This is a genomic window from Pseudomonas fluorescens (genome assembly GCF_902497995.1).
Classification (GTDB): Bacteria; Pseudomonadota; Gammaproteobacteria; order Pseudomonadales; family Pseudomonadaceae; genus Aquipseudomonas; species Aquipseudomonas fluorescens_BK.
In genome coordinates, this window is the sequence record NZ_CABVII010000025.1 from 57,672 (window position 1) to 99,160 (window position 41,489).

Sequence of the window (41,489 nt, forward strand, 5' to 3'; positions counted from 1 at the left end):
TCAATACGGGCCAGCACCAGGTGCACGATATTTTCAGTCAGTTCGTGGTCACCCCCGGAGATGAACATCTTCTGGCCGAATACCCGGTAACTGCCATCGGCTGCGGGTCGCGCCACGGTGCTCAGGTCACCCAGTGCCGAGCCTTGACCAGGCTCGGTGAGTGCCATGGTGCCGCTGAAGCGGCCATCGAGCATGGGCGGCAAGAAGCGCTCACGCAGTTCATGACTGGCGAAATTGCTCACCAGGTTGGCCGCGCCAATGGTCAGGAACGAATAGGCGACAGTCGAGACGTTGGCGGCATTGAAATAGGCCATGCACGCCCGTAACAGCACTTCTGGCAGCTGCAGGCCGCCGTCGGCGAAATCGTGGTGAGCGGCCAGGAAACCAGCCTCGGCAAACGCGTTCCAGGCAACTTTGGTTTCGGGAATCAACTGCACTCGCTGGCCGTCGAAGGTCGGTTCCTGACTGTCGCCCTTGTGGTTGTGCGGGGCGAAATACTGCGCTGCCACTTGGCGTGCGGTGTTCAAGGTCGCGGCAAACACGTTGCGATCATGATCGGCATAGCGAGGGCGCTGCAACAGCGCCTCAGTGTCGAGCAGTTCGTACAGCAGAAAGCTCAGATCGCGTTCATTGAGTAACAGGTCGGTCATGGCGGCTCTCGTCGAATGCAGGAAAGCGCGCCATGGACGAGGGATCCATCAGGCAGCGCATGGATCGACTTTTTAGCAGGCGTCGATTTTCCGCGCGTCCTACCTGAGGTGGATTTAGGGGTGGAGCCGCTTTGATGAGGGTGGAGGCGCGAGCCTCAGTCGATCAATTTCAAGGTGCGTGCCGCTTGCAAGGCACTGTCACGGTCGTTGGCATCCAGCTTGCGGAACAGGTTGTTGATATGGGTCTTGACCGTGCTGAGGCTGATATACAGGCCTTCGGCGATCTGCGGGTTGCCCTGGCCTCGGGCCACTCGGCGCAGCACGTCCTGCTCGCGGCGGGTCAAGGGTTCCAGTAACCCAGGCGTTTCATCGGCCGCGGGGATGGACGGGGGGCGCGGCAGGAAGATCAACTGTTCGCGCGACGGCGGGGGTTGTTGCAGTTCAAGCTGGCGCCGGGTATTGGGGTTGAGCAGTTGCTTGAACAGCTCGCCCAATGGGCGACCTTCGTGCTGCAGCAATTGACCGAAGCCATGGCGGGCCGCCAATTGCATCGCCTGTTCAAGAACGGCGAGGGTGGCGCTGCGTTCGTCGTGATCTTCATGCAGGGTGGCCTGGAGCAGATACAGGTCAACCTGCAGTTGCTGATTATCCTCCGCCCGCGCTTGTTCCTGCAGGTTGCTGACAATGCTCTGGGCGGCCAGGTGCTGGCCCAGATAACGCTGGACCCAGGCATAAGCCAGCCACTCTTCGGGTTGCAGCTCATGGTCATAGCGCCGCTGGCACCAATGCCAGTCTTTGAGCCATTGGGCGATGAAGGCTTGATCGTCCTCGCGCACTGCAAGCCGGGCGCGACAGGCGCTGGCCTGGCGATACAGGGCATACAGTTTGAACTCGCGAGTGAGTCGCCGGACTTCATCCCAGCGCTCGCGGGCTTGAGGCAGGTTGCCTTGCGCCGCCAAAATGCACGCTTGATAGTGCAGTACCCATGGCAAGCCCGCGCTATGAGGAAAATGCAAGGCAATGACCTCCGCCTGGTTGAGGCATTGGGCCGCCTGCGCCAGGCGGTTTTGTTGCAGCAGGACTAACCCCAGCCCCAGATGCCGGTACAGGTCATAAAAGCTGCGGGGCACGTTCGCTGGTAGCGGCTGGTCGAGGGCCAGGAAACGCTTGTGGGCCAGTTCGGGCGTGCCTTGGGCCAATTCGATCTGGCCGAGCAGCATCTGCACGCTGTTGGTGTAGCCGCTGAGCGCCAGTGTTTGCAGTTCAGTCAATGCGCGCTGCGCGTCCTGTCGGGCAGCCTGCAATTGTCCCAGGGCAAACAGGCAACTGGCGCGATTGAACAGCAGTACCGCGGTAGCCGCGTTGGTTTGCGGATACTGCAGCAGCGCCTTGTCGACAATGTCCAGGCCGTGACTCAAGTTACCCCCCAGAAAGGCCAGGCGACTGCGCAGGAAAGCCAGGGTCTGATGCACACGCTCCGGGTGCTTTTCAGGGATCACCTGGCGGTGCAATAACCGCTGCAGTTGCGCCATGCAGACGCTCGCACGGTCAATGTCGTTGGTGACGATGAGCGTACTGGCTTCGGTGATTGCGAGGGTGAAATGATCGATCCCGATCTCGCCCGGTACATCGGCGAGGCAGTCGACGATGGACTTGACCCGGCCCTCACGCAAAAGGTCGAAACTGTGGTGCTCGATCACCGCGAGCAGGCGGTTGAACTCTCTGGCACGACCTAATTGATAAACCGTTTCGGCATAGCAGCGGTGTTCCTGCAGCCAGTCTGCGGCCATCCGGTGCAGGCGGAAAAGTTGTGGCTGATCTCGGCGGCGCAGGCGCTGATACAGCGTGCGCCGCAGCATTGGGTGATAGCTGTAGGGCAAGCGTTCGCCACTGCGTTGCTGGATAAACACGTCCTGGCGCTGCAATTGTCGAATCAACTGAGGTGCGTTGCTCTGCCCACTCAGTTTGACGGCCAGTTCGCAGTCGAAGGTGTTGACGACCGAAGTGCGCTCGAGAAAGGACAGGAGTTCATTGGGCAGGTGCCGCAGCACTTCTTCCTGCAGAAACCGGGCGGTGTAGTCGACACTGGCGGGGGTCGTCAAACCTGTTTCCAGGGACTCACGGGTGATCGGGTGCGCAGGCTGATCATGGTTGCCAAGGCCGAACAGAATGCCGCTGATCCAGCCTTCGCTGCCGGCTAACAGGTGGTAACCGCTGTCACTGCTCAGCGCCACACCGCGTGCGGTGGCCAGTTCCCGGACCTCCATGCTGTCGAGTACCAGACTCTGCGCGTCCAGTATCTGCAGCCGATCATCCCGGCGCAGATGAGTGAGACTCAGGGCCGGCGTACCTTCGCATGCCGCCATCAGCCGCAGATGGGGAGGGGCGTGCCGCAGCAATTCGTCCAGGTAGCGGCAAGACCCTTTGGCGCGTAACAGATGCAGGTCATCGAAGAACAGCGTGAAGCGTTCATGACGCTGTTCCAGGTCCGTGAGGATCGCGGCCCAGAGTAACGGCTCATCACTGGTGCTCAGCGAACGCTCGGGCAAGGGCAGCTGCAGGAGCCTGCTCAGGTGCGCCAGAAAACTCAGTGGCTGATTGTCGCTGGCATCACAGCGGTACCAGGCCCAGGGTGCACTCAGGCTGGCGGCGTACTGGGCAAGCAGGGTGCTTTTGCCATAACCGAGGGGGGTTGCGATCAGGGTCAGCAGGCAACCGCGCTCGGCAGATGCCTGCAGGCGTTGCAGCAACTGCGGTCGCACAATTGCGCGGGAGGGCAAGGGCGCCGAGCGTAATTTGCTCGGTTGGATCGAGGGCTGGTTCAGCGCCATTGTGTATTTCCCACACTCTGCTATCGGACGACTTTATTGTGTCCCCCCCCGGGGTGGACGGCCAGTGCCAGCTTGAGGTTATTGTGCGAAGGCCGCTTCGCCGATGTCCATCAGATTGGCGCTGCCACTTTCTATCAGCACCCGGTGCAGCGCGACTCTTGGTAGCAGGCGCTGCATATAGAAGCGTGCAGTCTCGCGCTTACCCTCGTAGAAATCGGTCTCGGTGCTGCCTGTGCTCAGCTGGCGCTCAGCCAGTGTTGCAGCCCGCAGCCAGTAATATCCCACCACACAGTAGCCAGCCAGCATCAGGTAATCGACGGCGCTGGAACCGATCACGCTAGCGTCGTTTTTGCTCTGCTGGCTCAGCCAGTGGCTGATCTCGCGCCAGGCCACGATTTGCTGGGCCAAGGCTTGGGCCAGTGCCGCAGATGGTTGACCTGTATGGCAGAAGGTTTCGATTTCCGTCAGCAGTTCATTGAGCGCCTCGCCATTGTCGGCCAATACCTTGCGGGTGAGCAGGTCGAGGCCCTGTATGCAGTTGGTGCCCTCGTAGATTGAGGTGATTCTCACGTCGCGGGCGATCTGCTCCATGCCCGATTCACGGATGTAGCCGTGCCCGCCGAACACCTGGATGCCCAGTTGCGCGGCTTCGTTACCCGCCTCGGTCAGGAAACCCTTGGCGATGGGTGTGAGCAGTGCCAGGCGACGTTCGGCCGCGATTTGCTCAGAGGCGTCGCCGTGGTGCATCAGGTCGACCAGCTGGGCGCAGGCATAGTTCAGCATCCGCCCGCCCTCGGCATAGGCTTTCTGAGTGAGCAGCATGCGCCGCACATCCGGGTGCCCGATGATCGGGTCGGCTGCCTGTTCTGGCTTCAGGCGCGGTGTTGCACGCATCTGCAGGCGTTCGCGGGCGTAACCCAGGGCACCCTGGAAGGCCGACTCAGCCTGTCCTTGACCTTGTTGGGCCACGGCCAGGCGTGACTCGTTGATAAAGGTGAACATGGCATTGAGACCTCGGTGGGCCTCACCCAGCAGGTAGCCACTGGCATTGTCGAAATTCATCACACAGGTGGCGTTTCCATGGATGCCCAGTTTGTGCTCGATTGAGCCGCAGCTGACGCCATTGGCAGCGCCCAGGCTGGCATCGGCGTTGACCGTGACCTTCGGTACCAGGAACAGCGAGATGCCCTTGACCCCGGCCGGAGCTCCGTCGATGCGCGCGAGCACCAGGTGCAGGATGTTTTCGGTCAGATCGTGATCACCGGCGGAAATGAACACTTTGCTGCCGGTGATGCGGTAGCTGCCGTCGGCCTGGGGCAGGGCACGGGTGCGCAACAGGCCGAGGTCGGAGCCGCAGTGGGCCTCGGTCAGGCACATGGTGCCGCTCCAGCGGCCTTCGATCAGTGGCGGCAGAAAACGCTTTTTGAGCGCTTCACTGGCATGGGTGCCAAGGGTGCTGATAGCGCCTCCCGTCAGGGAGTTGTACATGGCCCAGGCGTGGTTGGCACTGAACAGCATCTCGCTGATCACGCAACCCACGGAGGGTGGCAGGCCCTGGCCACCGTAGTGTGGATCTTTGTCCAGGGCCTGCCAGCCATTGTCGGTGAACTGCCGATAGGCCTCGGCAAAGCCGGGCGGGGTGCTGACCTGGCCGGCTTGCCATTGGCAGCCGTGTTGGTCACCGACCGGGTTGAGCGGTGACAGCACCTCTTCGGCGAACCTGGCGCCTTGCTCGACGATGGCGTTCAAAACTTGCGGATCAAGCACCTCGCAGCCTTTCAGGTGGCGGTAATGGGCGGGCAGGTCGAGCAACTCATGTACGACGAAGCGGATGTCACGTTGAGGGGCTTGATAGCGGGGCATGGAGCGATCCTTGGGGCAGTAATGACATGGCCGTCTTTTTAGCAAGGCCGGGTGCGCGATACCTCCAGTCCAAGGTGGATTTACGGGTGGAAAAAGTGCGTGGGGGGTGGAGATGACGGCCCGGTGAGCGAGCCCTGTGTCGAGCCAGGCTTGCGTCACCGAAGCAGCGATGCCGTTTCTATTGGAGCCGCCTCCAAAGCGTAGATCGACTGATGCCCAGTCGAGTCGCCGTTTGCGCCAAATTGCCGTCACAGGCATTGAGCATTTGCCGTACGTACTGCTTTTCTTTTTCCTTGGCGACGCTTTTCAAGTCGGTGATTGGCGGTGCTGCCGGGTCTGGAGCCTGGGGCAAGGCCTGACGGTTCAGCAACTCGGGGATCACCAGGGCGAGACCCAGGTCATCGATCGCTGTGCCTTGCAACAGATCCTGGGCCGAGAGGGTGGCGCGTTCGATGATGTTTTCCAGTTCGCGGATGTTGCCGGGCCAGTGATACGTCATGAGGTTGGGCAGCAGTGCGTCCAGCAGTCGCTCTTGCAATGGCGAAGGAGGATTGTCTGCGTTCAGGCGATGCACAATGTCGCGAGCAATGTGGACGATGTCTTCGCTGCGCTCACGCAACGGCACCGTCTGCAGGCGCAGGATGTTCAGGCGATAGTAGAGGTCGTTGCGAAACCTCCCGGCTTCGATGGCTTGAGAGAGGTCCTGATGGGTGGCAGCGATGATGCGGATGTCGATGCTGATCGGCTCTGTTGCGCCAAGGCGCAGGACTTCGCGCTCTTGCAGAACGCGCAGCAGGCGGGTCTGCAGTGAGACCGGCATGTCGCCGATTTCATCGAGAAAGAGCGTGCCGCGGTGGGCGGCTTCGAGCAGGCCGGGTTTACCGCCTTTGCGCGAACCGCTGAAGGCGCCTTCCTGGTAGCCGAACAGTTCGCTTTCCAGCAGCGATTCGGGAAAAGCCGCGCAATTGATCGCAACGAACGGGCCACGCTGGCGGCTGCTGACATTGTGGATGCCTTGCGCCAGCAACTCCTTGCCGGTGCCACTTTCGCCAGTGATCAGCACGGTAGAGGCGGTCGCCGCGTAGCGCTCAGCCAGCTTCAGCAACTGTCGGGTGGCTTGGCTATTGCCGCTGATTTGCTCAAGGCGGTATTTGGCCGAGAATCCGCCAGGGCGGTGCGTCGAACGAATGCGCTGATCGGCGCGTTGTACCGCCGATATGTCCTGGCAAGTCAACACCAGTCCGGTGCGTTGGCCGTCTTCCAGGATCGGAAGGATATTGCTGACGACCAGGTTCTGGCCCAGGCGGATCACTGTGTTCTCTTCGCAGGCGCCGCCGCGCAGCACGTCGTCCAACGCCAGTTCCGGGCAGAGCTCCTGCAGGTGGCGGCCCAGCATCCGGCTTGCCGGCATGCCCAATAGCGCTTCAAGCGCAGGGTTCAGCGATTGCACGATGCCCAGGTTGTCCACGGCTGCAACGCCTGTCGGAATGTGCTGCAACACACCGTTCAGATGCCGGCGTTTAGCGATCTCGATGCGCTGGCTGTGCAGGATTCCCAGCGCCTCTTCCAGCGCTTTGCGCACGGTGTCCTGGCTCAAGGAAAGCACCCCGTGCAGGCCGGCCCGTTCCGCCAGTTCCACCACGGTTGATGAGCCAATCACCGTCTGGCAGCCAAGGGTGCGAGCGCGCTCCACCGCCTGCCGGGCTTCTTCGAGCGTGATGTAACACGCTTGGTGGATCTGCACCGTGAACAGCGCCGCCATCGAGTCGAGGTCGGCGTTGATCCGCGCGTAACTGAGGACTGCGATTTGCGGTGAGCGCAGTCGCGCTTGTTCCAGGGCTCGCAGAAGATCGGCGCCCCCCACCCGCATCGACAGTACTGGCCGAGTCAGGTGTCTACGCAAGTAGGCAGCGGTAGCGCCTGCGCAGACGAACACTTCGACCTCGTTGTTTTTCTCCAGCTCGCGAGCCAGTTGCAGGGCCTCCTCGACGGTGGTGTCCAGCACCCGGATGTTGGTTTCGGCCGAATAGTCAGGCAGCACGCTGTTCACCACCCGAGCCAGATGGCTTAGTTGCAGTGGGTGCTCCAGGTGGCTGATCAGGACGATGATCCGGGGTTTGCGGGGCTGCATGGCAAGCGCGCTCTTTCTGGTGTTTCAAGTGGGTGTCATATATGACTGGAGTTGTTTCTAAATTGCAACGTTGAGGGCTCATGCGAAGTGCTGCCAGCACCGGGCTGGATGGCTGGAGAGTCCGCGTTCCCGGGGGTTGAACGCTCTATCGCCACGGGATGAAAAAACTGGCCCGGCAATTGCTAAAGCGAAGCTGCCATCTTTAATTCCTACGATAAATCCAACAAGTCAGGTGCGGCGATTCATGAGAGGTCCGAACGTAGCAGCGGTGACAGTGCCGCAGCCCGAAGAACAGCTGAAAAAAACCAGGCTTGAAACCTTCCTTTGCGTCCAGGCTGGCGCGCAACGGGTCACCCTCGAACATCAGCAGCGCCTGTCTGGTGGCGCTATCCAGGAGAACTGGTTGCTGGACGTGAGCGTGGAGGGCGGCGCGTATGCGGGTCGCCAGCGCTGGGTCCTGCGCAGCGACGCACAATCGGCGGTACAGGAGAGCCTGAGCCGCGCGCAGGAATTCGCGGTGCTGAGTACGGTCCACCGGGCTGGCGTCAAAGTGCCGCAGCCACTCTGGCTGTGCGAAGACGTCTCGGTGCACGGGCGAGCATTTTTCATCATGGAGTGGGTGTCCGGCATCGCCGCCGGTCACAGGCTCACCAGCCAGTTGGGGGCTGAAGGCGATCCACAGTTGGTGGCTGACCTGGGCGCCAACCTGGCGCGCATTCATCGCATCTTGCCTGCTAAGGCTCAACTGGATTTCCTTGGCGACCCGCAGCAGGTATCGGTGCAAGCTTCGATTGACTCCCACCGCGTGGTGATCGACCGCCTTGAGGTGTTTCAGCCAGTGCTGGAGTGGGGGCTGCGCTGGTGTGAATCAAATGCGCCGAAAAGTGCCGCCCTGTGTTTGCTCCATGGTGATTTCCGCACCGGCAACTACCTGGCCGAGTCCAGCACGCTGCAAGCGGTCCTGGACTGGGAATTCACCGGTTGGGGCGATCCGCGTGAAGACATCGGCTGGTTCACCGCCCGTTGCTGGCGGTTCGCCCGGCCTGATCTGGAGGCCGGCGGCATCGGTACGCTGGAACACTTCATGGGCGGTTACAGCGAGGTTTCCCCGCTCAGTCTCGAGCGCGACGAGTTGGTTTTCTGGCAGGTCATGGCCACGTTGCGTTGGGCGGTCATCGCCCTGCAGCAAGCCCAGCGGCACTTGTCCGGTGAGGAGCCCTCGCTGGAACTGGCGCTGACGGGAAGGCTGATCCCTGAACTGGAGTTGGACATATTGCGTTTGACTGGAGGGCTGCGCCGATGAACATCCGTCCCGATGCGAGTGAACTGCTGGCGATTGCCCGCCAGACCCTGCTCAGTGAGTTATTACCACAGCTACCGGACAGCTTGCGCTACAAGGCGCTGATGGTCGCCAATGCCGTGGCGATTGCCGGGCGCGAGTGCCGTGACGGCGAGCGTGCGGATGCAGTCGAGGCTCAGCTGCTTGCAGCACTGCTGGACGATAGCGAGGCGTCACTGACGGATGCCCGCCAGGCCCTTTGCCAGGCTATTCGCCAGGGCCGTTTCGATGAGTCCGGGAGTGATCAGGATCGCCTGTTCCTGGCGCTCTCGGCGATCACTCAGGCGCGGCTGTCCATCAGCAATCCGAAGGCGCTCGGCCAATGAGTACCCAGCCTGTCTATCGTCGTCGTTGCTACCTGGTACGCCATGGTCATGTGGATTATTTTTCGCCCGACGGCCAGCCGTTGGATCCGCGCAACGTGCCGCTCTCTGGCCTGGGAGAAGATCAGGTACGACAGCTGGCGCAGGTACTGGCGTCAGTCAGTTTCGACCGTGCGCTGTGCTCCGATTACCCGCGAGCCCGGCAGACCGCTGAAGGGTTGCTGGGTGATCACCCGATTGAGCTCCAGGCATGCGCGCAGCTACGGGAAGTTCGTGCCGGCCGCCTGCGCGAGATTGCGCCTGAACAAATGCAACAGCAGGTCAGCTACGCCTTTGACAGTTTCGCCGAGCCTGACGGCAGTTTTATGGGCGGGGAGCGCTGGAGCGACTTCGGCAGCCGCATCATGGCCCGCTTCGAGGAGGTCCTGGCCGAGCCCGACTGGCAGAGCTTGCTGCTGGTCAGTCATGACGCCGTCAATCGCCTGCTGCTGGGCTGGGCCCTGGGTGGGGCGCGCGGTTGTGCCGCGGGCCTGGAGCAGGACAACGCCTGTCTGAACATCATCGATATCGACATGCAGGCAGGTCGCATCCTGCGCCGCTACGTCCGTGTCGTGAACCTGACGCCTTACGACCTCCCCAAGGCAAGCCAGCGCCAAACCGTGATGGAACGCATCCACGCGCAGCTCGCACCTCTTACCAAACAACGCCCCTAGTCGTACAGAACCAAGGACCACCATGAACTTCACGATCCCCCAAGAATTGCTGGACCTGCGCGACAAGACTCGCGCGTTTATCGCCGAGCAGGTGATCCCCATGGAAACCGATGCGCGGCTCACGTCTCACGGCCCCACCGAAGACTTGCGTCAAGAGCTGCTGGACAAAGCCCGTCAGGCCGGTCTGTTGTGCCCGCATGCCAGTCGCGAAATGGGCGGTGCAGGCTTGAGCCACTTCGCCAAAGCGATCGTCTTCGAGGAGGCCGGCTATTCACCTTTAGGCCCCATTGCGCTGAATATCCATGCGCCGGACGAAGGCAACATTCACCTGATGGACGAGGTGGCCACGCCGGCCCAGAAAGATCGTTGGCTGCGTCCTTTGGTCAATGGGCAAATCCGCTCCTGCTTTGCCATGACCGAGCCTGCGCCTGGCGCAGGATCCGATCCATCGATGATGAAGACCGTTGCCGTGCGTGACGGCGACCACTACATCATCAATGGCCGTAAATGGCTGATTACGGGGGCTGACGGTGCCGGGTTCGCGATCATCATGGCGCGCATGGAAGACGGCTCCGCGACCATGTTCCTGGCCGACATGAACACGCCCGGGATTATCCACGAACGGCAACTCAAGACCCTGGACAGCTGCTTTGCAGGCGGCCATTCAATACTGCGTTTTGAAAATGTGCGGATTGCGGCCACCGATGTGCTGGGCGAAATCGGCAAGGGTTTTCGCTATGCGCAAGTGCGCCTGGCGCCCGCGCGGCTGACTCACTGCATGCGTTGGCTGGGCGCTGCCCGCCGTACCCACGATATCGCCTGCGACTATGCGCGAACCCGCGATTCGTTTGGCAAAACCCTGGGTGAGCACCAGGGCGTCGGCTTCATGCTGGCGGACAACCAGATGGCGCTGCACAGCACGCGCCTGGCCATCTGGCATTGCGCCTGGGTGCTGGACGAAGGCGGCCGGGGGAATGTCGAGTCGAGTATGACCAAGGTGCTGAGCGCCGAAGCCCTGTGGCATGTGGTCGATCGCTGTGTGCAGATTCTGGGTGGCCGCGGTGTGACGGGGGAAACCGTTGTCGAGCGGATCTTCCGCGACATCCGTCCATTCCGTATCTACGACGGCCCGAGCGAGGTGCATCGCATGAGCCTGGCGAAAAAGATCCTCGACGGCCACAAGGACTTTACCTGAGCCTTGCTGTTACTCGCTTGCGACGCCAGTCGCGCCATGACAGGCAGTGAGATAGTCGTGGATGCAGGGCACTTGTGCAGCACGTTATAGATGAATTTTCAATGAGTGCCACGAGCCTTTATCTGATCGGACAGGATGTTTAAACAAACATGAACCCACTGCACAACAAAGTCGCCGTTATTACCGGTGCCGCCAGCGGCTTCGGTCGCGAACTGGCAATTGTCTGTGCCAACGAAGGCATGCACCTTGCGTTGACCGACATCGATGAGAAAAACCTGCAAGGCACGGTTGACTTGCTGCCGTCGGGCACGCACGTGTTAACGATGAAATGTGATGTCGCCCAGGCAGAACAGATCGAGCAGCTGGCGGTTGCGACCTACGCGCGCTTCGGCGCCGCGCACCTGCTGTTCAACAATGCCGGCGTTCTGGTCGGCGGCCCGCTGTGGACCACGACTGTGCAGGACTGGGCGTGGATGATCGGCATCAACGTGATGGGCGTCGCGCATGGCATCCGCAGTTTTGTGCCGCGGATGCTGGCGCAAAAGGATCAGTGCCACATCGTCAATACCGCGTCGGTCGCCGGCCTGCTGTCGGTGCCTGGCAACGGGATCTATTGTGCGACCAAGCATGCGGTGGTGACGATGTCTGAATGCCTGCAGCTTGAATTGCAGGAGGAAAACGCCTCGATCGGCGTGTCGGTGTTGTGCCCGGCCTTTGTGCCGACGGGCATCGCCGATGCCGGGCGAAACCGTCCGGCCGAATTGGCTGACACTAATCCGCTAAAGGAGAAATACGAAGAACAGGTGCGCAAGGCGACGCAGGCCGGGAGGCTCAGCGCGGCCGACATCGCGCGCATTACGCTCGACGCAGTGAAGCAAAACCGCTTCTATATTCTGCCGCATCAAAAGATCAAGAGCCTGATCGAGATGCGCATGGGGGACATCCTCGAGGAGCGCAGTCCGACCCAAACCCCACGCTGAAGCATCGCTTCCCGGGCTGCCACTTGCGGTGAGGCAGCGCCGGGGTTGTGAGGGCTTCAGTTCAATAGTGCAGGCAGATCTTACCAACGTGGCTGGCGCTCATCTGGGGGGCAGCACGGACGTGACCGGTGACGACGCGCAAATATACCCCCAAGTGTCCAGGAATCCAGTGGAATTTGACGGAAGGCAATGGACTTGTTTTTCGATAAGTTTTTGTTTTTAAAAGGTTTTATGGAAGTCTGTGGAATTCACTTAAAGACTGTCCGGATCCCCAAAAAACATCTGAATCCGCGACCTCAACCACCGCTCACCCGGATCATTGTCCTGGGACCCACGCCAGGCCATGTGCAGTTCAAAACTGCGCACCGGCAACGGCGGATCTTCAGCCCGTACACCGCCAGCCGCCGTCAGCGCTTCAGCCGTGTAATCCGGCACGGTCGCGACAATGTCGGTGCCGCTGAGCAGTGTGCTCAGCCCGTTGAACTGCGGTACCGCGAGCACCACATGGCGTTTGCGGCCGAGCTTTTCCAGTTCTTCATCGATAAAGCCGCTCAGGTCACCGGCGAACGACACCAGCGCGTGGGGCCGCGCGCAGAAATCATCCAGGCTCAATGGTCCCGGCACGGTGTCGGCGCGCAGCAGCTTGGGCATGCTGCGGCGCAGCACTTTGCGCTTGGCGTTGGCCGGCAGGTCGGCGGTGTAGCTGACGCCGATGGAAATCTCGCCCGAGGCCAGCAGGCTCGGCATCAGAATGTAGTTGGCCCGCCGCACCACCAGCACGATCCCTGGTGATTCGGCGCGCAGGCGCTTGAGCAGCATCGGCAGCAGGGCGAATTCGACATCGTCCGACAGGCCGATGCGGAATACCGCGGTGCTGGTCGCCGGGTCGAATTCCGCCGCACGGCTGACGGCGGTGGAAATCGAATCCAGGGCCGGAGAGAGCAGGGCGAAGATCTCCACCGCCCGCGCGGACGGCTCCATGCTGCGCCCGGTGCGCACGAACAACGGATCATCGAACAGCCCGCGCAGGCGCGAGAGCGCCGCACTGATGGCCGGCTGGCCGAGGAACAATTTCTCCGCAGCGCGGGTCACACTGCGTTCGTGCATCAATGTTTCGAATACGATCAACAGGTTCAGGTCGACACGACGCAGGTCATTACGATTCATCTGGAGTCCTGGCAGAGTCTGGGCTTGACGAGAGCGGCCATTTAAGAACAATGGCCGGCATGAATCTTACGGGGAAAGGCTGCTACTCTGCACCGAATAATTCAGTTTCGCTGGAACGGCGACGACAACCGTTGATCCTGTCGATGCTGCGGAATCAATGACAGGCATGTCGACTATTAATAGCCACTGATGGTCTTGGGTACAAAGCCCGGATAGAGTTCAGGGCATTAGAGGTTTCTTTTGACGAGGTTTGCGATGTCACGCACGATCCGTTTTCACAAGTTTGGTCCGGCCGAGGTGCTCAAATGCGAAGAGCATGCGGCCGCTCTGCCTGCGCCAGGCGAAGTGCAGGTGCGCGTCGAGGCGATTGGCATCAGCTGGTACGACATTCTCTGGCGCCAGAACCTGGCATCGTCCCATGCTCGCCTGCCTTCCGGGCTTGGCCATGAAATGTCGGGCGTGGTCACGGCGCTCGGCGAGGGTGTCGATGACCTGGAAATCGGTGACAAGGTCGCCAGCTTCCCGGCCGAGAGCCCCAACGACTATCCGGTCTACGGCGAACAGATCGTACTGCCGCGCTCGGCGCTGACCCGTTACCCGGACGTACTGACTCCGATCGAAGCCAGTGTGCATTACACGCCGCTGTTGATCGCCTATTTCGCCTACGCCGATCTGGCACGGGTCAAGCCCGGGGAATTTGCCCTGGTCACCGACGCCAGTCACTGCGCCGGACCTTCGTTCGTCCAGTTGGGCAAAGCCTTGGGTGTGCGGGTGATTGCCGCGACCAAGACGGCGGATGAGCGTGAATACCTGCTGTCCCTCGGCGCCGAGAAAGTCATCGTCACCGAAGAACAGGATCTGCTGATGCAAATCAACAAGATCACCGATAACCGTGGCGTGGCGGTGGTATTCGACGGACTCGGCGGCCCACAGATGTCGTTGCTCGGCGATGTGCTCGCACCCCGCGGCAGCCTGGTGCTCTACGGCCTGCAAGGTGGTAACCAGACGCCATTCCCGGCCTGCGCAGCGTTCCAGAAGAACATTCAGTTCTTTGTGCACTGTATCGGCAACTTCACCGGCAAGCCGGAGTTGGGCATCACCCAGGACCAGGCTGCGCTGCAACGGGCCTTGCGCGATATCAACCAGCTGACAGCAGACCGTGTGCTGCTGCCGCTCAAGACTCGGGTCTTCCCGTTTACCGAGTTTGTCGAAGCACACCGTTACATGGACGAATGCCCCTGTCGCGAACGGGTCGCCCTCCAGATCGAACCTGCGTAACCCCCTCCAGGAGTCCGTGCCCGCACGGACTCTTTCGTTTGTGCCACCCGCCCTCCTGAATGAGACCTCCCATTGCCCTGTCGATGGGGCAGTTCAGCAACTGAGCTGGTTTTTGCTCTCAATCTGTATCTTCTAATCAGCTTATAAGCCCTGATAATTGAATGATTACTTTCATCTCAAGGAATGAGTCATGGCCGGTTTTCAGGCTGATACTTATCAATACGCCTCATTGATGTATGTTCGAGCACTAGCGGCTCGCAAAGCAGTTGCCAAAAAAGCATGGGTAACTTCCTTCTTTATTTCTTGTACTAAATGTCTGTGGGACGCTGTCGGACATTTCCTAGGACCTCCAGCGCTGCCCCATGGCGCCGTATCTGCCGGGCTTCGCGGCAGGCTGTCCTTGGTCAACGCTCGGGCAGCCTTCACTCATTCCCAATAATTGCCAAAAATTTAAGTGTTAGCATTTTGCAATAAAGCCCGGCACTTCAGGCACGGGCTGGCGATCCATTGCACAGTGCATATGTTTGTTTGTGCACTGTCGAACTTACGCGTACCAGGTAAATAAAGATGACCCATATCCATGATCAAGCGATGACCTATGTCTATCAACAAGTACTGCAACGATTGCTGGGTTTCTTCTCTCGCGCCGAACGCACCGCATTGCAGCTGATGATTCAGCGCCTGGTGGTGGCTGCGGGGGGGATGGAGCGTATTGGCGATTACAAGGTGCTGGCGATCCAGTCCGGATCACGTGACAGTTGCTACACCCTGGCGCTGCTGCGTGCGGCACAACTGAGTATCGCCGGCCGCGCGCCTGCGACGTTCCAGTTGCGTGTCGCCACCCTGCGCCTGAACGGCGCCAGTGCCACGGCCCTGGACAACATCCACCGCAGCCACAGTGCATTGTTCCTCTATGACGATCCACGGGTCGAAGTCCTGATGGTCGATAATCGGGAAGTCCTGCCGTTCAATCACCTGGCGCCGATCTCCGAAGCCGGCCGGGAATTCAATCGGCTTAACCTGCTGATGATCGGGCATCGTCGAACCTCGGACGGGCCGCTTGATCTGTGGGACGACGGGTATCTGGCCACCGGCGAGTTCTACGGGCAAATCGCCCGCTGGGCCAGCGGTGTCGATGCGCTGATCAGCAGCGACAGCCCTCGCCAGCAAAAGCGCTTTATCGAGGGGTTGAGGCGTGCGGCGGCAAAGGCCGGGCTCAGCACCTCGAATCACCACGAACCCGGCTACGAAGGGCTGTTCGCGCTGCTCGATGAACTGGGCAGCGACAGCTATCGCGAGTTGTACCCCGAGGACGACCGGGCCGCATGGCGTCCCGCCGAGCATTTTGAAGCCTGCCGTCGCACGACCTATATCGACATTCACGACCTGCTGCTCAGCAAGCTGGAAGAGCGCTGGCCGCTGTTGACCGAGTTTCTCGGATTTAAACCGGACGAGCTGTCGGCTCAGCTGCGTGACAACGATTACGTCAGCCTGTCGATCTGCGCACACCTGCAGGGGTTGCAAGCGTGTTTTGTACGCGGTCGCAGCTACGAGTCGGGCGTCGCCGACTACCTGCAATGGGCCTTGGTGATGCTGCGCCGCAAGCAACTTCCCCAGCGATTGGGCGCGCAGGCGGTGGAGGCGTTTGGCAACCCGGCGACCTCGGTCGAGCAGCGCGCACGGGCAGCGGCCGAGGTGCAGAAGAATCTGGGTTTGAACGAGGCGCAACTGGTGTGTCTGCTGTTTGCACCTTTTGGCGATAACGGAGCAGCCCTCGAGCGCTTTCTGCGACAGTGCCACCCCGGCATGCTCGTGGCATTGCCTGACTTGCACCGGGCCATGCAGGGTAATCCGGTGCCGGAGCAAATCGTGCAATGGATGGTCGACGTCAGCGGGCTGCCTGTCAGTCTGATCGGTACGCTTTATCGCCTGGGCCCGGTACCTGACCCGGCGTTGCCCATGCAGGCCACGCTCTATGACGATAACTGCGCCGTGGGGGGCGAATGGTCGGCGGGACAGTGAAAGGACCAAGAGAAACCGACTTCGCCTATCAGGCGGTGTACCGTTACCTGACCAACCTGATCGAGGAGCCGGCCAGCGACACACGAGTGCGCCTGCCATCGTTGCGCCAGTTGGCGGACCGTCTGAGCGTGTCGATCTCGACGATTCAGTACGCTTACTCGCTGCTGGAGAAGGAAGGGCGCGTGTATTCGGTCGCCAAGTCCGGCTATTTCGCGTTACCCGTGTCCTCCATCACTGTGCCCGGCAGTGGTCATGACCTGCTCGAAACGGTCTACGTCAATGCCAGACGTCCCGGCATGCTGGTCTTGAGCGCCGATGAGCCGGCGTTGTTGCAACCCCTGGACCGGCCGTTGCTGCTGCTGGAGAGGGAATTGCTACGCCAGTATCCGCGCCAGCCGCAATCGTCTTCGCAGCCGTGCGGTGAGCTGGAACTGCGTGCGGCGCTGGCGGCGCGCTATACCTCGTCGCCACTGCGCTGCTGGCACGCCGATGACGTGTACATTGGCGCAGACCTGCGTGGAGTGCTGGAAATATTGATCGCCGTGCTGTGCCTCAAGGACGCCACGGTGGTGGTCGAGTCGCCATGCGACTGGGTGATTCTGCGCCTGCTGCAGGCCGCGGACGCGGAAGTGATCGAGCTGCCACTGCAAGCCTGCGGTGGTCTTGACGTCGAGCGGCTCAAGGTGTTGCTGGAGACCAGGCCGGTACGTCTGGTGATGCTTTCATCCGCAGTGAACATGCCCCGCGGCAGCCTGGCGCCCGACGACAACCGACACCTCATCGCGCAGTTGCTGGCGCAGCATGGGAGTTGGGTCCTGGAAAACGACTGCTACGGTGAACTCGGATTCGAACCGGACGGCCTGCGGTTTCGCGATCTGCTGGACCCTGACCGGCTGATCGTGTTTTCTACGTTCGAAAAGGTCATCGGGCCCGAGGCCCCTTACGGCTACCTGCTTTCGCGGCATCTGCGGGTTGAATTGCAGCGGCAGTTTTTGCTGCGCTCGTTTCGCCTGTCGCCGATCCGTCAGAAGGCCCTCGCCCGCTTGTACGGCAATGGGCGTATCGACCACCATCTCCAGGTATTGCGGCGGTTGCTCAAGGATCGCAAAGTGCAGATGACCCAGCTGCTGCGCGAGCGTCTGGGCGATGCATTGCAGTTCGTCGATCCTCAGGGCGGTGCGACGATCTGGGCCCGTTCGCTGCGCCAGGTCGATGTGCATCGAGTGTTTCAGCGTCTGCTCAAGCACCAGGTGGTGATCGCGCCGGGAGAACTGTTCAGTCTTCAGGGGTTGCATTCGCAACATCTGCGCCTGAGTCATACGTTCGGCGGTGACCATGATCTCGCCGCCGTACTGGGTCTGCTGGGGGATGCGTTGCGTCTGGAATCGATCGACTGATCCGTTTCGCGAGCGGTCGGGTTTTATAGCGTCGCCTGCGGGATCGATAATATCGCGCTGCGGTCAATCTGCCAGTAAACTGCGTCCCTATTCCTGACCCACTCTATTCCCGAGGTTTTGCAATGACACTCAGTCCTTTTGCGGGCAAACCGGCACCGGCAGAACTGTTGGTCGACATCCCGCGACTGGTAACGGCCTATTATACTGGCCAGCCTGATGCCGCCATCTCCACCCAGCGCGTAGCCTTCGGCACGTCCGGGCACCGAGGCAGCTCGTTCGACTTGAGTTTCAACGAATGGCACGTGCTGGCGATCAGCCAGGCGATCTGCCTGTACCGCGAAGCCCAGGGCATCGATGGCCCGCTGTTCGTCGGCATCGACACCCACGCGCTCTCCACCCCGGCCGGGGCCAGCGCCCTCGAGGTGCTGGCCGCCAACGGCGTGACGGTGATGATCGCCGAAGGTGACGAATACACCCCTACGCCGGCCATTTCCCACGCCATCCTCTGCTATAACCGCGGGCGCACCTCGGGCCTGGCGGATGGCATCGTGATCACGCCGTCCCACAACCCGCCGCAAAGTGGTGGCTATAAATACAACCCTACCAACGGTGGCCCGGCCGATACCCACATCACCAAGTGGATCGAAGCCAAGGCCAACGAACTGCTCGGCAACAAGCTTGCCGGCGTCAAGCGCATCAGCTACGAGCAGGCACTGAAGGCGGGTACCACCCACCGCCACGATTACCTCAACACCTACGTTGCCGACCTGATCAACGTGATCGACTTCGATGCCATTCGCGAGGCCAAATTGCGTCTGGGCGTCGATCCGCTGGGCGGAGCAGGGGTGCGCTACTGGTCGGCGATTGCCGAGCATTACCGGCTGGATCTGGAAGTGGTCAATAAAGGGGTGGATCCCACCTTCCGCTTCATGACCGTCGACTGGGACGGGCAGATCCGCATGGACCCATCGTCCCCCTATGCGATGCAAGGCCTGATCGGCCTGAAAGAACGCTTCGACGTGGCATTTGCCTGTGATCCGGATCACGATCGCCATGGCATCGTGACCCCGTCCGGTGGCCTGCTGGCACCGAACAATTACCTGGCGGTGACCATTGATTACCTGTTCCAGAACCGACCGCTATGGCGCGCCGATGCAGCCGTGGGTAAAACCGTGGTTAGCAGCGGCTTGATCGATCGCGTCGCCAAGCGTCTGGGGCGCCGCCTGTACGAGGTGCCGGTCGGCTTCAAGTGGTTCGCTGACGGTCTGTTTGACGGCTCGCTGGGCTTTGGTGGCGAAGAAAGTGCTGGCGCCTCGTTTCTGCGCAAGGATGGCAGCGTCTGGTGCACCGACAAGGACGGCTTGATCCCGGCCTTGCTGGCCGCTGAAATGACCGCTCGCACCGGTCGTGACCCAAGCCAGGCCTATCGCGCCTTGACCGATGAACTGGGCGAACCGTTCTCGGTACGGGTCGACGCCAAGGCCAATCCAGAGCAGAAAGCCTTGCTGAGCAAGTTGTCGCCGGATCAGGTCACCTCCACCCAGCTGGCGGGCGAAGCCATTCAGAGCATTCTTAGCCATGCGCCAGGTAACGACCAGGCCATTGGCGGCTTGAAAGTCATGACCGAGAATGGCTGGTTCGCGGCGCGGCCGTCGGGTACGGAAGACATCTACAAGATCTACGCCGAGAGCTTTGTCAGTGACGAGCACCTCAAGCAGTTGGTTGCCGAGGCTCAGACGTTGGTGGATGGCGCCATTTCGGTGAAATAAGTGAGGGCCCCTTCGCGGGCAAGCCTCGCTCCTACAGAATCGCGTCGATCACATACTATGTGGACATCATTTCTGTAGGAGCGAGGCTTGCCCGCGAAGGCGTCAGCGCAGTCACCAATGTATAAAAAAGGGCAACCATTTACGGTCGCCCTTTTTTTACCCTGCATTCAAACGATCAAGCCAGATCCACCAGCACGATCTCACTGTCCTCGATCGCCATCACCCGCAACACCTGCTCATCGACAATCGCCACCCCGTCTCGAGCTAGTGCACGCAAGCCATTGACTTCAATCACACCCGTCGCCGGAACCAGGTAGGCGCGACGGCCATTGTCCAGGCGATACTCGGCGGACTCGCCGGCCTTCAGGTTAGCCGCCACCAGTCGAGCATCGGCACGAATCCGCAGGCTCTGATCATCGCCGGACTTGCCGCTGGCCAGGGTCACGAAACCTTCGCGCTGGCCTTTGGGGAAAGGCTTGGCACCCCAGGACGGTGCCGAACCGGCTTCGTTCGGGATGATCCAGATCTGGAAAATTTTGCTTTCGGTGGCCTCCAGGTTGTACTCGCTGTGGGCGATTCCGGTACCGGCGCTCATGACCTGAACGTCACCTGCTTCGGTACGACCCTTGTTGCCCAGATTGTCTTCGTGAGTAATCGCGCCTTCACGGACATAGGTGATAATTTCCATGTCCCGGTGCGGGTGTTTCGGGAACCCGGTACCCGGGGCGATCACATCGTCGTTCCATACCCGCAGGTTGCCCCAGTTCATGCGTTTCGGATCGTGGTACTCGGCGAACGAAAAGTGGTGGTGGGCATCCAGCCAGCCGTGGTGGGCGCCGCCCAGGGAGTTGAAGGGTCTGAGTTCAAGCATGATCGTCTCCGCAAAGGGTGGTTGATGACGAGCATCATCGGCCAGGTACTGATCGATAAAAAGCGTAAAAAATGCCTCAATACAATCGAATCAGTCGATGATTCAGGGTGTCGAACCGTTCTCACCCAGCCTTCACTTCAGCGCATAAGCCAATGAACTGTAAGCATTTCACTAGAACTCAATGGCAAATGCAGACACCATAGTCCTCAACAGCCTCACACCCTGGAGTCAGTCCGCGTGCCGCAACACACCCCCGATCTTCCTCCCGAACTTCGTTCGCTGGCCGAAATGCCATGGCTCAAGCGTCTGGCCGCCCGGTTCTTTGGCCATGGCCTGACGCGTCTACGCGCACAACATCGCGCGTCCTGGTTGCACGGCCAGGCCGACGGCTTTCGCAGCGGGCATAGCGCCGGCGTCGACTACGGTTATAAGGAAGGCAAGCTTGAGGGGCTTGAGGAGGGCCGACAGGTATTGCTGATCCGCGATTCACGCTCCACCGAGCATCGGCCGCCCAGTGTCGACGCCAATCTGTTCGACGACTGGCGCCTGCCACTGAGTGCAGAGTTGAAGAAACGCATGAAGGCTGACGTTGCCCGGTTGCTGGCGCCGCAGGCCCAGCCCAGCGCCGCTCAGTGGAAGATGATCTTCAGCGAGACGCCCTCGACGTCGGTGATCGCCGGGGCGGGGGCGGGCAAGTCGACCACGCTGGTGCTGCGGATTTTGCTGCTGAGCCACTATCTGGGCTTCGAATTGAGCTCGATGACGGTGGTGACCTTTACCCGTGAGTCGCGCAAGGACTTCATCAGCAAGCTGGTCAAACTGTTTGCGCTCTGGGGGCGGACACTCAGTCTCAAGGAGGCGCGGGATCTGGTGCGCACTTTTCATTCGCGCATCCTGCCGATGGTTCGCAGCCTGCCGGGCTTCGAGCGGCTGCAAGCCTTTGAAAACCTCAGCAATCGTGTACAAACCGGCGACGAGGAAGTCGACAGCAATCCGTTCGACCTGCGCGTCAACGATGCCCAACGCCAGCAGCTCAACGCCTGCTATCACCGCCTGCACACCCGCGATGAGCGTTTTCGTGAGCTGATCAAGCCTTTGTCGCGCCACGCCTTGCAACTCAAGGAGCTGGAGCGTGATCACCCGGACGTGCAAAAACGCATGGCCGTGACCGAACTGGCGGCAAAGCGTGATGAAGCGCTGTGCGATGTCATGGAAGATCTGTGGTTTCGCGCAGGTGCCTGGCCGATCAAAGGCATCGAGCCCAATCGCCAGACGTTCGATATCAATGGCGCCACCTTCCATTGTCACGGCTATGTTCCGAGCCTGGACGCCTGGGTGGTGCTGGGATTCGACCCCCGAGAAAACCCGCAGCTCAGCCGTCCGAACGCCAAACTTTCCGTACGCGCGGAATGGGCGGTAAAACGCACCCTGTTTCAAGCTTTCTGCCGTAAACCATTGATATGGCTGGATAGCTATGAGTCGTCAAGGCGTGTGTTGGCCTCTCTTGCAGGCGATGCCAGCGCAGGTCCCGGCTTCGATTACAAGGTCAAGGGCGAGCTTGCTTCGGCACCGCTGCTGGACTGTTTCGTGGCGGCGGCGGGCTTTATCGAGAATCTCGGTCTGGATGTTCCCAACGCCGTGGGCCAGATGAGTTTTGCCAAGGACGACCCGGACCGGTTTTTCTTCGAGGCCTTGAGTCTGTACTGGCGAGCACTGGAAGACCATTTGCTTGACCAGAAACCGCCGGTGATGACTTACAACCGGATGTTCGCCTTGTTCAGCGAGCATTCGCCGGAAAATCTGAAACTGCTGAGCGATGAGCTGCTGCGGCCGATGTCGCACTTGATGATCGATGAATTCCAGGACATTTCGCCGCAGATCGTGTCCTGGATTCGCGCCAGCCTGGCCGAGATCCGCGGTCGCGGGCCAGCCATGCATGTGGGACGTGGTGCGCAACGTTCGTCGTTGCTCTGTGTCGGCGATGACTGGCAGTCCATCTATGGCTGGCGCGGCAGTTCGCCGACCTATTTCATGGAGTTCAGCAAGGAATTTGCGTCACCAAGCACGACCAGGGTCATGCTCAGCGACAACTACCGCAGTCACCAGCACATCATCGATGCCGCCGAACATATCGTGCGCGCCGCGCCGGCGATCGCGGGCAAGAAGGCCAAGGCCAGTGGCGAACCGCAGGCGTTGCTGCCGGTCAATGTGCTCGATCGGGATGATCAAGGCATGGCCACACGCTTGATGGAACACTATAAGAATGGAGATTCAATCTTGATGCTTTATCGAAAAAGTAGCGATAAGGCTTTGATAGAACAGCATATTCAGTCAGTAGTTAATGTTGATTCCAGCTTGCCCCATGAAGCGCGGCGGCTGAAACAATTGACTTACCACAGTGCCAAGGGGCTTGAAGCGGACGCGGTGTTTCTGCTGGGGGATTGTCAGCACCTGACCAGTTCACCCTACAAGAACCAGGTCTACCGCATGGCGGGTCTGGGCAAGGCGGGCGACAGCGAAGCTTATGACAATGCGCAGAAAGACGAGATCCTGCGCCTGGCCTATGTCGGCATCACTCGGGCGGTGAGTCACTGCTACTGGTACGTCGACGGTCAGGACACCCAGGCGGTCAACATGCCTAAGGCCTCCGACCGGATCGGCAAGGGCAAGGCGTTCTTCGTCGATCACCGCCAAGGCAAGACATTGGCGTGAACTTCACAAAAAAGCCCACGTAACGTGGGCTTGTTGTTGGTCATTGGGCCTTCAGGCATAACTCCTGAGGGCCACCGGTGGAATGAAAGCCTCGAGCTCATCCTCCACCGCTTCGATTATTCGCTCTACATCCGCCGCATTCATGACCGTCGCGCAAGGAATACCGGCGATGGCGATCATGGTCTCGCCACTGGCACGGTCAAACAGACGGGCAATCATGCTGCCCGGCGCATCCATGCTCGCCTCGAAACCCATGGGATGAAAATGCCAGCGCATCAGCTGGCAGGCGTTTGGAAAGGTGACTTTGTTATTGAACCCTTTATTCATGTGTAGCCCGCCTTCTTCATCGAGCGCTTCCGTGAGCTCATGTTAGGAGGGAAGAGCCTTCATTGGCCCAACCGATGACAGTCTTTAAAAGTAGCATCTGCATGTGAAAAAAATGTGGATTTTTCAGGCCGATTAGCGATTGGTTCAGTTTTTTTTGATGCAAGTCATCATGAGGTGATTTTTTTCGGCCAGGGATCAGCACTCAATGGCCATTGAACCCGGGGCAGAACTTCGGCAAGCTCGGTTTTTTTCGTCGAAGCCCCCTGTGCACGCCGATGATGACAGTCCATTGCAAACCCAGGCCACGGGCGAGACGGTGATGCGTTACCACCTGCGTTGGAAACACCGGGATCTGGACGGTGTGATGGCGCTGTATCACCCCGATATCCAATACAACGACTTCTTCCAGAACCGGGGGATGGGCCTGGATTGCACGCGCGCAAGACAGCCCCTGAGCCCACGCGCTAGGATCGACGCCATCGAAGTTTGAGTGGCGGAGTCTTGCATGCCGTGGCGCACTATCAGTTTGTGGATGGATCAACTCGACGAGCCCTTGTTGGCGCGTCCGGCGCTGGAACGGGATCTGGACGTAGACGTCGCCATCATTGGCGCGGGGTACACCGGCCTCTGGACCGCGTATTACCTCAAACGCCAGGCTCCCGGGCTGAACATTGCCATTGTCGAAGCGCAGACCGCCGGTTTCGGCGCCTCGGGACGCAACGGCGGCTGGTTGATGGGGAACATGTTGGGCGAGGATCGCTTGCTCGCCGACCTGTCGCCCGAGCAGCGCCGGGCGTCTTTCGATCTGTTGCATGGCATTCCCGATGAAGTGCGCATCGTCCTCGAGCGCGAAAGCATCGACTGCAATTATCGCAAGGGCGGGGCACTGTATTGTGCCGCCCGTTATCCCGAGCAGGAGACCAGCCTGCGGCACTATCTGGACAAACTCTATCGCCAGGGCCTGACTGAAAGCGATTACCGCTGGCTCAGTCCCGAGCAGCTGGCGCAACAGATTCGTGTGGCCAAACCCTATGGCGCGATCTTCGCACCGCACGTCGCGACCCTTCACCCGGCCAAACTGGTACGGGGTCTGGCGCGGACGGTGGAACGCATGGGCGTGGCCATTTACGAGAACAGTCCGGTCACCCACTGGCAGTCGGGTGGCCTGCGCACCGCGAAAGCCTGCGTTCGCTGCCATTGGATCGTGCCGGCGGTTGAAGGCTACGCGGTCACTCTGCCGCCGCTGGGGCGCTATCAGTTGCCGGTGCAAAGCTTGATCGTCGCCACCGAACCGCTGTCCGCCGCGACCTGGGACGAAATCGGCCTGAGTCGCGGCCAGGCCTTCAGCGAAAGCAGCCGCCAGGTCACCTATGGCCAGCGCACGGCGGACAACCGCCTGGTGTTCGGCGCGCGCGGCGGTTATCAATTCGCCGGCAAACTACGGCATGACTTTGACCTGACCAGCAGCGAGGTGGAGTTACGGCGCTATTTGTTTGGCGAGCTCTTCCCGCCCCTGAGGAACGTGCAAATCACCCATGCCTGGGGCGGCAATCTGGGCATGTCCCGGCGTTTCAAGCCGCACATGCTCTGTGACCGCGCCAGCGGCATTGCCTTGTCCGGCGGTTATGGCGGGGAGGGCGTGGGCGCCAGCAACCTGGGCGGTCGGACCCTGGCCGACCTGATTCTGCAGCGCGACAGCGAGCTGGTGCGCCAGCCATGGGTCATCCCCCAGGGCGGTCTCGAAGCGCTCAAGGCCTGGGAACCGGAGCCCTGCCGCTGGCTCGGCTACAACGCGATCATCCGCAGCTTCGTCCACGAAGACCAGACCCTGGCCAACCCGGCCACCGCGCCGTGGCGGCGCAAACTGGCCAGCGGCGTGGCGGGGTTCATGGAAGGTTTCATGCAGTAAACGGCGCGCTCTTCAACGCCGATCCAGCCACACCGTCTGGGCATTGCAGAACTCGCGGACACCGAAATGCGACAGCTCCCGGCCAAAACCGCTTTTCTTCACGCCGCCAAAAGTCACGCGCGGGTCGCTGGCACAGTAGCCATTGATGAACACACCGCCGGTTTCCAGTTCGCCGGCCATCTGCTGCGCCAGTTCGACATTGCGCGTGTAGATGGTCGAGGCCAGTCCGAACTCACTGTCGTTGGCCAGCGCCAGGGCATGGGCGGCATCTCGCGCGGTAATGATCGAGGCCACCGGGCCGAACAGTTCCTGCTTGAACGAGGTCATCTGGTCGGTGACATCAGCCAATACCGTAGGCTCGTAATAGTTGCCAGGGCCTTCAGCCTTCTTGCCGCCCAACAGCAAGGTCGCACCTTCCTCCAGGGTGTCGCGGACCTGTTGATCCAGTTCGTCACGCAGATCAAAACGGGCCATGGGGCCGATATAGGTATCGGCGGACAACGGATCACCGACGATCAGTTGGCGGGTGGCTTCGACGAACTTGCGCGTGAATTCCTCGACGATGTCCTGCTCGACAATCAGGCGCTTGGCTGCCGCGCAGACTTGCCCGGTATTCTGGTAACGGCCAATGACGGCGGCTTTGACCGCTTCGTCGAGGTCGGCATCGTTGAGCACAATGAACGGGTCCGACCCACCCAGTTCCAGTACGCACTTTTTCATCGCGGCACCGGCCTGGGCACCAATGGCCATGCCGGCGCGCACGCTGCCGGTCAGGGTCACCGCGGCGATGCGTGGGTCGGCGATCGCCGTGGAGACACCGTCCGGCGTGACATTGATCACCTCGAACACGCCTTCCGGGAAGTTGGCGCGCTGCAAGGCATCGCGCAGCAAGTAGGCGGATCCCATTACGTTTGGCGCATGCTTGAGGACGTAGGTGTTGCCAGCGATCAAGGCTGGCACGGCACCGCGCAGCACCTGCCAGATCGGGAAATTCCACGGCATTACCGCGAGAATCGGCCCCAGCGGGCGATATTCGATGCGCGCCTTGCCGCCTTCGACCAGCGTCGGCTCGGCGGTCAGCATGGCAGGGCCACGTTCGGCATACCATTCACACAGTTGCGCACACTTTTCGATTTCGCCGCGTGCCTGGGTGATGGGCTTGCCCATCTCCACGCTGATCATGTTGGCCATCGTGGCGGCATTGTCGCGCAGTGTCCGGGCAAGCACGACCAGGGTCTGGGCACGTTGCTCGACAGGAGTACGGCGCCAGATCGAGAAGCCGGCGGCGGCGCGGGCAAGGGCGGCGTCCAGGTCCGATGCGGATTGGAAAGGGTAGTGGCCGATCTGCTCGCCGTTGGCGGGGTTGATCGAAATGGCATGGGTGACGCTGGAAACCTGGGTCATGGCACCGTCCTGCTGGGTGGGTATAGGCTCAAGATTAAGGTGGCGGACGGTTTCTGGAAACTGAATAATACTGAGTATATCGTTCACGTTTGGAGAATGACTTGGATCTGGTACAGCTCGAGATTTTCAAAGCCGTGGTCGAGCACGGCAGTATCAGTGTGGCCGCCCAGCACATCCATCGGGTGCCTTCGAACCTGACGACCCGGATCAAGCAGCTGGAGCAGGATCTGGGCGTGGACCTGTTTATCCGCGAGAAGAGCCGTCTGCGCCTGTCTCCGGCCGGGTGGAGTTTTCTCGACTACGCCCGGCGCATCCTCGACCTGGTCCAGGAAGCCCGTGCCACGGTGGCGGGCGAGGAGCCGCAAGGCTCATTCCCCCTCGGCTCGCTGGAGAGCACCGCGGCGGTACGCATCCCCGAGCTGTTGGCTGCCTATAACCAGCGCTACGCCAAGGTCGAGCTCGATCTGTCCACCGGACCTTCCGGGACCATGATCGACGGAGTACTGTCGGGTCGGCTGGCTGCCGCCTTCGTCGACGGTCCGGTGCTGCACCCGGCCCTGGAAGGGGTGCCTGCGTTCGAGGAAGAGATGGTGGTGATTGCACCGCTCAACCATTGCCCCATTCTTCGCGCACAGGACGTCAACGGCGAGAGCATTTATGCCTTCCGCTCCAATTGTTCCTATCGGCATCACTTTGAGAGCTGGTTCGCCAAGGACGCGGCGGTGCCCGGGCGGATTTTCGAGATAGAGTCCTATCACGGCATGCTGGCCTGCGTCAGCGCCGGAGCCGGCCTGGCGCTGATGCCCCGCAGCATGCTCGAGAGCATGCCCGGGTGCGCCACGGTGAGTGTCTGGCCGTTGTCGGAGGCGTTCCGGTTCCTGCGCACCTGGCTGGTATGGCGCCGGGGCACGGTGTCGCAAAGCCTGACCATGTTTGTGCGCCTGATGGAGGAACGTGGGGTGGTGCGGGAAGAGGCATAAATAAGTGCAGAAAAATGAGACGTGTTCTACAGAAAACAACTGATCTGTATTTAATATTTAAATTATTGATTGTCGGACAATTTAATAAAGACACCGATCCGAAAATTATATTTCGTCAGCGCAAGCCTTGTTTGCGGATGTTTGCAGATGTAATTCGGTTTGATGCCGAAAAAAACACTAGACGGTTGATTTCAAATTGTGTCAGTTTTCTTTCCGCCTTCATTGGACGAGTAATAGGGCGATCTCGCCAGAGATAGATCGAACTCACCTATACCTTCCTGAAGTTGTTATCGAAGTGTAAGCGGCAACCACAATAAAAAGAACAGGCAGACCTCGGCAGGTATGGCGAGGGATAACGCCTCAGGAAGAATCCATGAAGATGGCAAAGAACCCGGCGACCGCACCGTTGATCAAGGCGCTGGGCGACTATAAGAACATCCTGGTCAGTGTCGGTTGTTTTACCGCACTGATTAACGTGTTGATGCTGGTTCCGTCGATTTATATGCTCCAGGTTTATGACCGCGTATTGTCGTCGCAAAACGAAACGACGCTGGCCATGTTGTCATTAATGGTCGTCGGGTTCTTTGCGTTCATCGGGCTACTGGAGCTTGTGCGCAGCTTCATCGTCATCCGTATCGGCAGCCAGTTGGAGCGCCGTTTCAACCTGCGGGTCTATCAGGCCGCGTTCGAGCGCAACCTGTTCAAGGGCGAAGGCCACGCCGGACAATCCCTGGGGGACTTGACCCATATTCGTCAGTTCGTCACCGGCCCGGCATTGTTTGCCTTCTTCGATGCACCGTGGTTTCCGGTCTATCTGTTCGTGATTTATCTGTTCGATGTCTGGCTCGGTGTGTTTGCCACGGCGGGTGCCGCACTGCTGATCGGGCTGGCTTGCCTGAATGAGGCCATGACCAAAAAGCCATTAGGCGAAGCGGCCGTCTTTTCCCAGAAGTCCAGCCAACTGGCGAGCAGTCACCTGCATAACGCCGAAACCATCCAGGCCATGGGCATGCTCGGGGCTTTGCGCAATCGTTGGTTCCAGGTGCACTCACGCTTTCTCGGCTTGCAAAACCAGGCCAGCGATACCGGCGCAGTCATCAGTTCCCTGAGCAAGACCCTGCGCTTGTGCCTGCAATCTCTGGTGCTGGGCCTCGGCGCGTTGCTGGTGATCAAGGGCGACATGAGCGCGGGGATGATGATTGCCGGCTCGATCCTGATGGGCCGGGTGCTGAGCCCGATCGATCAGCTGATCGCCGTGTGGAAACAGTGGAGCGGCGCCAAGCTCGCCTACCGCCGTCTCGATGACTTGTTGCAAGCCTTCCCCCCGAGTGACGAGGCCATGGCGCTGCCGGCCCCGAAAGGCCAGATCACGTTCGAGCAGGTCAGCGCCGGTCCACCGGGGCAACGGGCTGCGACGTTGCACCTGGTCAATTTCAGTCTTGGTGCAGGTGAAGTGCTGGGCGTGCTTGGCGCGTCCGGTTCTGGTAAATCGACCCTGGCCCGGGTGCTGCTCGGCGTCTGGCCAACGCTTGGCGGGACGGTGCGGCTCGACGGCGCGGACATTCATCGCTGGAACCGCGACGACCTCGGCCCCTATATCGGTTATCTGCCGCAAGACATCGAGCTGTTCGGCGGCAGCATAGCCGAAAACATCGCCCGTTTCCGTGAGGCCGATCCGCAAAAAGTCGTCGAAGCCGCGCAACAGGCTGGCGTCCATGACTTGATCCTGCGCATGCCCCAAGGTTACGACACCGTACTCGGCGAATCGGGCAGCGGCCTGTCCGGCGGGCAGAAACAACGTGTAGCCCTGGCCCGCGCCCTGTACGGCAAGCCACGCCTGGTGGTGCTGGATGAACCGAACTCCAACCTCGACACCGTTGGTGAGGCCGCTTTGGCGGGCGCCATCGCGCAAATGAAAGCCCAGGGCACCAGTGTGATTCTGGTGACCCATCGCTCTTCGGCACTGGCCCAGGCCGACAAGCTGTTGGTGCTCAACGAAGGACGCCTGCAAGCCTTCGGTCCGAGTCAGGAAGTGCTCAAAGCACTGTCCGGCGCTCAGGAACAGCAGCGGGAGAAAACCGCGCAGGCACCGGGTGGACTCAGCATGAGCCGGCAGTACCAGCCCTCGACAAGGAATTCGGGTGTATGAGCTACGACAGCGCAGCCCACATGGAACACGACTACATCGCCGAACGCCCCGAGCGCGACGCGCACTTTTTTGCTCGCCTGGGCTGGATTCTGGCGATCGTCGGCGCGGGCAGTTTTTTTACCTGGGCCAGCCTGGCGCCGCTCGATCAGGGCATCCGGGTGCAAGGCACGGTCGTCGTATCGGGCAAACGCAAAGCCGTGCAAGCGATGAGCAGCGGCGTGGTCAGGCAGATTCTGGTGCGCGAGGGCCAAGTGGTGAAACAAGGCCAGCCACTGTTCCGGCTTGACCGGACGCAGGTCGCGGCCGACGTGCAATCCCTGCAAGCGCAATACCGCATGGCATGGGCCAGCCTGGCGCGTTGGCAAAGTGAACGGGACAACCTCAAGCAAGTCAGTTTCCCCGCAGAGCTGAGCAACGATCCCGATCCGCGCCTGGCGTTGGTGCTCGAAGGCCAGCAGCAATTGTTCAGCAGTCGCCGTGAAGCGTTTTCCCGGGAGCAGGCTGCCTTGCGCGCCAACATCGAAGGTGCCGGCGCGCAACTGGCGGGCATGCGCCGCGCACGCTCGGACCTGACCGCCCAGGCCAGCTCCCTGCAACAGCAACTGAGCAATCTTCAGCCTTTGGCGGACAACGGCTACATCCCGCGTAACCGCCTGATGGATTACCAGCGGCAGCTGTTGCAAGTGCAGCAGCAGCTTGCAGAGAACAGTGGCGAGAGCGGCCGCGTGGAGCAGGGCATCCTCGAATCGCGGCTGAAGCTGCAACAGCACGGCGAGGAATACCAGAAGGAAGTCCGCACCCAACTGGCCGACACCCAGCTCAAAAGCGTGACCCTGGAGGAGCAACTGACCTCCGCCGGGTTCGACCTGCAACACAGCGAGATCATCGCCACCGCCGATGGCATTGCGGTCAACCTCGGGGTTCATACCGAAGGCGCGGTGATACGCCAGGGCGATACCCTGCTGGAAATCGTGCCCCAAGGCACCCGCCTGGAAGTGGAAGGACGCCTGCCGATCAACCTGGTCGACAAGGTCGGCACGCACCTGCCGGTGGACATCCTGTTCACCGCGTTCAACCAGAGCCGCACCCCGCGGGTGCCCGGCGAAGTCAGCCTGATTTCCGCCGACCAGATGCTCGATGAGAAAACCGGCGCTGCGTATTACGTGCTGCGCAGCAGCGTCAGCGATCAGGCCATGGAAAAGCTCGACGGCCTGGTGATCAAGCCGGGCATGCCGGCAGAAATCTTCGTGCGTACCGGTGAACGTTCACTCCTCAACTATTTGTTCAAACCGCTGCTCGACCGGGCCGGTTCCGCATTGACCGAGGAATAAGGATGTTCGGCTGTATGAATAAGTTATCGATGCTCGGGGCAGCGCTGGCGTTGCTCACCTGCAACGGCGCAATGGCCATGGGGCCGTTCGACATCTATGAACAAGCGTTGCGCAACGACCCGGTGTTCCTCGGCGCGATCAAGGAGCGCGATGCCGGCCTGGAAAATCGCGCCATCGGCCGCGCCGGGCTGTTGCCGAGGCTGGGTTACAACTACAACAAAGGCCGCAACGCCTCGAAGGTCACTTACCTGAACGATCGCGGCCGCAGCCAGAGTGATGATCGCAACTACAGCAGTTACGGCTCGTCATTGACCCTGCAGCAACCCTTGCTCGACTACGAGGCCTACGCGGCGTATCGCAAAGGGGTGGCGCAATCGCTGTTTGCCGACGAAAATTTTCGCGGCAAGAGCCAACAATTGCTGGTGCGCGTGCTGGAGAGCTACACCCAGGCGCTGTTCGCCCAGGACCAGATCGACATTGCGCTGGCCAGGAAGAAAGCCTTCGAACAGCAATTCCAGCAGAACGAGCACATGTTCCGCCAGGGCGAGGGCACGCGCACCGATATTCTCGAGGCCGAGTCACGTTACGAACTGGCCACGGCCGAGGAAATCGAAGCACGCAACGAGCAGGATGCGTCCCTGCGTGAACTGGGCGCGCTGATCGGCGTGCCTGCCATCGACATCAACGACCTGGCGCCGCTGGACCAAGGCTTTCAGACCTTCACCCTGCAACCGGCGAACTTCGACACCTGGCACGCAATGGCGGTGGCCAACAACCCGAACCTGGCTTCCCAGCGCCAGGCCGTGGAGGTCGCGCGTTATGAAGTCGAACGCAACCGCGCCGGGCACCTGCCCAAGGTCAGCGCCTACGCCACGGTACGCCAGAACGAATCGGAAAGTGGCAACACCTACAACCAGCGTTACGAGACCAACACCATCGGCATCGAAGTCAGCATGCCGCTTTACGCCGGTGGTGGGGTTTTGGCCTCGACGCGTCAGGCCAGCCGCACCATGGAGCAGGCCAAGTACGAACTGGACGGCAAGACCCGCGAAACGCTGATCGAACTGCGTCGCCAGTTCAGCGCCTGCCTGTCCGGCGTGAACAAATTGCGCGCCTACCAGAAAGCCCTGACCTCTGCCGAAGCGCTGGTAGTGTCAACGCGGCAAAGCATCCTGGGCGGTGAACGGGTCAACCTCGATGCGCTGAACGCCGAACAACAGCTCTACACCACACGCCGCGATCTGGCCCGGACCCGATACGACTATTTAATGGCCTGGATCAAATTGCACTACTACGCCGGGACCTTGAATGAGCAGGACCTGGCCCAAGTCGACGAGGCGTTTGGCCAAGGTTCGACGACCCGGTAGCGCCTGAAAAATCTCTGACAATTCCAACAAAAAGAGAGGCAAGACCCATGGGTGTGTATGACTATAAAAACCTCGGCACGGCAGACTCCAAAGCGTTGTTCGGCGACGCCATGGCGATCATGCTGTATTCCTATCACAACCTCGACAATGGCTTTGCCAGCGGTTACCAGCACAACGGCTTCGGCCTGGGTTTGCCGGCGACCCTGGTCACGGCGCTGATTGGCGGCGCGGATTCCCAGGGTGTCATACCCGGAATCCCCTGGAACCCGAATTCGGAAAAAGCCGCACTGGATGCCGTGCAAAAGGCTGGCTGGACGCCGATCAGCGCGTCGCAACTGGGCTATGACGGCAAGGTCGATGCGCGCGGAACCTTCTTCGGCGAAAAGGCCGGTTACACCAGCGCCCAGGTGGAGATCCTCGGTAAGTATGATGCCCAAGGCCAACTCAGTGAAATCGGCATTGCCTTTCGCGGAACCAGTGGGCCTCGAGAGACCCTGATCAGCGATTCGATCGCCGACGTGATCAACGACCTGATGGCGGCCCTGGGGCCGAAGGACTACGCGAAAAACTACGTGGGTGAAGCCTTCGGCAATTTGTTCGACGAAGTCGCCGTGTTTGCCCGGGCCAATGGCCTGTCGGGCAAGGATGTGCTGGTCAGCGGTCACAGCCTCGGCGGGTTGGCGGTCAATAGCCTGGCAGACCTGAGCAACGAGAAGTGGTCGGGGTTCTATCAGGATTCCAATTACATCGCCTACGCTTCGCCCACCCAGAGCAGCACCGACAAAGTGCTCAACATCGGTTATGAAAACGACCCGGTATTTCGTGCCCTCGACGGTTCGTCGTTCAACCTGTCGTCGGCGGGCGTACACGATGCCGCCAAAGCCTCGACGACTGACAACATCGTCAGTTTCAACGATCATTACGCCTCGACGGCGTGGAACGTCCTGCCGTTTTCCATCCTCAACATCCCGACCTGGATCTCGCACCTGCCCACCGCTTATGGCGACGGCATGAACCGGGTGCTGGAGTCGAAGTTCTACGATCTCACCGGCAAAGACTCGACGATCATCGTCGCCAACCTGTCGGACCCCGCCCGGGCCAACACATGGGTTCAGGATTTGAATCGCAACGCCGAAACCCACAAAGGCAGCACCTTCATCATTGGCAGCGATGGCAACGATCTGATCCAGGGCGGCCAGGGCAATGACTATCTGGAAGGCCGTGCCGGCAACGACACCTTCCGCGATAGCGGCGGCTACAACATCCTGTCTGGCGGCCAGGGCCACAACGTACTGGACCTGCAGCAGTCGGTGAAAAACCTCGACTTCGCCAATGACGGCGCCGGCAACCTGTACATCCGCGACGCCAATGGCGGTATCAGCATCACCAGGGACATCGGCAGCCTTGTCACCAAGGAGCCGGGATTTCTGTGGGGGCTGTTCAAGGATGACGTGACCCACAGTGTTACAGCCAATGGTCTGACAGTCGGCAATGACCTGACTCAGTACGCTTCATCGGTAAAGGGCGGGGCAGGTGCCGACACGCTCACGGCACACGCCGGCGGCGACTGGTTGTTTGGCCTTGAAGGCAACGATCACTTGATCGGCGGCAAGGGCAATGATGTATTTGTCGGCGGGGCGGGTAACGACCTGATGGAATCGGGGGGCGGGATCGATACGTTCCTGTTCAGTGGCGGGTTTGGGCAGGATCGGGTGGTAGGTTACCAGGCAGATGACCAGCTGGTGTTTCTGGGGGTTCAGGGGGTGATGCCGAACGATGATTTTCGGGCTCATGCCACGGCGGTGGGGCAGGATACGGTGCTGACCTTTGGCGGGGATTCGGTGACGCTGGTCGGGGTTGGGCTGGATAGCTTGTCTGCTGGGGGGATTGTTATCGCCTGAGGGTGATGCGGCGTCCATAAGGGCCTCTTCGCGAGCAAGCCCGCTCCCACACTGAATCGGGGTGTACACGCATTTGGTGTCCACTGGAGATCGATGTGGGAGCGGGCTTGCTCGCGAAGAACGATAACGCGGTCTAAATCTGGATCGCGGTTTCAGTCTTCCTTGCGCACGTTAGCCACTTCAGCAGCCCTGACCTTCACCTTCGCCCCGGAAATATCTTCAAACTCGTAAAAACCGTCCTTGGTCTCGGTGTCCGGCAGGTCCTTGGTCAAATACTGGGTGCCATTCTGCAGGGTCACCACCGTGGGCGTCGAACACCCGCCCAGGGCCAGAAGGGCCGCGACGGCAAGGGGTAAACCCAGAGTCTTGATATTCATACCCACCTCTCATCCTTTTAAAAAACAGCGCGACTGTCTAGATCGAGCGTTATCGTCACTGTACCTCTAAGGCGGTTGGTGCGATGGATTGGCAGAAAGTTCGACAGACGGCAAAAAAACAGGCCGATTGTCCGCCGCTTATCCTTTTCCGTTTGCACTGCAGCGGGGGTAGCTGGTATCTGTACGCATAACCAGTACTCTCTCGCCATGGCCCGTTTCCCTGTGACCGCCAATCCGCTCGACGACCCGTTCTACTACTTGAACAACTTCATGCAAGTGCTTGATTGGCTTGAGCATCGCTATGCCGATGTGTTGAGTGTCGAGGAGCAAGGGTTTATCCGCGATTTCAAGCGGCTGCCCAAGCCGTCCGAGGCGTTGCTGGTGCGGATGGTGATGCGCAAGGGGATACATTTCCGGGCGAGCAAGCTGCATTACCTCGAGATTGGTGACACCGCCGACGCCGCCGGCCCGTTGCTGGCGCTGGGCTGGATCGACGAGCAGGCGCCGCTGTCGATCGAAGAGCTGTTCGAAGTGCTGCTCAAGGCGGAAATCCTCCAGTGCCTTGGCGCGGCCATCGATCAGCCCAGGGGCAAGAAGACCGATTGGCTGCCGGCATTGAGCGAGCAGTTTCCAGAAACCCGGTGCTTCAGCCGCTGGTGCGAGCCATTGGATGATCGACTGTTCAGTCTGACCATCATGGGTCTGTGTGATCGCCTGCGCCTGATGTTCTTTGGCAATCTTTACCAGGACTGGTCGGAGTTCGTGCTGGCGGACCTCGGCATCTTTACCTACGAAAAAGTCGAGTTCTGCGCCGACTCCCGGGGCTTGCGCAGCCGTGAGGACGTGGATGCCTGCATTTTCCTGCATGACTGTCAGCAGCGTTTCGAAGCCGGCGAAGCGCTGGCCGGCATTGTCGAGCAGGTCAGAGGGCTGGCGCCGGGCAACCCCTGGCTGCAACGACGTCGCGACAAACTGTTGTTCCAGATGGGTCAATATTGCGAACGCATCGCCGATTTCGCCACGGCCCTGAGCATCTACCGCGAATGCGCCTGGCCAGGCGCGCGGTGGCGCCTGATTCGCGTGCTGGAGCGCTGCGGCGAGTATCAGCTGGCGCTGGACCTGGCCAGCCATGCCGGGCAATCAGCGCAAAGCGCCGCCGAACAGCAGCACTTGCTGCGGGTGTTGCCCCGACTGCGGCGCAAGCTCGGCGGGCCGCCAATCAAGCGGCCGTCCCCTCGGGAAATGCTGCGCCTGGACCTGCATTTGCCCAGGACCGATCCGGCGCTGTCGGTGGAATATCATGTCCAGGCACACCTGGCACAAGATTGGGCACCGGTGCATTACGTGGAGAACAGCCTGATCAACTCGCTGTTCGGGCTGCTGTGCTGGCCGGCGATCTTCGCGCCCTTGCCGGGAGCGTTTTTCCACCCGTTCCAGCGGGGGCCGGTGGACCTGCTCAATGAAGATTTCCATGTGCGTCGGGCTGACCTGTTCCAGGCCTGCCTGACCGAACTCGATGACGGACGTTACCGCCAGACCATCCGTGACCGTTATGCCGCCAAGTGGGGCGTGCAATCACCGTTCGTATTCTGGGATGTGTTGAGCGAGGAATTGCTCGACCAGGCCCTCGATTGCCTGCCGGCCGAACACCTCAAGCACTGGTTCCATCGCCTGTTGCTGGACATCAAGGCCAATCGCGCCGGCATGCCGGACCTGATCCAGTTCTGGCCGCAAGACAAGACCTACCGCATGATCGAAGTCAAAGGCCCCGGCGATCGCCTGCAGGACAACCAGTTGCGCTGGCTGGAGTTCTGCCATGAGCACCAGATGCCGATTGCCGTCTGCTACGTGCAATGGGCGGAGCAGAGCGCGTGAGCTACAGCATCGCGGTGCGCGCGTTGTGCGAGTTCACCGCCAAGGTCGGCGACCTTGACCTGCGCTTCACCCCGTCGCCGACGGCACTGGAAGGCATCGTCGGGCATCGCACCGTGGCGTCCCGGCGCAGCGAGGGTTACCAGAGTGAAGTCGCGCTCGAAGGCCGGTATCAAACGTTGACGGTCAAGGGCAGGGCGGACGGCTACGACCCGGCGCAAAATTGCCTGGAAGAAGTCAAAACCTATCGCGGCGACTTGAGCAAGCAGCCCGCCAATCACCGTCAACTGCACTGGGCACAAGCGAAGATCTACGGCTGGCTGATGTGCCAGAAGCTGGAACTGGCCCGGATCAACCTGGCGCTGGTGTACTTCGACATCGTCAGCGAAAGGGAAACCTGTCTGCTCGAGGCCTTCAGCGCGCCAGAGCTGGAGCTGTTTTTCGAACACCATTGCCATCTGTTCCTGCATTGGGCCGAGCAGGAAATGGCCCACCGCGAAGGACGCAATCGTGCGGCGCAGCAACTGGCGTTTCCCCATGCCGACTTTCGTCCGGGGCAGCGTCATCTGGCTGAATCGGTATTCAAGGCGGTCAGTACCGGTCGCTGCCTGATGGCCCAGGCGCCGACGGGGATCGGCAAGACCGTCGGCACCTTGTTTCCAATGCTCAAGGCCCTGGCGCCGCAGCAACTGGACAAGGTGTTCTTCCTGACCGCGAAAACCCCGGGACGCAAACTGGCGCTGGATGCCGCGCAAGTCATTCTCCAGAGTGCCGAAGCACCACCCTTGCGGGTCCTGGAAATGATTGCCCGGGACAAGGCCTGCGAGCATCCGGACAAAGCCTGTCACGGCGAATCCTGCCCGTTGGCCCAGGGTTTCTATGACCGATTGCCCGCTGCGCGCCAGGCCGCCAGCGAGCTGAGCCTGCTGAACCAGAGCGCCTTGCGCGAGGTGGCGCTTGAACATGACGTTTGCCCGTATTACCTGAGCCAGGAAATGGCCCGCTGGGCCGATGTGGTGGTCGCCGACTACAACTATTATTTCGATTTCAGCGCGCTGCTGTTCGGGCTGGCCCAGGCCAACAACTGGAAAGTCGCGGTGCTGGTGGACGAAGCGCATAACCTGGTGGAGCGGGGGCGGCAGATGTACAGCGCCAGCCTCGACCAATCGACCCTCAACGCGGTGCGCAAGACCGCCCCGCCAGCGCTGAAGACAGCCTTGCAGCGGGTCAACCGGCAGTGGAATGCCCTGCATGACCTGCAGCTCGGCGCCTATCAGGCTTACGACAAGGCTCCGGAAAAATTGCTTCAAGCCCTGTCGTCCTGCAGTGCGAGTATCGGCGATTACCTGAACGATCATCCTCAAGGCCTGGACAGCGCCTTGCAGGGGTTTTACTTCGACATTCTGCAGTTTTGCCGGGTCGCGGAACTGTTCGATGAACAGTTCCTGTTCGACATCAGCAAGCGCGACCTCGAGCGCAAGAAAAACCTCTCGCAGCTGTGCCTGCGCAACGTGGTGCCCGCCGGCTTCATCCGCCCGCGCCTGACGGCTGCGCGCAGCACCGTGTTGTTTTCCGCAACCCTGAGCCCGCGCCAGTACTACGCCGATCTGTTGGGGACGCCGGCGAACACGGTATGGATCGATGTCGAATCACCTTTTCACGCCGATCAACTGCAAGTGCACATCGTCAACCAGATCTCCACCCGGTTCGTTCATCGCCAATCGTCCCTGGCGCCAATCGTCGAGCTGATCGCCAGGCAGTTCAGCCAGCGCCCCGGCAACTACCTGGCGTTTTTCAGCAGCTTCGATTATTTGCAGCAAGTGGCGCAATTGCTGGCGCAAAGACATCCGCATATCAAGCTGTGGGCGCAGTCTCGAGGCATGGCGGAAGGGCAGCGTCAGGATTTTCTCGATCGGTTCACCGCCGAGAGTCAGGGTATCGGTTTCGCGGTGCTGGGCGGGGCGTTTGGCGAAGGCATCGACTTGCCCGGAGCGCGCCTGATCGGTGCGTTCATTGCCACCCTCGGGCTGGCGCAACTCAACCCGGTCAACGAGCAGGTGAAACATCGCATGGCGGCGATTTTCGGTGCCGGGTATGACTACACTTACCTGTTCCCCGGGGTGCAGAAAGTGGTCCAGGCGGCGGGACGGGTGATTCGCACCCAGCAGGATCAAGGGGTCATCATGCTGATCGACGACCGGTTTGGCGACAGCAAGGTCAGGCAATTGCTGCCGCGCTGGTGGACGATTGCGCCCGCCGTTTGGGTCGCGCGGCAAACGTCAGGGCATGAGGTCATCCGGGACCCGGGCTGCAATGGCGTGCAATCAGCGTTGTTTTGAGCTTTCCAAATTTTCCGTTTGTCCCATACTCCAGAAAAACATTCATGCCGTGAGGGATCAATGAGCGTAGATCGAAGGAAAGCCACCACCATCGACGACAGTCGCTTTCGCCTGTTGATCGATGCTGTGATTGACTATGCGATCTACATGATTGATCCCGATGGCATCATCACCAGCTGGAACGCAGGCGCCAGGCGTTTCAAGGGGTATGAGGAGGCCGAGATTCTCGGTCAGCACTTTTCGCGTTTCTACACCGATGAAGATCGCCGTAACGGTATGCCCCAGCGTGCGCTGGACACGGCAATCAGGGAAGGGCGTTTCGAGGGCGAAGGATGGCGGGTGCGCAAGGACGGCACTCATTTCTGGTGCCACGTGGTCATCGATCCGATTATCGACCCGTCGGGCAAGTTGCTGGGATTTGCCAAGATCACCCGGGACCTGACCGACCGAAAGATGGCCGAAGAGATCCTCAAGCAAAGCGAGCAGCAATTCCGCCTGCTGGTGCAAAGCGTCACGGACTATGCGATCTATATGCTTGCCCCGGACGGAAGGCTGACCAACTGGAATCTCGGGGCCCAGCGGATCAAGGGCTACTTGCCCGAAGAAGTGATCGGGCAACATTTTTCGATGTTTTATACCCCGGAGGACCGCGAGGCCGGCGAACCGCAACGGACCCTGTCCATTGCCATCCGTGACGGGCGATTCGAAAACAAAGGCTGGCGCGTGCGCAAGGACGGGACACGGTTTTTGGCACACGTCGTGGTCGATCCGATCTGGGGCGAAACCGGCACGTTACTCGGTTTCGCCAAGATCACCCGTGATATCACTGAAGTCACTCAGGCCCAGCAGGTCCTCGAGCAAACCCGCGAGGCACTGTTCCAGGCGCAGAAAATGCAAGCCATCGGCCAGCTCACCGGGGGAATTGCCCACGACTTCAACAACCTGCTGACGGTGATCCTCGGCAATCTGGAAATCGTCCGCAAGCGCGTGGGTGACGACCCGCGCATTACCCGGCTGGTGGATAACGCCACCCAGGGCGCCTTGCGTGGCGTATCGTTGACCCAGCGCATGCTGGCATTTGCCAGGCGCCAGGAACTCAAGGCCGAACCCATCGAGATTCCGACGCTGATACAAGGCATCTCCGGCTTGTTGCGCAGCTCCCTCGGGCCTTCCGTAGTCCTTGAAACCTGCTTTTCAGCCGGACTTGAACCGGTCCTGGCCGACGTCAATCAGCTTGAACTGGCGGTACTGAACCTGGCGACCAACGCCCGGGATGCCATGCCCCATGGCGGGAAAATGGTAATCAGTGCCAGAACGGAAGAGGTGCGCGATCAACTCCAGTTCACCCCGATGACAGGCCGCTATGTCTGCCTGAGTGTCAGTGATACGGGGGAGGGTATGGACGAGACCACGCTGGCCTCGGCGATGGACCCGTTTTTCACCACCAAGGGGGTGGGCAAAGGCACGGGCCTGGGGTTGTCGATGGTGCATGGTTTTATCGAACAACTGGGCGGGCGATTCATACTCAAGAGCCAGAAAGACGAGGGCACGACCGCCGAACTGTGGATACCCGTCGCCACGACCGGTTCGGTTGCCATACCCGCTACCGACGAAGAAACTCCACCGCCGGTGCCTCGCCTGTGTGTGCTGGTGGTGGACGACGACAGCCTGGTGTTGACCAGCACCTGCCTGTTGCTCGAAGACCTCGGGCATCGAGTGATCAGCGCGGTGTCCGGGGCTCTGGCGCTGAAAGCGCTCGATGCCGAGCCAGCCATTGACCTGGTCATTACCGACATGGCCATGCCACAGATGAATGGCGCGCAACTGGCGCAGGCCATCCGCGTCATCAAGCCCAGCCTGCCGATCATTCTCGCTACCGGCTACGCCGAACGACTGGAAGGCTTTGCGACGCAACTCCCGCGCCTGTCCAAACCCTATACCCAACTCAATCTGGTAGAGATCATCGCCTCGACCATGAAATGATCACCGCGCACCTGCATACCGCTGGATTGTGGAAAACGCCAAACCCCTGTTGTAGGAGCCGGCTTGCTGGCGAAGGCGTCGTCATGGGCGCTGCAAGGCTGGAGGCCGCCTTCGCTGCGGTGCGGCGATCCGACAAGCCAGCTCCTATGTATGGACTCGCCCCCACTGTCTACCCGCTTTCAAAAAAAACTGCCGCCCCGTTGCATCTATGTATTAGGCCTATTCGAGGAAGCCGTCATCGGCTTCTGGCCAAAATTGGAAGAGCTCGTGGCATGCCGATTACAGTCAGGCCTCGAAGGCCAGTAGGAG

The 41,489-nt window shown here is 60.5% G+C and carries 28 protein-coding genes and 1 pseudogene (1 of these 29 only partly in view); 20 read left to right on the top strand and 9 right to left on the bottom strand.

Annotated features, from left to right (window positions below):
- The 4 genes from F8N80_RS24905 to prpR all read right to left on the bottom strand — a co-directional run.
- Nucleotides 1–650: the start of an acyl-CoA dehydrogenase gene (locus F8N80_RS24905; protein WP_150784906.1), read on the bottom strand. The gene continues 1,162 nt to the left of window position 1, outside the view; only the first 650 of its 1,812 coding nucleotides appear in the window; it begins with the start codon at nucleotides 648–650; its stop codon lies off the left edge, out of view.
- A 155-nt stretch (nucleotides 651–805) separates the two neighbouring features.
- A complete protein-coding gene (locus F8N80_RS24910) occupies nucleotides 806–3,481 on the bottom strand; it encodes a LuxR C-terminal-related transcriptional regulator (RefSeq protein ID WP_191632978.1) in 2,676 nt (891 codons plus the stop codon).
- A 78-nt stretch (nucleotides 3,482–3,559) separates the two neighbouring features.
- Nucleotides 3,560–5,344 (bottom strand): acyl-CoA dehydrogenase C-terminal domain-containing protein, encoded by a 1,785-nt coding sequence (locus tag F8N80_RS24915; RefSeq protein ID WP_150784907.1) that lies wholly within the window; start codon nucleotides 5,342–5,344, stop codon nucleotides 3,560–3,562.
- 178 nt (nucleotides 5,345–5,522) lie between these two features.
- Nucleotides 5,523–7,475, bottom strand: coding sequence for a propionate catabolism operon regulatory protein PrpR (gene prpR, locus F8N80_RS24920; RefSeq protein WP_150784908.1), 1,953 nt, complete (start codon nucleotides 7,473–7,475; stop codon nucleotides 5,523–5,525).
- 244 nt (nucleotides 7,476–7,719) lie between these two features.
- Between prpR and F8N80_RS24925 the strand changes: the two genes are divergently transcribed.
- The 5 genes from F8N80_RS24925 (at nucleotide 7,720) to F8N80_RS24950 (ending at nucleotide 12,025) form a co-directional block, all read left to right on the top strand.
- Nucleotides 7,720–8,778: a phosphotransferase family protein gene (locus tag F8N80_RS24925; protein WP_150784909.1), complete on the top strand. Its 1,059-nt coding sequence runs from the start codon at nucleotides 7,720–7,722 to the stop codon at nucleotides 8,776–8,778.
- On the top strand, nucleotides 8,775–9,140 hold the full coding sequence (locus F8N80_RS24930) for a DUF6285 domain-containing protein (RefSeq protein ID WP_150745514.1): 366 nt from the start codon (nucleotides 8,775–8,777) through the stop codon (nucleotides 9,138–9,140). The genes F8N80_RS24925 and F8N80_RS24930 overlap by 4 nt, the downstream gene beginning before the upstream one ends.
- Nucleotides 9,137–9,850 (top strand): histidine phosphatase family protein, encoded by a 714-nt coding sequence (locus tag F8N80_RS24935; RefSeq protein WP_150745513.1) that lies wholly within the window; start codon nucleotides 9,137–9,139, stop codon nucleotides 9,848–9,850. Before F8N80_RS24930 ends, F8N80_RS24935 begins: the two co-directional genes overlap by 4 nt.
- Nucleotides 9,851–9,872: 22 nt before the next feature.
- A complete protein-coding gene (locus F8N80_RS24940) occupies nucleotides 9,873–11,045 on the top strand; it encodes an acyl-CoA dehydrogenase family protein (RefSeq protein WP_150784910.1) in 1,173 nt (390 codons plus the stop codon).
- 149 nt (nucleotides 11,046–11,194) lie between these two features.
- Nucleotides 11,195–12,025 carry an SDR family NAD(P)-dependent oxidoreductase gene (locus tag F8N80_RS24950; protein WP_150784911.1) on the top strand — a complete coding sequence of 277 codons (831 nt, stop codon included), beginning with the start codon at nucleotides 11,195–11,197 and terminating at the stop codon, nucleotides 12,023–12,025.
- 252 nt (nucleotides 12,026–12,277) lie between these two features.
- Here F8N80_RS24950 and F8N80_RS24955 read toward each other — a convergent pair whose 3' ends face one another.
- The gene (locus tag F8N80_RS24955; RefSeq protein ID WP_150744611.1) at nucleotides 12,278–13,192 is read right to left on the bottom strand and encodes a LysR family transcriptional regulator; all 915 of its coding nucleotides are present in this window, start codon (nucleotides 13,190–13,192) and stop codon (nucleotides 12,278–12,280) included.
- 255 nt (nucleotides 13,193–13,447) lie between these two features.
- On the opposite strand from F8N80_RS24955, the gene F8N80_RS24960 reads away from it, so the two are divergent.
- From F8N80_RS24960 to pgm, 4 genes are all read left to right on the top strand, one after another.
- Nucleotides 13,448–14,470, top strand: a complete 1,023-nt coding sequence (locus tag F8N80_RS24960; protein WP_150784912.1) for a zinc-dependent alcohol dehydrogenase family protein — start codon at nucleotides 13,448–13,450, stop codon at nucleotides 14,468–14,470.
- Nucleotides 14,471–15,037: 567 nt separating this feature from the next.
- On the top strand, nucleotides 15,038–16,492 hold the full coding sequence (locus F8N80_RS24965) for a hypothetical protein (RefSeq protein ID WP_150784913.1): 1,455 nt from the start codon (nucleotides 15,038–15,040) through the stop codon (nucleotides 16,490–16,492).
- The gene (locus F8N80_RS24970; RefSeq protein WP_150744608.1) at nucleotides 16,489–17,889 is read left to right on the top strand and encodes an aminotransferase-like domain-containing protein; all 1,401 of its coding nucleotides are present in this window, start codon (nucleotides 16,489–16,491) and stop codon (nucleotides 17,887–17,889) included. Before F8N80_RS24965 ends, F8N80_RS24970 begins: the two co-directional genes overlap by 4 nt.
- 122 nt (nucleotides 17,890–18,011) lie before the next feature.
- Nucleotides 18,012–19,658, top strand: a complete 1,647-nt coding sequence (pgm, locus tag F8N80_RS24975; RefSeq protein ID WP_150744607.1) for a phosphoglucomutase (alpha-D-glucose-1,6-bisphosphate-dependent) — start codon at nucleotides 18,012–18,014, stop codon at nucleotides 19,656–19,658.
- 175 nt (nucleotides 19,659–19,833) lie between these two features.
- On the opposite strand, the gene F8N80_RS24980 is transcribed toward pgm, so the two are convergent.
- Nucleotides 19,834–20,529, bottom strand: coding sequence for a pirin family protein (locus F8N80_RS24980; RefSeq protein ID WP_150784914.1), 696 nt, complete (start codon nucleotides 20,527–20,529; stop codon nucleotides 19,834–19,836).
- A 237-nt stretch (nucleotides 20,530–20,766) separates the two neighbouring features.
- Here F8N80_RS24980 and F8N80_RS24985 point away from each other — a divergent pair, with 237 nt between their 5' ends.
- Nucleotides 20,767–23,241: a UvrD-helicase domain-containing protein gene (locus F8N80_RS24985; RefSeq protein ID WP_150784915.1), complete on the top strand. Its 2,475-nt coding sequence runs from the start codon at nucleotides 20,767–20,769 to the stop codon at nucleotides 23,239–23,241.
- A 51-nt stretch (nucleotides 23,242–23,292) separates the two neighbouring features.
- Here F8N80_RS24985 and F8N80_RS24990 read toward each other — a convergent pair whose 3' ends face one another.
- The gene (locus F8N80_RS24990; protein ID WP_150744604.1) at nucleotides 23,293–23,568 is read right to left on the bottom strand and encodes a DUF1652 domain-containing protein; all 276 of its coding nucleotides are present in this window, start codon (nucleotides 23,566–23,568) and stop codon (nucleotides 23,293–23,295) included.
- 265 nt (nucleotides 23,569–23,833) lie between these two features.
- Between F8N80_RS24990 and F8N80_RS24995 the strand changes: the two are divergent.
- Together F8N80_RS24995 and F8N80_RS25000 are read left to right on the top strand one after the other, a co-directional pair.
- Nucleotides 23,834–23,995, top strand: a pseudogene (locus F8N80_RS24995) (DUF4440 domain-containing protein); the annotation flags it as partial.
- Nucleotides 23,996–24,073: 78 nt separating this feature from the next.
- Nucleotides 24,074–25,477, top strand: a complete 1,404-nt coding sequence (locus F8N80_RS25000) for an NAD(P)/FAD-dependent oxidoreductase (protein WP_150744603.1) — start codon at nucleotides 24,074–24,076, stop codon at nucleotides 25,475–25,477.
- A gap of 12 nt (nucleotides 25,478–25,489) precedes the next feature.
- On the opposite strand, the gene F8N80_RS25005 is transcribed toward F8N80_RS25000, so the two are convergent.
- Nucleotides 25,490–26,881: an aldehyde dehydrogenase family protein gene (locus F8N80_RS25005; RefSeq protein ID WP_150784916.1), complete on the bottom strand. Its 1,392-nt coding sequence runs from the start codon at nucleotides 26,879–26,881 to the stop codon at nucleotides 25,490–25,492.
- Nucleotides 26,882–26,982: 101 nt separating this feature from the next.
- On the opposite strand from F8N80_RS25005, the gene ptrR reads away from it, so the two are divergent.
- The 5 genes from ptrR to F8N80_RS25030 all read left to right on the top strand — a co-directional run bounded on the left by ptrR (nucleotide 26,983) and on the right by F8N80_RS25030 (nucleotide 34,609).
- On the top strand, nucleotides 26,983–27,861 hold the full coding sequence (gene ptrR, locus F8N80_RS25010) for a putrescine utilization regulator PtrR (protein ID WP_150784917.1): 879 nt from the start codon (nucleotides 26,983–26,985) through the stop codon (nucleotides 27,859–27,861).
- A gap of 373 nt (nucleotides 27,862–28,234) precedes the next feature.
- Entirely contained in the window at nucleotides 28,235–30,010 is a 1,776-nt protein-coding gene (locus F8N80_RS25015) for a type I secretion system permease/ATPase (protein WP_150784918.1), read from the top strand.
- Nucleotides 30,007–31,341 (top strand): HlyD family type I secretion periplasmic adaptor subunit, encoded by a 1,335-nt coding sequence (locus F8N80_RS25020; protein ID WP_150784919.1) that lies wholly within the window; start codon nucleotides 30,007–30,009, stop codon nucleotides 31,339–31,341. Before F8N80_RS25015 ends, F8N80_RS25020 begins: the two co-directional genes overlap by 4 nt.
- Before the next feature lie 2 nt (nucleotides 31,342–31,343).
- Nucleotides 31,344–32,708 (top strand): TolC family outer membrane protein, encoded by a 1,365-nt coding sequence (locus tag F8N80_RS25025; protein ID WP_150784920.1) that lies wholly within the window; start codon nucleotides 31,344–31,346, stop codon nucleotides 32,706–32,708.
- A gap of 47 nt (nucleotides 32,709–32,755) precedes the next feature.
- On the top strand, nucleotides 32,756–34,609 hold the full coding sequence (locus tag F8N80_RS25030; RefSeq protein WP_150784921.1) for a polyurethane esterase: 1,854 nt from the start codon (nucleotides 32,756–32,758) through the stop codon (nucleotides 34,607–34,609).
- 152 nt (nucleotides 34,610–34,761) lie between these two features.
- Here F8N80_RS25030 and F8N80_RS25035 read toward each other — a convergent pair whose 3' ends face one another.
- The gene (locus F8N80_RS25035; RefSeq protein WP_150744596.1) at nucleotides 34,762–34,986 is read right to left on the bottom strand and encodes a YgdI/YgdR family lipoprotein; all 225 of its coding nucleotides are present in this window, start codon (nucleotides 34,984–34,986) and stop codon (nucleotides 34,762–34,764) included.
- A 207-nt stretch (nucleotides 34,987–35,193) separates the two neighbouring features.
- Here F8N80_RS25035 and F8N80_RS25040 point away from each other — a divergent pair, with 207 nt between their 5' ends.
- Genes F8N80_RS25040 through F8N80_RS25050 form a run of 3 tightly spaced genes read left to right on the top strand, consistent with a single transcriptional unit; the run spans nucleotide 35,194 to nucleotide 41,180 of the window.
- Complete coding sequence (locus F8N80_RS25040; RefSeq protein WP_150744595.1) at nucleotides 35,194–36,861, top strand: VRR-NUC domain-containing protein; 1,668 nt, start codon at nucleotides 35,194–35,196, stop codon at nucleotides 36,859–36,861.
- Nucleotides 36,858–39,197 (top strand): ATP-dependent DNA helicase, encoded by a 2,340-nt coding sequence (locus tag F8N80_RS25045; protein WP_224790759.1) that lies wholly within the window; start codon nucleotides 36,858–36,860, stop codon nucleotides 39,195–39,197. Before F8N80_RS25040 ends, F8N80_RS25045 begins: the two co-directional genes overlap by 4 nt.
- Nucleotides 39,198–39,257: 60 nt before the next feature.
- A complete protein-coding gene (locus F8N80_RS25050) occupies nucleotides 39,258–41,180 on the top strand; it encodes a hybrid sensor histidine kinase/response regulator (RefSeq protein WP_150784922.1) in 1,923 nt (640 codons plus the stop codon).
- The last annotated feature ends 309 nt before the right edge of the window (nucleotides 41,181–41,489 follow it).

Coding starts and splice junctions, on each gene's coding strand:
- F8N80_RS24935 (WP_150745513.1), top strand. CDS start 9,137: ATGAGTACCCAGCCTGTCTATCGTCGTCGTTGCTACCTGGTACGCCAT.
- prpR (WP_150784908.1), bottom strand. CDS start 7,475: ATGCAGCCCCGCAAACCCCGGATCATCGTCCTGATCAGCCACCTGGAG.
- F8N80_RS25040 (WP_150744595.1), top strand. CDS start 35,194: ATGGCCCGTTTCCCTGTGACCGCCAATCCGCTCGACGACCCGTTCTAC.
- F8N80_RS24980 (WP_150784914.1), bottom strand. CDS start 20,529: ATGCTTGAACTCAGACCCTTCAACTCCCTGGGCGGCGCCCACCACGGC.
- F8N80_RS24965 (WP_150784913.1), top strand. CDS start 15,038: ATGACCCATATCCATGATCAAGCGATGACCTATGTCTATCAACAAGTA.
- F8N80_RS24940 (WP_150784910.1), top strand. CDS start 9,873: ATGAACTTCACGATCCCCCAAGAATTGCTGGACCTGCGCGACAAGACT.
- F8N80_RS25050 (WP_150784922.1), top strand. CDS start 39,258: ATGAGCGTAGATCGAAGGAAAGCCACCACCATCGACGACAGTCGCTTT.
- F8N80_RS24910 (WP_191632978.1), bottom strand. CDS start 3,481: ATGGCGCTGAACCAGCCCTCGATCCAACCGAGCAAATTACGCTCGGCG.
- F8N80_RS25000 (WP_150744603.1), top strand. CDS start 24,074: ATGCCGTGGCGCACTATCAGTTTGTGGATGGATCAACTCGACGAGCCC.
- F8N80_RS24925 (WP_150784909.1), top strand. CDS start 7,720: ATGAGAGGTCCGAACGTAGCAGCGGTGACAGTGCCGCAGCCCGAAGAA.
- F8N80_RS25020 (WP_150784919.1), top strand. CDS start 30,007: ATGAGCTACGACAGCGCAGCCCACATGGAACACGACTACATCGCCGAA.
- F8N80_RS25030 (WP_150784921.1), top strand. CDS start 32,756: ATGGGTGTGTATGACTATAAAAACCTCGGCACGGCAGACTCCAAAGCG.
- F8N80_RS24960 (WP_150784912.1), top strand. CDS start 13,448: ATGTCACGCACGATCCGTTTTCACAAGTTTGGTCCGGCCGAGGTGCTC.
- pgm (WP_150744607.1), top strand. CDS start 18,012: ATGACACTCAGTCCTTTTGCGGGCAAACCGGCACCGGCAGAACTGTTG.
- F8N80_RS24930 (WP_150745514.1), top strand. CDS start 8,775: ATGAACATCCGTCCCGATGCGAGTGAACTGCTGGCGATTGCCCGCCAG.
- F8N80_RS24955 (WP_150744611.1), bottom strand. CDS start 13,192: ATGAATCGTAATGACCTGCGTCGTGTCGACCTGAACCTGTTGATCGTA.
- F8N80_RS24990 (WP_150744604.1), bottom strand. CDS start 23,568: ATGAATAAAGGGTTCAATAACAAAGTCACCTTTCCAAACGCCTGCCAG.
- F8N80_RS25035 (WP_150744596.1), bottom strand. CDS start 34,986: ATGAATATCAAGACTCTGGGTTTACCCCTTGCCGTCGCGGCCCTTCTG.
- F8N80_RS25005 (WP_150784916.1), bottom strand. CDS start 26,881: ATGACCCAGGTTTCCAGCGTCACCCATGCCATTTCGATCAACCCCGCC.
- F8N80_RS24915 (WP_150784907.1), bottom strand. CDS start 5,344: ATGCCCCGCTATCAAGCCCCTCAACGTGACATCCGCTTCGTCGTACAT.
- F8N80_RS24950 (WP_150784911.1), top strand. CDS start 11,195: ATGAACCCACTGCACAACAAAGTCGCCGTTATTACCGGTGCCGCCAGC.
- F8N80_RS25025 (WP_150784920.1), top strand. CDS start 31,344: ATGTTCGGCTGTATGAATAAGTTATCGATGCTCGGGGCAGCGCTGGCG.
- F8N80_RS25015 (WP_150784918.1), top strand. CDS start 28,235: ATGAAGATGGCAAAGAACCCGGCGACCGCACCGTTGATCAAGGCGCTG.